Below are 56,445 nucleotides of genomic sequence, written 5' to 3' on the forward strand. Positions count from 1 at the left end.
GGCGAACCGAAACCGATCGCTTTTACTGACCGCATTGTTGGTGTGATCCGCTATCGTGACGGCAGCGTGATCGATGTGGTTCGTCAGGTTAAAGAGGACAATCTATGACCACACTGACGCCCGTGAGAGCGGGCGTCAGCCTCGAAGCGCTGCTGGCGGCGAAAGATAGCCGCGCGGCGCGTCAGGCTGACTGGCTCACGCATTATCAACAACCCGTTATTTCGCTGACGCTGGTTACCCCCGGAGCGGTAAAAGACAGTATTCGTTACCGCAATACCATGGGTGTGGCACTCCAGGCCTGCGACCAGTTGTTGTGGCAAAACCGCTGGCGCGTGCTGGACAGGCAGGTATTGTGGCTGCCAACCGGCGCGGAAGCGTTGTGGTGCGTGGAGCACCCGGCGGTGGAAATCAAAGCGCAGTGCGTGGAGATGGAACAGACCCATCCGCTTGGCAGATTGTGGGATTTCGATGTGTTTTGCCCGAAAGCAGGGCAGGTGGGGCGACATTCGCTGGATCTAAATACTCGCCGCTGTCTGGTATGTGATGAACCTGCACACGGCTGCGCCCGTTCGCGTCGCCATTCCTTAGAAGATGTAGTGGCTTGCGTGGAGAAATTAATTGATGGCTGGTTTGCTCGCGACTAAATCCGCCATTGCTGATGTGCCTGAGCTTGCGGCGCAGGCGTTGCGTCTTGAGCTGGATTTAACCCCCAAACCGGGGCTGGTGGACAGAGCCAATAACGGCTCGCACCAGGATATGGATCATGCGCTGTTTTTAAAGAGTATTGCGGCGATTACGCCGTGGTTCAGGGTCTTTGCCGAAGCAGGAAAAACCCATGCGCAGAAACCGGCCAGTGAGCAGTTACGGCTGCTGCGCCCGATGGGTATCGCCTGCGAGCAAGCGATGTTCACGGCGACAGGGGGCGTGAACACCCATAAGGGCGGCATTTTTTCGCTTGGTCTGCTCTGTTTCGCCGCCGGGCGTTTGCAGGGACAAGGGCGCAGGGTTAGCGCTGACGCGCTTTGCCAGCAGGTCAGTAAAATCTGCTGTGGATTAGTGGCGCGTGAGCTGGATTGTCGCCCACTGGCTATCACGGCGGGTGAAAAACAGTTTCGCCAGTATGGGCTGACGGGGGCACGCGGTGAAGCCGAGCAGGGGTTTATCACTGTGCGCCGCGCAGTGTTGCCGTTCTGGCATCAGGAACAGGGGGAGCGGCGGTTACACAATGCGCTGCTGCGCCTGATGGCCGCGAACCGCGACAGCAATCTGGTATCTCGCGGTGGTATTGAAGGGCTGCACTACGTACAGGATTATGCGGCGAGGTTGCTGGTAACTGGCTGGGATAGCGACACGCTGCGCGATATGGATAAGGCGTTAATGGCTCGTCGGTTAAGCCCCGGCGGGAGTGCCGATCTGCTGGCGGTGGCCTGGGTTCTGGCCGGGCTGTAAGTAGGTTATAAAAAATCATCTGTATAGCAGATGGTATTGATCGCGCCCAGGAGGCGAGCGCTAAAAGCATTAATAAAAGCCTCAGCCTGTTCTGCACGATTTAAAGCAAAAGATAATAAGCCAACGCCTGTTGCTGACCACCTTCGCAAAAAGAGATGGTCAAATGGCCACAAAAAACCCGGCGTTCAGGCCGGGTTTTGTCTTTGCATCGTTAACCACCTTCAGGAGATGGTTATCAGTTTCAGGCTTTCTGCGCCACGCCTTCTGGCTCACGCACGTGTTTATACTTAAACAGCATCACGAAGGCGAAGGCCAGCACCAGCGAGTAACCGGCGAAAATCAGCCACACGGTTTTCCAGTCGGTGATGCCCGCAGTGGTGTAAATCTCCACCACTTTGCCGCTCACCATCCCGCCGAGGATACAGCCGAAGCCGTTGGTCATCATCAGCAACATACCCTGCGCACTGGCGCGGATAGCCGGATTCACCTCTTTCTCCACGAATACCGAACCGGAGATGTTGAAGAAGTCGAATGCACAACCGTAAACGATCATCGACAGAACCAGCAGCACGGTACCGAATGGCGTCGGGTCGCCATAAGCAAACAGACCAAAACGCAGCACCCAGGCGATGATACTGATCAGCATGACGTTCTTGATGCCGTAACGGCTCATAAAGAACGGGATCGCCAGGATAAATGCGGTTTCGGAAATCTGCGAAATCGACATCATCACCGACGCATGTGTCACGATGAAGCTGTTGGCGAACAGCGGGTTCGCGTCAAAGCTGTGCAGGAAGGTGTTGCCGAACATGTTGGTGATCTGCAACTCGGCGCCTAACAGCATCGAGAAGATAAAGAAGATCGCCATGCGCTTGTTTTTAAACAGCGCGAAAGCGTTCAGGCCCAGCATTTCCACCCAGGTCTGTTTCTCTTTGCTTTTAGCAACCGGCATATGCGGCAGCGTCAGAGAGAACAGGCTCAGCACCAGCGACAGCGCCGCGCCAATGTAGAGCTGCATGTGGCTCAGTTCGAAACCGGAGAAGCTCACCGCCCACATCGCCAGAATAAAGCCGATGGTGCCCCAGATACGAATCGGTGGGAAATCGGTCACGATATCGTGGCCTGCGGATTTCAGGCGGAAGTAAGAAATGGTGTTCACAAGGCCCAGCGTTGGCATGTAGGCCAGCGAGTTAAGCAGGATGATGGCGAACATTGCGCCTGGCGTGGTGACGCCTGCGGCGATAAATAATGTAATCGCGCCAACCAGATGGCACAGGGCATACACCCATTTTGCGCTCAGCCACTTGTCCGCAACGATACCGAGCAGCGTTGGCATCAGCAGTGATGCAATACCCAGCGAGCTATATACCGCGCCAATTTCCGCGCCCTGGAATTTCAGGGTAACGAACATATAAGAGCCAAGCGTAGTCAGCCAGCTTCCCCACAGGCAGAACTGCAGAAAGATAATGACTTTCAGCTGCAGCTTAAGATTCATGCTAATTTCCTCACAAAGGAGAGTGATAGATGTTGGAATGGGCACAATTGCGTTTGTTATGTGTCAGGATTCTACCATCTACGGGGTGGCGAATTTGTTATGCCCGACATAAAAATGCAAACTTCCTCTGATTGCATTTTTATATGGTGACGTATCTCACACTTTAGCGCAACCGTTTGCATCACTCACATGAATACCTTATGCCTCTTTCGTTGGTACAGACGAAAGAGGCAGCAGATTAGTTGCGACGGTAAGTTTTCTGCGCAGCGTTAACTTTGTAGAGATAGCGGCGGGATTCCGCCGAGGGGTGGCGTGTGGTCAGGGTTTGGTACACATCTCCCGGCGTCATGGTGTTGATGATATTTGCCGCCTGCACTTTATCGGCGGAAAAGACGCGTAACACGCTGCCGGCACCGCCGTTATAAGCGGTAATAACCGCATAGCGCCGCGATGTAGGGTTAGTAATACCGGAGAGATAAATATTGTTCAGCATCGCCAGATAGGCGGTGCCGGTATCGATGTTGCTTTGCGGATCAAACAGATAACTGCGATCGGGCGTACCAGATTTCCCCTGCGCGCGGAACACATCTTTACCGGCGCTGTGCTGCACAACCTGCATTAAACCGAGCGCATCGGAGCGGCTGACGGCGTATGGGTTAAAGGAGGATTCGGTTTGCATAATCGCCAGAATCAGCGATTCGTCGACGCCATATTTATGCGCCGCTTTGCGAACCATACCGACGTATTTATGCGCGCGTTTATCCAGGTGGTTTGGCACCAGGTTAATGGTCACGCTGTAGATCATCCGTAAGCCGTTGCTGCGGCTTTTCAGACGTGTTTGCAGCAAATAGTCCGCAAACTGCGCTGCACGCCATTGCCAGCGAATGGCTTCGCCGTTGTTATCCACCACCTGGCCATAGAGGAACGGCTCTTTCGAGATCTGAATATCGTCGACATCGGAGTAAAGATCGATTGAACCCGGATCGTCGCCCATCAGCAGGGTTTTGATAATCGCCTGGCGCAAATGCGCCGCAGGTTCGGTGCCGGAGATAGTCTCGACGGTGATCGTCCCCTCATCGAAGTTGATGTGGCTGCGGGTTTGGTACTGGTCGGTGTATTTAACGTAGTCTTTCGGGCCTGCAATCAGAACCTCGTTAAATCCCCATAAATTCTCAATATTATGGGCAAATTGACCCATCAGGATGTCAAAACCGTTGGTGTCTTTAATCCAGGCTTCGTTGTAGTCGTCGCCTGTTTTATTCGAACTGGAACAAGAAATCAGCAACGGCGCAATAATCGCTAGCGCTAAATATTTTTTCATCATTCCGGGATGCAATTGTGTTGGTGTGTTAGCGCCGGTGTCTCTGCGCACTGGCAATGCCTTCCCATGTTTTCGCAGCATTACCAGTGATTGCGCGTGAACAGCGGCTTATTTTTTTTCTTGCGGCGTATAGCCTTCAATATGCACGTCTTTACCTTCAAACAGGAAATTCACCATCTCCTCTTCCAGCAGTTTGCGGTGCTCGACGTTCATCATGTTGAGTTTTTTCTCGTTGATAAGCATGGTTTGCTTCTGCTGCCACTGCTTCCAGGCCTCTTTCGAGATCTCGTTATAAATGCGTTTTCCGAGATCGCCCGGATAGAGCTGGAAGTCTTGTCCTTCCGCTTCACGTTGCAGGAAGGTACAAAAAATAGTTCTGCTCATAACATAATCCTCTTTGCTTGCGCGCCTAACGGACTTCGGCACGTAATTGCTGTATCAGGCGTTCCACGGGAGCCGCCAGACCGACGGATGGCGGTTGCGCTAAGTTATACCAAAGACCTGCGTCCTCATCCATGCAAGACGAGAACGAGGACACGCCAAGCCACATAGGCACAATATCCAGATGGAAATGGCTAAATGTATGGCGAAACGCCACAAGTTGGCTGAGATTATCGGCGCTAATCTTCCTCTGCGCCAGCCAGGCCCGCAGACTGGCCTCATCGCTGAACTGCGGGAAGCAGAATAACCCGCCCCACAGCCCGCTCGGTGGGCGCTGCTCAAGATATACTTCGCCTTCATGCTGCATCAGCAGGAAATATCCGGTGCGCTCGGGCAGCGTCTGTTTCGGTTTTTTACCCGGATATTGCGCCCAGGTGCCGGAAGCATAAGCTTCACAGCCCGTTTGCAGCGGGCAGAGCTCGCATTTCGGTTTCGAACGGGTGCAAACCATCGCGCCCAGGTCCATCATCGCCTGGTTAAAGCGCTCGACGCCCTGAGCCGGTGTGACGTCTGTGCTGATCTCCCACAACCGTTTTTCCACTTCTTTCTTTCCGGGCCAGCCGCCGACAGCGTAACAGCGCGCCAGCACGCGCTTCACGTTGCCATCGAGAATGGGAAAGTGTTTACCCAGCGATAAAGAGAGGATAGCGCCCGCGGTCGAGCGGCCAACGCCCGGAAGCGCGGCGACTTCTTCGAAGGTCTCCGGGAAGTGCCCGCCGTGCTGGTTAGCCACCTGCTGCGCGGCTTTATGTAAGTTGCGCGCTCGCGCGTAATAACCCAGACCAGTCCACAAATGCAGCACTTCATCCAGTGGTGCATTCGCCAGATCGCTCACGGTTGGGAAACGCGCCATAAAGCGCTGGAAGTAGGGGATTACGGTTGTCACTTGCGTTTGTTGCAACATCACTTCCGATAGCCATACTTTGTAAGGCGTTTTTTCAATTTGCCAGGGCAGCGTTTTTCGCCCGTATTTGTCGTACCAGCCCAGCACCTGGGCTGAAAATTGAGACGCTTGCATGGTCACCAGAATCACGTAATCAGGGGCGAAGATTGCAGCACAGAGGCGCTGAGCTGTAAACCGGAACTTTCCGGTGCTTGCATCGGGCGATGAACTTTGGATAATGCCCGTTTCCTGAACACTCTCACAAGCAGATCACTTTATGAATAACGACGTCATTTCACCGGAATTTGATGAAAACGGCCGCCCGTTGCGCCGCATTCGCAGCTTTGTCCGTCGCCAGGGCCGCCTGACGAAAGGGCAGCAACACGCGCTGGATAATTACTGGCCGGTGATGGGCGTTGAGTTCACTGAGCAGCCGCTGGATTTCGCCACGCTGTTTGGCCGCACAGCTCCTGTCACGCTGGAGATCGGTTTTGGTATGGGCGCGTCGCTGGTTGAAATGGCGAAAACGCGACCGGAGCAGGATTTCCTCGGCATTGAAGTACATTCGCCGGGCGTTGGCGCTTGCCTCTCCTCCGCACATGAAGAGGGCGTTGAAAACCTGCGCGTAATGTGCCACGACGCTGTAGAAGTGTTGCACAAGATGATCCCTGACAATTCTTTGAATATGGTGCAGCTCTTTTTCCCTGACCCGTGGCACAAAGCGCGTCATAATAAACGCCGCATCGTTCAGGTACCCTTTGCTGAACTGGTGAAAAGCAAGCTCAAGCTGGGCGGTGTGTTTCATATGGCGACAGACTGGGAAGCCTACGCGCAGCATATGCTGGAAGTGATGACTTCCATCGACGGTTACAAAAACCTGTCGGCGACAAACGACTTTGTGCCGCGTCCAGAGTCGCGCCCGGTAACCAAATTTGAACAGCGTGGCCATCGTCTTGGTCACGGCGTATGGGACTTAATGTTCGAGAGGGTGAAATAATGGCAACAAACCGCAGCCGTCGTTTGCGTAAAAAAATGCATATCGATGAATTTCAGGAACTGGGTTTTTCTGTTGCATGGCGCTTCCCGGAAGGCACCAGCGAAGAGCAGATTGATAAAACGGTTGATGACTTTATTCAGGAAGTGATTGAGCCGAACAAGCTGGCGTTTGACGGTAGCGGTTATCTGGCGTGGGATGGTCTGATTTGCCTGCAAGAGATTGGCAAATGTACTGAAGAGCATCAGGCCATCGTGCGTAAATGGCTTGAAGAACACCAGGTGACCGAGGTGCGCGTGAGCGAACTTTTCGACGTTTGGTGGGACTAACTAAAACATAAGGGGCCAGCATTTGCTGGCCCGTTTTGTCTCTACAGGAGTTTTTATGATGCGCAAAACGCTACTGGCGGCGGCTCTAACGCTTACAGCATTCGCGGCTCAGGCCGACTATCAATGTAGCGTCACGCCGCGTGACGATGTGATCATCAATCCGCAAACCGTGCAGGTGAAAGGCGAGAACGGCAATCTGGTTATCACACCGGATGGCAACGTGATGTTCAACGGCAAACAACCGACCCTTAGCGCCGCTCAGCGCGAGCAGGCAAAAGATTACCAGGCAGAACTGCGCAGCGCGCTGCCGTGGATTGACAATGGTGCGCGTAGCCGCGTGGAGAAAAACCGCATTGCGCTGGATAAAATCATCGTCAAAGAGGTCGGTGAAAGCAGCAGCATGCGTGATCGCCTGACCAAGCTAGATGCGCAATTAAAAGAGCAGATGAATCGCATTATTGAGCATCGTAGCGATGGCCTGACCTTCCACTATAAAGCGATTGAGCAAGTGCGTGCGGACGGCCAGCAACTGGTGAACCAGGCGATGGGCGGCATTCTGCAGGACAGCATTAATGAAATGGGCGCGAAAGCGGTGCTGAAAAGCGGCGGTAACCCATTACAAAACGTCTTAGGCAGCCTCGGCGGGTTACAGACCGCTATCCAGAACGAGTGGAAAAACCAGGAAGCGGATTTCCAGCAGTTCGGGAAAGATGTTTGTAAGCGTGTAGTGACGCTGGAAGAGAGCCGGAAGGCGTTAACCTCCCAGTTGAAGTAATGCCTTGACACAGCCTTCTCTTTGATGGAAAGGTTGTGTCTTGTTTCAAATATTAAATTTCCGCTGATATATTTCTAAATATATAAAATACACTTTTCAATCTATCTTCGCTCTATTATTGTGCTTTAGGGGAATAAGCTCTTATTGGTTAATTAAAGTGCAATCAACTGAAAAAAACTACAAAATATGGTGGGTTTTGAATAAAATCTATGAATATCTGTGAGTTAAATTGCCTTTGATATACTTTCAGAATGTTCTTGTTGATGATAATATCGCGGCTTCAAATCATGGACGCGATTCTCACTATAAAATCTTATGTCATCACTAAATATCAAATCTGAACATACCCCTTCATTTTATGAGAATCAGCCTGTTCCACTTAGAAACCATGAAATAGACCTGCTAAATTTGGTGGGTGTTTTGTGGAAAGGTAAAGTTTTCATCATTGCGACTGTGCTGTTATTTACTGTCGTGGGTTTTTTTATTGCCGCATTATTGCCACAGAAATGGACCAGTTATGCTGAGGTGACTGCGGCAGAAAAAATCCAGTGGACGGAATTACAGAAAACGCTGGTCGCGCTGCAAGTGCTGGATGTAAAAGTTCCTGTTGATGCTAATGAAATATTTAATCTTTTCCTGAAAAAGTTTAACTCTCAGTCATTGAAAGAAGAGTTTCTTGCCTCTTCTCCGTTGGTTTTAGGTAAGTTGCAGGATCAGAATTTTGATCAACACGAATTGCGTCGCGCCGTCGTGTTGCTATCGGAAAAAATTAAAGCCGTTAATAGTATCAAACCGGGCAGTGTTGACACTTCGCCCTACGCTTTATGGTCGCTGAGTTTCACCGCGCCGAGTGCGCCGGAAGCCCAGCAAGTGCTTAAAAGCTATATCGATTATGTGTCAGCTCAGGTGGTGAAAGAGACGCTGGATACACTGCGTAGCGATGTTGAAGTGCGTAAAAATTACGAAAAAAACATGCTTGAGATGGATCGTGTGCGCATCACCACGAAACATGATGCCAAGATCAAGCGCCTGAATTACTCGCTGGAAGTTGCGAATGCTGCAGGCATTAAACGCCCGGTCTACAGTAATGGTCAATCCGTACAGGATGACCCTGATTTTTCTATCGCGCTGGGCGCGGATGGGATCGCTGAAAAGCTAAGAATTGAAAAGTCGCTTAAAGATGTTACTGAGTTAAACGCGGATTTCCAGAACCGGGAATATATGTTGTCGGAGCTGGAAAAAGTTAACATCAAAGATATTGAGTTTTCCCCGATCAAATACCAGCTGACGCCCTCTCTTCCGATGAAAAAAGATGGTGCTGGCAAGCCATTAATTCTGATTCTGGCAGCGATGATCGGCGGGATTATTGCATGTGGTATTGTTCTGCTGCGCCACGCAATGCGCCAGCGTAATATTTACTAGTAGCAGAATGTTCCCTGGCTGGCTGTTAAAATAACCGAACGGCCAGCACCGGAATTATTCGGAAAGAAATAGTTCCAGTAGGGAATTAAGAAATAATTTACCGTGTTCTGTTATCTGCCAGTTCTCTTCACTTTCCGTCAAATAATTCAGCTTCAGTGCTTCCTCAATTTGCGGGCGAATAACGCGCTCATCCAGGCCGGTATAGCGTGAAAAATCTGCACGCGGTGCGGGTTCCAGCAGGCGGAAACGGTTCATAAAGAATTCAAACGGTTTATCTTGCGTCTCCACATCGTGCTGCTTATCCAGGTAATTGCCCTGCATATAACCGCGTGGATGACGGGTTTTTGCCGTGCGCAGGATACGCCCATCCGGCAACGTCACTTTACCGTGCGCACCGCAACCAATCCCCAGATAGTCGCCAAAACGCCAGTAGTTGAGATTGTGCTGACACTGGTAGCCAGGTTTTGCGTAAGCCGAGGTTTCATATTGTTGATACCCGGCGGCGGTCAGGATCTGGTGGCCCTGTTCGAAAATGTCCCAGAGCGCATCGTCGTCTGGCAGCACCGGAGGGCGTGATCCAAACAGCGTATTAGGTTCAATGGTGAGCTGATACCACGACAGATGCGGCGGGTTGAGCGCAATCGCCTGGCGCAAGTCGTCCAGCGCTTCTTCCAGCGACTGATCCGGCAGGCCGTGCATTAAATCAAGGTTAAAGCTGCGTAGCCCCAGCCCGCTCGCCAGGTGCGCGGCGCGTTTGGCTTCCTGCGGGCCGTGAATACGCCCCAGGCGCTGTAACTTCGTTTCGCTAAAACTTTGTACGCCAATGGAAATGCGGTTCACGCCGGCACGCTGGTAGTCGACAAAGCGGTCGGCTTCCACGGTTCCGGGGTTGGCTTCCATGGTTATTTCTGCATCCAGTGCGAGCGGCAAACGCGCACGTACGCCGTCCAGCAATGTTTGCATTGCCGGACCAGAGAGCAGGCTCGGCGTACCGCCACCAATAAAAATGGTCTTTATTTCACGTCCCTGCGCGTAGGCGACATCGGCATCGAGATCGTTAAGCAAATGCTGAACGTAGTCGTCGTGTGGCACTTCGCCCTTTAATGCGTGGGAATTGAAATCGCAGTACGGGCATTTCTGTACGCACCACGGAATATGTATATAAAGGCTCAGAGGCGGCAAATCAGCCATTACGCAGTGCTTCCAGTAACAGTTTCAACGCTTGTCCACGGTGGGAGATCGCGCTTTTTTCTTCGCGGGTGAGCTCCGCTGCGGTTTTGCCCTCAGCAGGGACAAAGAAAATCGGATCGTAGCCAAAGCCGCCGTTACCGGCAGGCTGCCGCGTAATCACGCCAGGCCAGCTGCCGTGGCACACCAGCGGGGTCGGGTCATCCGCATGACGCATATAGACCAGTACGCAATGGAATTGCGCTTTGCGCTCAGCGTCCGGCACATCTTTTAGCGCGTCGAGCAGTTTTTCCAGATTCTGCTGGTCGCTGGCATCAACGCCGGAATAACGGGCGGAATAAATGCCCGGCGCACCGCCGAGGGCATCGACAGCCAGGCCTGAATCGTCGGCAATCGCAGGCAGGCCAGTAACTTGCGCTGCGTGGCGCGCTTTGAGGATCGCGTTTTCAATAAACGTCAGGCCGGTCTCTTCGGCGGACTCGACGCCCAACTCAGTTTGTGCGACAACATCAAAGCCAAAATCATTCAGCAGCGAGGCCAGCTCGCGCACCTTACCGGCATTACCGGTAGCGAGGACAACTTTTTGCATAGCGGATCCTAATGTATCAGCGCCGCGACTTCCGTCGGGATCTGTTGCGGATGTGAGATTTTAATCTGTTTGTGGCGGCCCAGTTCGCCTTTTTCAATCACGACCTGGTTTTTTGCCACGCGGAACTGCTTAGCGAGGAATTTTACCAGGTGCGCATTGGCCTGGCCGTCCACTGGCGGGGCGGTGATGGCGACTTTTAACTCGTCGCCATGCAGCCCGATAATGGCGTCACGACTGGCTTTAGGCTGAATATACAGCCGCAACACCAGCCCGTCTTCACAGGTAACAACGGCACTCATAGTGCCATCCACAGCCCCGGCAGCAGAATATCGCCGGTAGATTGCAGCAATTCCGCAATCCCCATATTCAGAACATACAGCAGCAGCACCAGAATCATCGGTGAAAAATCGATGCCGCCCATGGCCGGCAGCAGACTGCGGATTGGGCGCAGCAGCGGCTCGGTCAACTGCATGAGCACATATTCCACCGGGCTGCGTCCCTGACTGACCCAACTCATGATGGCCATTACCAGCAGCACCCAGAAAATCATCAAGCCGATGGTTTTGAGTAAAATCAGCAGGGCGGAGGCCCAGATAATCGGCTGGAAGGTGATGACCATAAAGATCAGTATCGCTTTAATAAACGACAGAACAAAAGCAATCAGCAGCGAGGCGCTATCCAGCGGCCCCATCGCGGGCAGTACGCGGCGCAGCGGCCCGACAATCGGCTGCGTGGCCTTGACCACGAACTGCGAAAACGGGTTGTAAAAATCGCAGCGTGCCCACTGCATCCAGACACGTAACAGCAGAACCATTGTGTAGAGTTCAATCACTGTCGAGAGCAGGAAAGTCAACGTCTTCATGGCGTTCCTCAGTTTTCCTTAATTTTTCGTGTAATCGCGCGCACCAAAAATGGCCGTACCAATGCGCACCATCGTGCTTCCCGCCGCAATGGCGGCGGTCATATCGTCGGACATGCCCAACGACAGGGTATCCACCGTCGGATAGCGTGTTTTCAACGCTTCAAATGCTACAGCCATTTGCCGTGCCACGGCAAACTGGCGTTCGTAATCTGTTTCCGGCGCAGGTATCGCCATCAACCCGCGCAGGCAAACGCCGGGTAGCTCGGCTACTTGAGCGGCCAGCATATCCAGCTCGCTGAGCGCAATGCCGGATTTGCTCTGCTCATCACTGATGTTGATTTGGATAAGCACATTCAGCGGCGCTAACGTTGCCGGGCGCTGCTCGCTTAAACGACTGGCAATACGCAACCTGTCTACCGTGTGGCACCAGTCGAAGTTCTCCGCCACCAGACGGCTTTTGTTGGACTGTAGCGGGCCAATAAAGTGCCATTGCAGACCCTGAACGCCCAGTTGCCTGAAGTGGTTAATTTTATCCACCCCTTCCTGAACATAGTTTTCACCAAAAGCACGTTGCCCGGCGTCGATCGCTTCTGCGACAACGCTCGCAGGTTTGGTTTTGCTCACTGCAAGCAATGTCACTTCTTCTGAAGCACGGCCGCAGCGCGCTGCGGCGGCTGAGATTTTGTCCCGGACCTGTGCCAGGTTATGCGCAATATCGTTCATGATTCCAGGATGGCTATATGGATATAGAAGAAATAGTGGCGCTTAGTGTAAAGCATAATGTCTCGGATCTACACCTGTGCAGTGGCTCTGTGCCGCGCTGGCGGCAGCAAGGCCGCCTTGAACCTGCGCCGTTTGAAATAGCGGATCTCGCCGGGCTGATTGATTTGCACCTCAATACGGCTCAGCAGCGTCTGTGGCGAGAGCGGGGGCAGGTCGATTTTGCCCTGACGACAGCCGCGGGGCACAGGCTGCGGGCAGGAGCCTTTACGCGTCACGGTGGTGTTTCGCTGGCGTTACGCTTGCTGCCGCAAAGCTGCCCACTGCTCAGCGAGCTGGACGCCCCTGCGCCGTTGAGCGAATTACTTGGGCGGGAAAACGGCCTGATTCTGGTGACGGGCGCGACCGGCAGCGGCAAATCCACCACTCTGGCAGCCATGGTGGATTATCTGAATCAGCATAACGATGCGCATATTCTGACGCTGGAAGATCCGATCGAGTTTGTTCACACCAGTAACCGCTGCCTGATTCAGCAGCGGGAAGTGGGTCTGCATTGCATGTCATTTGCTGACGGCCTGCGCGCGGCGCTGCGTGAGGATCCGGACGTGATCCTGCTCGGTGAGTTGCGCGACAGCGAGACCATCCGTCTGGCCCTGACCGCCGCAGAAACCGGGCATCTGGTGCTGGCGACGCTGCATACGCGCGGTGCGGCACAAGCGGTAGAGAGGTTGGTCGATACCTTTCCGGCGCAAGAAAAAGATCCTGTGCGCAGCCAACTGGCGGGAAGCCTGCAGGCGGTGCTGGCGCAAAAACTTGAGGCGGACAAGCGGGGAGGGCGAGTGGCGTTATTCGAGTTGCTGATCAACTCGCCGGCGGTGGCGAGCCTGATCCGCGAAGGCAAAACCCACCAGTTGCCCGGCGTAATGCAAACCGGTCAACAGGCGGGGATGCAAACCTTTGCACAAAGCCACCAACAGCGAGTGCTGCAAGGCTGGCTTTAGCGGATGTTTAGCGAGTAAACCGCGGGCAGCGCGCCCGCCGTTTTCAGGATCTCCAGCCTGACGCTGCGCACCGTCAGCGGTACTTCCAGCCTGTGCTGGCACACCGAATGGTGGTTATTTTCTACCTCGGCCAGGAGCTGTTCATCGGCCCACAGACGGTAGTGCGTGATGCAATGCGGCGTTACGGCATAGTGATGACCCATCTGGACCGACTCCATCGCGTTATCGAAGTCGTTGTCCTGCACCAGCGTCAGATGCCGCAGCGTTTGTGGCTCCGCCCAGCGCCAGATGATCTCCGGGGCGACATCATCTGCGGCCGGTGTCCATGCGTTGATTTGCTGCTCCGGACGCAAGCGGCCATTTAATACATTCTGCGCACACCAGCCATTCAGTGGCTGGCTGAAACGCAGGGCGGGGAAGATCTGCTGCGGATGGCGGCGTGGAAGCCAGAAATCGAACTCGTCGACGCCATAATCGCCATCTGCGACCTGCCGGGTGTGTTTTGCCACACGGGCGTTAAGGCTGTTAAAGACCGTCATAAGGCCTGGCAGGTGGGTATTCGTGAGCGCAATTTCGATATTTTCCTGCGCTTCGAAAGCGACAAATACGTACTGATCGCGATCGCTTTGCCACTGGAAGGCCAGGGTGTGCTCTGCTTCGCCGGAGACCTGAAGCGCGTTTTCGTCGTATTGATAGTCCGGGGTGAAGTTCCCGGCGCGTGCACTGCCAAGCAGCGAAACCGCCAGTGGCTGCGGTGTTGATGCCCGTAAACGCAGTGTCATTTCGGGCAGTTGCGCGCCTGCGCGTACGGGTAACAGTATCGCCATGCGCTCCGAAAGCGACTGCCAGTTGCCGTTGGGTTCCAGCTCGCTCAGTTGGTATTCGCTGCTGGCGCTGACGGTGGCGCCTTGCGCCGGGTCGTTCAGCCACTGGCGTGGGATATAACAGCCAGTGGCCTGTAAATGTTGCTGCAAAGCGCTGATATGCTCCCGCTGCGCCAGTTCACGCGGCAGCAGGTTAAGTGCCTTACACTGCGCAGCGGCGCGTCCGACAACTTCGCCCAGCAGACCGCAGGTACACATTACGCGGGCGCTGCCGAAGGCGACATGCGAGGCGGAGATGAGCCGCCCGGTAAGCAATAAGTTATCGAGCGAGCGGCTGTAGAGGCTGCGAAACGGAATGGTGTAGGTGCCTTTGCTGTGAAACTGCCGACAGCCGTCGTGGGTGCTGTACACGCCATCAGCCGGGTGCAAATCTATCGACCAACCGCCATAACCCACGGCATCATAGTGATCGCGTTGCTCAATAATGTCCTGCTGGCACAGCAAATGATCGCCAAGGAAACGGCGGCTTTCGCGTTTGCCGGGGATCGCGCCGACCCATTCGATAGTCATACTGGCAGCTTCAGGGAATTCGCCAGAGTTTTTAATATGATCCCAGACGCCCCAGACAATCTTCCACAGTTCCCATTTGATCTCTTCACTTTCGTGCACGGTATCGAGGCGGCCTCCCCACTCCAGCCACCATAAATCGCAGCCGTTCAGTGTTGACGTCAGGCGCTTGTAGCGCGGGATTGCGGTGATATCTCTCAGGGCGAAAGAGGGGGGAACAAACTTGACCGGCCCGGCGGTTTGCTTCGTGTAGAAATAGATGGAGTGGCCCAGCTTATGGCCAAAATTGTCACCGGGCGCCATTTTTTCACCCAGTTCTTCCTCTTCTTCCGCGCCTTCACGGTATTCTGCGCCCGCCAGAAAACCGAGCACGCCGTCGCCGGTAGCATCGCAGAACTGCGCGGCGCTTACGCTGTAAAAGGTCTCGTTAATCGGGTTGAAGGCTTTTACCGCAGTGAGGGCATTTTCCGTTTTTTCGACCTCAAAGACGGCGGTATTGAGCAGCAATGTCAGCCCCGGCTGGCTTTTGGCAAGATCCAGCAACACGAGGTCGAACATCACCGGGTTTCCCTCTTTGTTCCGCCAGAGGTTCTCTTCCATGATTTCGCCCATGATGCCGCCTTCGCGTGCCCAACGGTTATTATTACCCATATGGGAGGTTGCGCCGTTGGCCCACAGACGCACTTCGCTGGAGGCATTTCCGCCAAGCACCGGTCTGTCCTGAACGAGCACCACTTGCAAGCCATCTCGCGCTGCCGCCAGCGCGGCGCAAAGCCCCGCCAGCCCGCCACCCGCAACTAACAGGTCTGCCTGCAGTTGCTGCGTTGGAAATGTTCTGGCATCGGTTTGAGGAAAGATTTTCATAACCTTGTTTCCTTCTTTACTGGCGGTAAAATCGGTTTTTCGAGCAACCTGAAAAGTGAACCTGCAATGTCTTCACAACCCAATCAAAGCCTGATCGACGGCATTCGCTGCCTGCAGTATCTGGTTTCCAGCGATCGCGCCATTGGCTGTCGCGAACTGGCTCGCCTGATGGGCATTAACACAACCCGTGTAAACCGGTTGTTGATGACCATGGCTTCTATTGGCCTGACGATGCAGGACGCACAGCGCCGCTATCTGCCCGGTCCCGGTATCCATGCGCTGGCAGCGCAGGCTATTCGTGGTTCGGCACTGTTTTCCCTGGCACTGCCACTACTGGAAAGCCATGCCCCGAAAGATATCGTGGTGGCAATGGGCGTGCTCTGGGAGGATCAGGTGATCTATATCTATCACTCCGAGCCCGGTAGCCAGGTCAGCCAGGCGCTGGCTGGTTTTCATATGCTTCCGGCCTGGCAGTCCGTCATCGGCATGGCGTTACTGGCGGCAGAAAGTGATGAAACCCTGCAACAGCGCTTTAGCGAAGAGCAGTGGCAACTGCTTGGTCCGCATGTTGCCGAGCAACGCGAGCGCGGCCATGTGGTCTGGCACCATGATGACGGTGAAGTCTCGATGGCAAAACCGCTTGGGGCGCACTCTGCCGCACTTGCCTTTGCCGGAATGTGGCACGTTGACGACACGGTAGTGGACACACGGCTGCAGGCACTTCACGCGCTGGTCGAACGCCTGACGGAAAAATCCTGACGCTGGCTAACGCCACTGTGTTTCTTTTATAGAAACACGCGATGAAATGCAAAAAGCACAGCCAGAAACTGTGAGAACGATCGGCAGAAAGCCGCGAACAGGTCGCGGCTTTCGTCGGGTCAGGAACAGGGAGAACGGCTGGTCGGGGCAGGTTCAGAAATGTTGTTCGAAGTAGCTCTCAAGGATGATGACTGCGGAAGCGGAATCGACACTTCCTTTGTCGAGCGCGCGAAAACCGCCGCGTTCAAACAGCCCGGCGCGGGCTTCTACGGTGCTTAAACGCTCATCATGCAGCGTCACCTGCACGCCAAAACGGCCATGAACTTTATTGGCAAAGTTACGGGCACGGGCGGTAAGGGGTTGCTCGGTGCCGTCCATATTCAACGGCAAACCCACAATGACAGACTCGGGCTGCCACTCTTTTAACAGCTTTTCGATAAGCTTCCAGTCCGGTGTGCCGTCCTGCGCTTTCAGCGCGCTGAGTGGGCGAGCGGTACCCGTGATGCGCTGCCCGATGGCAACGCCAATGCTTTTGGTACCGAAATCAAAGGCTAACAGGGTTCCGCTCATCAGGCGTGCCCTGCCACGCCAGGCATGGTAGAGATATCGATACCGATAAGTTTCGCCGCTTCACGCCAGCGATCGGCGATCGGCGTTTTAAACAGAATGTTGAGATCCGCAGGCGCAGTGAGCCAGGCGTTATCAAGGATCTCCTCTTCGAGCTGCCCTTTCTCCCACGAGGCATAACCCAGCGCAACCAGCACTTCGCTCGGTTGCTCTGCCGTGCCAAGCGTCTCCAGCACATCGCGCGAGGTGGTGATCACGGTGTTATCCGACACGCGAATGCTCGACGAGAATGCCGCTGGCGGCGTGTGCAGAATAAAACCGCGATCTTCAGCCAGCGGGCCGCCAAGCAGCACCGGTTTATCCAGGCGGATTGCCGGATCGCGTTCTGTGGGCTGGATTTTGAGCTTTTCCAGAACACCTTCCACTTTCAGGTTTTCCAGAGGCTTATTAATAATCAGCCCCATCGCACCTTCATCGTTGTACTCGCAAATGTAAACCACGGAGCGACGAAAGAGGGGATCCTGAAGAGCAGGCATGGCAATAAGAAAGTGATGCTGTAAATTCATTGTCAGAGGTTCTGTTTCCTGGTTCAAAAAAGCGACAGCCTAGTATGGGGGGAAAGCGGAGTGCTGTCACTAGCCAAAGCTGGCGAGGGGCGGGATCCGTCCCGCACCTTTCTATGACAGTTATTTTCCGAGGCGTTTCTCGATAGCGTCCATCAACATACCGGTAATGGAGATCGGGAATTCCGCTTCGATTTCGCGAATGCAGGTTGGGCTGGTGACGTTAATTTCAGTCAGGCGATCGCCGATAATATCCAGTCCGACAAAGATCAAGCCTTTGGCTTTCAGCACCGGCGCGACTTTACGCGCGATAGCCCAGTCGCTTTCGCTTAACGGACGCGGTTCGCCGCGTCCACCTGCGGCGAGGTTACCGCGAGTTTCACCGCCCTGCGGAATGCGTGCCAGACAGTAAGGCACCGGTTCGCCATCAACGACCAGCACACGTTTGTCGCCATCTTTGATGGCGGGCAGGTAGTTTTGCGCCATGCAGTAGCGGCTGCCCAGCTCTGTGAGCGTTTCGGCGATAACCGAGAGGTTTGGATCGCCCTCTTTCACGCGGAAAATTGAGGTACCGCCCATGCCGTCCAGCGGCTTAAGAATGATGTCGGTGTGCTTCTGCCAGAAGGCTTTTAACTGTGCTTTGTTGCGCGTAACCAGCGTTTCCGGGGTTAACTCCGGGAACCAGGCGGTGAACAGTTTTTCGTTGCAGTCGCGCAGGCTCTGCGGCTTGTTAACGATCAGCGTGCCTTTTTCTTCCGCGCGTTCAAGGATGTACGTCGCATAAATATATTCGGTATCGAACGGCGGATCTTTACGCATCAGGATGGTGTCCAGCTCAGCGAGAGCAAGATCCTGTTCGCTGCCGAATTCATACCATTTGTCGTAATTGTGTTCGACGGACAACGTGCGGGTACGGGCGCGGGCTTCACCGTTAATCAGATAAAGATCCGCCATCTCCATATAGTGCAGCTCGTAGCCGCGGCGCTGAGCTTCCAGCAGCATGGCGAAGCTGGAGTCTTTTTTGATATTGATGTCCGCGATGGGATCCATCACTATACCGAGCTTGATCATTCTGCTTCTCCTTTCAACCCAGGTCGCCGAAGCGCACCTGAAGCGCGGTGATGGCGGTAAGCGCCGTAGTCTCTGTGCGTAGCACACGGGGGCCTAACAAAATATCTGTGAACTGATAACGCGCGGTCATCGCAATCTCGTCGGCGGATAACCCGCCCTCCGGGCCAATCAGTAAGCGCACGCGTTCAACGGGCAGCTGCAGCGTGTTAATGCTCTGGCTGGCGCGCGGATGCAGGTTCAGCTTTAAGCCTGTTTCCTCTTCGGCGCACCAGGCTTCGAGATCCATGGCCGGACGTATTTCCGGCACCCGGTTGCGGCCGCACTGTTCACAAGCGGCAACGGCAATTTTTTGCCACTGCTGAAGCTTCTTGTTCAGGCGTTCAGCATCCAGTTTAACCCCGCAGCGCTCAGAAAAAAGTGGCGTAATGAGGCTTACCCCAAGCTCAATCGATTTCTGGATAGTGAATTCCATTTTTTCACCACGCGACATCACCTGGCCGAGGTGAATATGCAGCGGCGATTCACGATCGTCCACTTCACTGCCAAGAATTTTCACCACCACGCTTTTTTTATCGGCGCGGATAATTTCGGCCTCAAACACCTGATTGGAGCCGTCGAAAAGCTGAATGGCCTGGCCTTGGCCCATACGCAGCACGCGGCCGACATGGTTAGCGGCATCTTCGCTGAGGGCGATATCATGGCCTGGCTGGATAAGTTCTGGGTGGTGGATGCGGGGAATGCGCATGGTATTTCGAATCCGCTTAGGTTGCAGCCCCGGCCGGAATTAACGGGCGGGGCGGACTGTAACAAATGCCGCTAGTGTAGGTTAGCTCTTTCGCGCCATGCAAGCGCGCTGCACGTAAGGGTTATGGTTGCCCTGCACGTTGGCGATGCGCTCGTCACGTTTGCACTCCCAGTCGGTTACCGGATAAAGCTTGTCCCAGGCGGTGAAAAGCTGCGTTTGCTGGCGTGAAAGGCTAAGTTGGTACTGGTCACGCATATAGAAATAGGTACGGGCAATCGCACCGCGAGCGCGTTCCGGCGGCTCGGCGAGTTTTTCTTTGAAATCGATTTTCATGCCGCATTGGCCATACTGGCTTGCACCGCCGTTCCATTGACCGTACATAAAGTTGCCGCGATCGCCGTTTACCTCGCCGACGGCGGGTTGCAGGTTGTGCATATCGCTTTCGATTTTACGGTACACCGGATCCTTGGCGCAGTTTTTACGCCCGCCATCCTGCCAGCACTGGCGCAGATGGCCGAACTGCCAGGCTGGCATGACATGTTCCCATTCGACCCGGCTGGCGCGGTTTTCGTTTTTACGCACCTGATAGCCGCAAGACGCGAGGTCGATAACCCCTTTTTTACCCTGCCAGTTAATTTTACAGCCGCAGTAAAAATCTCCCGGCACATCGGCGTTAACTTTGACGCCCGCTGCTTTGGCCTGGGCAAAACTGTTGATGCCGTCCGCTGCGAAGGCGGGAACTGCTATCAGCGCGAAGAAGAGTGAGATAAAACGAAACATGGCGAACTCCCTGTCAAAACGAGTTCGCAACGTAGCGGAAGCTGTTGCCTGATGCAATCAGTTCGCGCGGAAAACTTCTTAATGGATTCAGTTACTCGCGCCGGCAGCCAGCGGCTCGCCGCAGTGTACGCAGCGGTAAACCGCCTCGCCGCGCAGCACGCGATTGTGTCGCCGTACCGTTAACTGGTGCTGCTGGCATTTGCAATGGTATGGGAAAGTATTGGGCCGCACAGATTCCAGTTCGAACTGATGTGTGCGGCGAGCGGGCACACCGAGCACGCTCTCCATCATCCACTTCCACTCTTTACCGTGCGGCGCGACGCGACCAAAGTGCTTCCACACCAGCAAGTGGGCAAGTTCGTGAGGAACCACCTCTTCAATAAACGCCTGCTGGTTTTCGAGTAGCAATACGGGGTTAAGTCGGATTTCGTAATCAGCCAGCCAGGCGGTGCCTGCCGCCGTGCCGCGCTGTTGATATACCAGTTTCGGTTCCGGGTAGTTGCGCCCCAGTTTCAGGTTCGCTTGCGCGAGTTTATCCCGCAGGCTGCGCATCACGGCTTGCTGAAGAGCGATTGGAAGACGGGGAGTTTTCATAAGTGCAGAGAATAGGTGGGGCGGGGCAGGAGTGCAACAGGCAAAAAGCAAAGGCTTCCTCCGCAGAGGAAGCCTTTAAGGTTAGTTGTGGGAACCAATTTCGCGCAGCGGGCGGCCACGCATCAGGTTACGCTCAATGTGCTCCAGCGAAACATGTTTTGTTTCCGGCACCAGCCACAGCGTCAGCACGATGAACAAGACGTTCAGACCGCCGTAGACCCAGAAGGTGTTGGCGTTGCCCAGCGTGTTCAGCATGGTCAGGAAGGTTGCGCCGACAATCATGTTGGCAATCCAGTTGGTCGCGGTGGAGCAGGTGATACCGAAGTCGCGGCCTTTCAGCGGCTGAATTTCGGAACACAGTACCCAAATCAACGGACCGGCACTCATGGCAAAGCCAACAATAAACATCAGCAACATGGCAACAGCAAAGTATTGTGCCGATGGCGAGTGGATACCCAGATGCAGCATGGTACCCAAAATGCCCATACCAGCCGCCATCACCAGGAAGCCCAGCACCAGCGTGGGTTTGCGTCCCCAGCGATCGACAAGACCGATGGCAATAAAGGTCGCCAGTACGTTAGTCAGACCGACGATCACCGTGCCCCACATCTGCTCAGTGGTATTGGTGTAGCCCGCCAGTTCAAAGATCTTCGGCGCGTAATACATGATGACGTTCATCCCGGTGAACTGCTGCATCACCTGCAACAACACGCCAAGGAACACCGCGCGGCGGAAGTTGCTGTTCTCTTTGAACAACGCCCAGCCGGTCTGTTTTACCTGCAGGCTTTCGCGGATCTCTTCCAGCTCGTTTTTCGCTTCGGCGCTGGTATCGCGCAGGCGCAACAACACGCGTTCGGCGTCATGGAAGCGGCGCTTGGCGGCAAACCAGCGCGGGCTGTCCGGCAGGAAGAACACGCCAATCAGCAGCAAAATCGCCGGAATGATGATAACGCCCAGCATCCAGCGCCATGCGCCGCTATAGCTGAACGCGGTGTCAGAGAGATAAGCGCCCAGAATCCCGATAGTGATCATCAACTGATACATGGAAATCATGCTGCCGCGAATTTTTTCCGGCGCGATTTCAGAGAGATACAGCGGCGCGGTATAAGAGGCAATACCAACCGCCAGACCGAGCAGTACGCGGGAAATAATCAGCACTTCCACGTTTGGTGCGGCCGCAGAACAGAGCGAACCGATGACAAACAAGATCGCGCCAATCATCAGGCTTTTTTTACGCCCGAGGCGCCAGGAGAGCCAGCCGCTGCCGACGGCGCCAACGGCGGCACCGAACATCATTGAGCTGACCACCCACTCCTGCGTGTGTGCGCTAATCTGAAAATCTTTGGTAATAAAGGGCAACGCACCAGCGATTACCCCAATATCCAGGCCAAAAAGCAGTCCTGCCAGTGCAGCGAGGAAACAAACAAAGAAGGTCATTGCCTTGTTTGAATACCCCTGTTTTTTATTGTCAGGCATTATGCCCTCCATTCATGTCATTGGTTTTTTCGATGTAAAAGGTAGGCCACTCATCACTAAAAATACGTGATTTACATCACATGAGTGTAATCGGTTACATTGCAATAAGGCCGTCAATGTAAATAAAAGTGTTAATTATTATAGAATTGTTGGGCGGTAAAGGAGAGGGGGCGCGGTGAGTTTCAGACTAAACCGAAACGGAATGTAACAGTCATGTTATGTTCGTTTTTCAAAAGGAAAAGTCTGAAAAATCAGCGAAGCGCAGCGGTGTAATCGCTTTCAGATAAATGCGGTGTGGGATAAGTGAGTATAGGCGCTGGAAAAAATCGCGGCGGAATGAACCGGTGTCAAAAATAAAAAGGCCAGCACAAGGCTGGCCTGAACGGCAACGCGGCCAGAGAATTATTCCAGACCGGCAGCTTCACGCAGCAGCGCCGCTTTGTCGGTTTTTTCCCATGGGAAAGTTTCACGCCCAAAGTGACCGTATGCGGCGGTTTGTTTGTAGATCGGATGCAGCAGATCCAGCATCTGGATCAGGCCGTACGGACGCAGATCGAAGAACTCGCGCACCAGCAGCGTCAGCTGTTCGATGGCAATTTTCTCCGTACCGAACGTTTCCACCATGATGGAGGTCGGTTCAGCCACACCAATAGCGTAAGAAACCTGGATTTCACAGCGATCGGCAAGGCCTGCCGCAACGATGTTTTTCGCCACGTAACGCGCAGCATATGCCGCAGAACGGTCAACTTTTGATGGATCTTTACCGGAGAATGCACCGCCGCCGTGACGAGCCATGCCGCCGTAGGTATCAACGATGATTTTACGCCCGGTCAGACCGCAGTCGCCCATTGGGCCACCGATAACGAAACGGCCAGTCGGGTTGATGAAGAATTTGGTTGAGGCATTCAGCCATTCGGTCGGCAGGATCGGTTTGATGATCTCTTCCATCACCGCTTCTTGCAGGGATTTCTGATCGATCTCTTCTGCGTGCTGAGTAGACAGAACTACCGCGTCGATGCCGACGATTTTGCCGTCGTCATACTGGAACGTCACCTGGCTTTTCGCGTCCGGACGCAGCCACGGCAGCGTGCCGTTTTTACGCACTTCAGCCTGGCGCTGAACCAGACGGTGAGCATAGGTGATCGGTGCTGGCATCAGCACGTCGGTTTCATTGGTCGCATAGCCAAACATCAGGCCCTGGTCGCCAGCGCCTTGTTCCAGCGGGTCTGCACGGTCAACGCCCTGGTTGATATCCGGAGATTGTTTACCAATTGCGCTCAGTACGGCGCAGGAGTTCGCGTCAAAGCCCATGTCAGAATGCACATAGCCGATTTCACGGACGGTGTTACGGGTGATCTCTTCGATATCTACCCACGCGCTGGTGGTGATTTCGCCACCTACCAGTACCATGCCGGTTTTGACGTAGGTTTCACAAGCAACGCGTGCTTTCGGATCCTGCTCAAGGATAGCGTCCAGCACGGCATCGGAAATTTGGTCAGCAATTTTGTCAGGATGCCCTTCAGAGACGGACTCGGACGTAAAAAGGTGTTTTGCCATAGTAAGTTTTCACCCTGGAGTAATACGGTTAGCTCGAATTCTGTGTCCGGAGGTCTTCGCGTCTGGCGGACGCGGACTGCAGAAGGTGACACATGAAGTCTGCGTGTTAATCGGTCTGCGCATACATTCTTCACGTATGGACGGATTAACATCTGGATGGCTATTCTAGGTTAATTCTTGACCCTAATGCCAGCGTTTTTTGATGCTCGCCACATCCTGTCACAAATAGTGACGGAAAATTTTCCTGGCAATGCGGCAAACACAGCTTTTTTATTTTGCATTTTCACCCCGTTCTCGGTATAAAACGCCGCGCGCGGCTCATTAAAAAAGCGCACGGCAGAAACGCTGTGTCGCCACTTCCAGCCGGGTTAAGCAGTGAATTTAATGGCTTTGGCTTGTCGCGGGTCTTAACGGCTTGCGTGGAGGTGATAAGAGATAATGAAGCGCTGTTTTCTACAGGACCTGTCGCGTCGTTCTGACGTGCGTTTATTCCCCGCAACCTGCATTTCAAATCTGCAAACCTGCCGATGTTATACCCATTTCGGCGCTTCTCAGGACTCCAGAGCCGGTAAGGCATTGTGATAACTGAACAAGGGCTCTCCTGTTAGATCAGGGGTTTTCTCGTGGTTTCGCCGGGCTGTCATACTCGAGTCCCGATACGTGTTTTACAATGATATGAATAAGAAACCGGTCGCACAGTCGGTGCTTCAGCATATTGCGCTGAAAAGTCAGGCTGTTTATGGGTTGTTATCGCTATGTGTCACTGCGATAGTAGTCAACTATTTTATCCGTATGCATTTTCGCGCGGCCGCCTTTGGGCGTCGTGATGTGCACAGGGTATACACTTTCATCTATTGAGGTTCGTTATGTCTGACGACATGTCTTCGGTTTCGCCTTCGTCAGCAGGCGAACAAGGTGTACTACGTTCCATGCAGGAGGTTGCGATGAGCTCCCAGGAAGCCAGCAAGATGCTTCGTACTTATAACATTGCCTGGTGGGGCAATAATTACTACGACGTCAACGAGCTGGGCCATATCAGCGTTTGCCCGGATCCGGACGTCCCACAAGCCCGTGTCGACCTGGCGCAGCTGGTAAAAGCGCGTGAAGCGCAGGGGCAACGTCTGCCCGCGCTGTTCTGTTTCCCGCAGATCCTGCAACACCGTCTGCGTTCGATTAACGCCGCTTTCAAACGTGCGCGTGAATCCTACGGTTACAACGGTGACTATTTCCTCGTTTACCCGATCAAGGTGAACCAGCATCGCCGCGTGATTGAGTCCCTGATCCATTCCGGCGAACCGCTGGGGCTGGAAGCGGGCTCCAAAGCGGAACTGATGGCGGTTCTGGCGCATGCGGGCATGACCCGTTCGGTGATTGTGTGTAATGGTTATAAAGACCGTGAATACATTCGCCTCGCGCTGATTGGCGAAAAGATGGGCCATAAGGTCTATCTGGTGATTGAGAAAATGACCGAAATCGCCATTGTGCTGGAAGAAGCCGAGCGCCTGAACGTGGTACCGCGTCTTGGCGTGCGTGCGCGTCTGGCATCGCAGGGTTCCGGTAAATGGCAGTCCTCCGGTGGCGAAAAATCCAAATTCGGTCTGGCGGCGACCCAGGTACTGCAACTGGTGGAAATCCTGCGTGAGCGCGGACGCTTAGACAGCATTCAATTGCTGCATTTCCACCTCGGTTCGCAGATGGCGAACATTCGTGATATCGCCACTGGCGTGCGCGAATCGGCGCGCTTCTATGTTGAGCTGCATAAGCTTGGCGTCAATATTCAGTGCTTTGACGTGGGCGGCGGCCTTGGCGTGGACTATGAAGGTACGCGTTCCCAGTCCGATTGTTCAGTGAACTATGGCCTGAATGAATACGCCAACAACATCATTTGGGCGATTGGCGATGCTTGTGAAGAGCACGGTCTGCCGCACCCGACGGTGATCACCGAGTCTGGCCGTGCCGTCACCGCGCACCATACCGTGCTGGTTTCCAACATTATTGGCGTTGAGCGTAACGAGTACACGCCAGCGACGCCACCGGCTGAAGACGCGCCGCGCGCATTGCAGAGCATGTGGGAAACCTGGCAGGAGATGCATGAACCGGGTACCCGCCGTTCGCTACGCGAATGGCTGCACGACAGCCAGATGGATCTGCACGATATCCATGTCGGTTACTCCTCCGGCACGTTCAGTTTGCAAGAGCGCGCGTGGGCCGAGCAGCTTTATCTGAATATGTGCCACGAAGTGCAGAAGCAACTCGATCCGAGCAACCGCGCGCATCGTCCGATCATTGATGAGTTGCAGGAGCGCATGGCGGACAAAATGTACGTCAACTTCTCGCTGTTCCAGTCGATGCCGGATGCGTGGGGGATCGATCAACTGTTCCCGGTTCTGCCGCTGGAAGGGTTGAACCATGCCCCGGAACGTCGTGCGGTGCTGCTGGATATCACCTGTGATTCCGATGGCGCTATCGATCACTACGTGGATGGCGACGGGATTGCGACCACCATGCCGATGCCGGAATACGATCCGGAGAACCCGCCGATGCTGGGCTTCTTTATGGTCGGTGCTTACCAGGAGATCCTTGGTAACATGCATAACTTGTTCGGCGATACCGAAGCGGTGGACGTGTTTGTCTTCCCGGATGGTAGCGTTGAAGTGGAGCTTTCTGATGAAGGCGACACCGTGGCGGATATGCTGCAGTACGTGCAGCTCGATCCGAACACGCTGCTGACGCAGTTCCGCGATCAGGTGAAACAGACCGGGCTTGATGAGACCCTGCAACAGCAGTTCCTCGAAGAGTTCGAAGCCGGGCTTTACGGCTACACCTATCTGGAAGACGAATAATGCAGGTTATAGCGTCTGACCGGTAACGAACTGAATCCCTTCCTCGCCAGCACGGTGCGGAAGGGATTTTTTTATCTAAGGCTCTATGCCAGAAGCGTTGCGCGAAAGCGGTGCTACTCGCGATCTGCTTCCTTTGCATCGCCGCAGATGGATCAAAGAGGCCGGGAAGGAACAACGTGTAGTGATCCTGTGATAACGGCGCAATGCGGCAGTTACTCTGCGTCGTTCAGCGAGAGGCGGTTTCAGCCATAGAAAAAAAGGGAGGCAAGATTGCCTCCCAATGCATTATTTAATGCCATCTGCCGCCATGCGATCGCGGATATGCTGCGCACGTTCAGCCGAGGCGGGGTGATCGTCAAACATCGAACTCTGACGGCCTTCTTCCATCTTCGCCAGTTTTTCGAAGCTGGTGGCTAACCCGGCTGGACTGATGCCGCGTTTGCGCAGCAGGTCATAAGAGTAGTCATCCGCTTCGGCTTCCTGGCGCTGAGAGAACTGGGAGTTAACCAGTTGCTCGCCCAGTGCGCCAAGCTGCGACTGCGACAAGCTGCCCACAATCCCGCCGGCGGAGGCCGCCGCCGCGCGCACCGCATTGGTGCCGAGCGCAACCTGCATGCCTTTCTTCACGTGGCCTAGCGCTACGTGGCCCATTTCGTGGCCAATCACCGCTTCAACTTCGTTATCGGTCATCATGTCCATCAGCGCACTGTAAACACGGATGCAGCCATTCGCCATGGCGAAGGCGTTGACGTCTTTCGCCACGTAGACTTTGTAGTTCACCGGCTGGCCATTGATGTTGTCACCCAGAGCGGTGGCAATCTTATTCAAACGCTGCGTGTACGGGCTGCTCGCCGGGGCGATAGTCGCTTTGCTGTCCATCTGCTTACAGGCGTCATCGCTTAGCGCTTTTACCTGCGCGTCGCTCAACGTGTAGGCCTGGAACGCTTCCGCTCCTGAGCTGAGAAAACCGTTGGAGTTCATGTTCTGACACCCGGCAAGCAGGGTGGTCATTCCCAGAGCAAGCAGGGCTGGGCGAATTTTCATTTGTTCTCTTCCGCAATGATTGGATAGCTATTCTGTTCATACACCAATTCAGGCGAACCGGTGGTGAGCCTAAGTATAAGGAACAGAACAGAAGGCGGGCGAGGAGATTGCGCAACATGCGAGCAGCTTCCAGAGATTTCTGAATCGGCAAAAGGATGCTCCATGTACATGACTTGTCGCTTGGGTTACATTGTTGGCACTTTTTTCCGGCGTAGCCCAAAACGCGCTGTCGTCAAGTCGTTACGGGAACAGCCCTTAACAGTCCGATCTGGAGTCAAAATGTCCTCACGTAAAGAGCTTGCTAATGCTATTCGTGCGCTGAGCATGGACGCGGTACAGAAAGCCAAATCCGGTCACCCGGGAGCCCCGATGGGGATGGCCGATATCGCCGAAGTGCTATGGCGTGATTTTCTGAACCATAACCCGACAAATCCGGCCTGGGCTGACCGTGACCGCTTTGTGCTGTCTAACGGCCACGGCTCAATGCTGATTTACAGCCTGCTGCACCTCACCGGCTACGATCTGCCGATGTCCGAGCTGCAGAACTTCCGTCAGCTGCACTCAAAAACGCCAGGTCACCCGGAAGTGGGTTACACCGCAGGTGTTGAAACCACTACCGGTCCGCTGGGCCAGGGCATTGCCAACGCGGTAGGTATGGCGATTGCGGAGAAAACTCTCGCAGCGCAGTTCAACCGTCCTGGGCATGACATTGTTGACCACTTCACCTACGCCTTTATGGGCGACGGTTGCATGATGGAAGGCATCTCCCACGAAGCCTGCTCGCTGGCCGGTACGCTGAAGCTGGGCAAACTGGTGGCGTTCTATGATGACAACGGCATCTCCATCGACGGTCACGTGGAAGGCTGGTTTACCGATGATACGGCGAAACGCTTTGAAGCCTATGGCTGGCACGTGGTTCGCGGCATTGACGGCCACAACGCGGATGCTATCAAACGCGCCGTTGAAGAAGCTCGTAGCGTGACGGATAAACCGTCCCTGTTGATGTGCAAAACTATCATCGGTTTCGGTTCGCCGAACAAAGCCGGTACTCACGACTCCCACGGTGCGCCGCTGGGCGATGCGGAAATCGCACTGACCCGTGAGCAGCTTGGCTGGAAATACGCACCGTTTGAAATCCCGTCTGAAATCTATGCTCAGTGGGATGCAAAAGAAGCTGGCAAGGCGAAAGAAGTGGCGTGGAACGACAAGTTCGCGGCTTACGCGAAAGCCTTCCCGCAGGAAGCGGCTGAATTCACCCGCCGTATGAAGGGCGAGCTGCCGTCTGACTTCGATGCTAAAGCGCAGGCGTTTGTTGAAAAACTGCAGGCCAATCCGGCGAAAATCGCCAGCCGTAAAGCCTCTCAAAATGCTATCGAAGCCTTCGGTCCGCTGCTGCCGGAATTCCTCGGCGGTTCCGCTGACCTGGCACCTTCGAACCTGACCCTCTGGTCCGGTTCGAAAGCGATTAACGAAGACGCTGCCGGTAACTACATTCACTATGGCGTGCGCGAATTCGGCATGACCGCGATTGCTAACGGTATCGCTCTGCACGGCGGTTTCCTTCCGTACACTTCCACCTTCCTGATGTTCGTTGAATATGCCCGTAATGCGGTGCGTATGGCAGCGCTGATGAAACAGCGTCAGGTGCTGGTTTACACCCACGACTCAATTGGTCTGGGCGAAGATGGCCCGACTCACCAGCCGGTAGAGCAGGTCGCTTCCCTGCGCGTTACTCCGAACGTCAGCACCTGGCGTCCGTGTGACCAGGTAGAATCTGCAGTGGCGTGGAAATACGGTGTTGAGCGCCATGACGGCCCAACTGCGCTGATCCTCTCCCGCCAGAACCTGGCGCAGCAGGAGCGTACCGCGCAGCAGCTGGCAGATATCGCCCGCGGTGCGTACGTACTGAAAGATTGCGCAGGTCAGCCGCAGCTGATCCTGATTGCCACCGGCTCAGAAGTTGAGCTTGCTGTCTCGGCATGGGAAAAACTCTCTGCCGAAGGCGTGAAAGCGCGCGTGGTTTCCATGCCGTCCACCGACGCATTCGACAAACAGGATGCGGCTTACCGTGAGTCCGTACTGCCGAAAGCGGTCTCTGCTCGCGTGGCGATTGAAGCTGGTATTGCTGACTTCTGGTACAAATATGTCGGCCTGAACGGCGCTATCGTCGGTATGACCACCTTTGGTGAGTCCGCCCCGGCAGAGCAGCTGTTCGAGGAGTTTGGTTTCACCGTCGACAATGTTGTAGCAAAAGCGAAAGCGCTGCTGTAATCATCCTCTGGCCCGGCGGCGCAAGTCCTGCCGGGCCAGCATGACCACCATTTCCCATTGTGCCTGGGTTTTATCAAGGCCACAGATTTGCAGGCCAGCTAAACATAGTTTTATCCACCCCCTATCCCCCTCAATCAGCCATACCGCTGCGTTAGCGTCTCCAGCCGTTTACTTCCCATTTTTAGCCCTCTTTTTACAGAACAACCTCTACGCCGTTGATTTGTGCATAAAAAATATACTGGATATTTGTACAGTAAGTCGTATAATAATTCTACAGATTATCCAGGGTGAGTATGTGTAAGGAGTGAACCTATGGTAATTCCTGGTGAAAATTTCAATTCCCAACAGGCTCTGGCGACGGTCAGCAGCCGCGAAATCGCAAAGTTGACAGGCCTGACTCACACCGAAGTGAAACGGATGGTGAAAAGCCTGGAGACTGCGCAACGACTCTCCCAGCCGGTGAACGAACATGTGTATGAGCGGGAAGGTGAGATGCGACAGGAGTTTTTGCTCAATAAGCGGGACTCACTGCTGACGGTTTCGCGCCTCTCGCCAGGCTTTACTGCAGAGATGCTCGATCGCTGGCAGGAGAAAGAAAAAGATATCAGCCTGCCCGATTTCACAAATCCCGCAGCCGCGGCGCGCGCATGGGCCGAACAGTACGAAAAGCGTCAGCGTGCGGAAGCGCTGCTTGCCGTTTCTGCCCCAAAAGCGGAGTTCTTTGACCGGTATGTCAGGGTTGAGGAGTCGCTTGGTTTCCGGCAGCTTTGTAAGATGCTACGGGTGAAGGAGTCTCTGTTCCGGAGCTTTTTGCTTGAGCGCAACATTATGCAGCGCGTCGACGGTGCGCTGATGCCGCCGCAGTACCATATCGATGCGGGCTACTTTACCGTCCACGGCGGCGTAGGGGAAAACAAACGTAGCTGGTCTCAGGCGCGTTTTACCGCCAGGGGCGTGAAGTGGGTAGCCGATCTGTGGGCTAAACAACTCTCCTCGCTGCCGGTTGAGATGCCGCGCGCAGAGCGCACCGAACCAAAAACAGCGGAACGTAGCTGGTTTTAATCATCCCCAGTAAAGCGTTTTGCCGGAATCAATCTTCCTTTATCAACACGTCACGCAGGGATGCGTTGTTGCGCTTGTTCCCCTTTCTGTTAATTCTTAACCTCAGCAACAAGCCCTTCGGACGCGCTAATTATTCCAGTGAAAATGTGATGCAGGTCAGATTACTGGCGAAACCGTCTGGACAATCATTCCTTTTATTCCATGTTTCGCTTATTCTAGCTGAAGCGTTTCAGTCGGCTAAATGTTCGACAAATAATCAAACAGACGCAGTTTAAGCAGGCGAGGATTCCCCTTCTGTGGTTGCTGGATTACTCTGTCATCCACTTCAGGCTGGCTAGCCTTGCAGGAGAGTTATGACCGTACGCATAGCGATTAATGGTTTCGGTCGCATCGGGCGCAATGTGGTTCGTGCTTTGTACGAATCCGGGCGTCGGGCGGAAATCACCGTGGTGGCAATCAACGAACTGGCCGATGCCGTGGGCATGGCGCATTTGTTGAAATATGACACCAGCCATGGGCGTTTCGCATGGGATGTTCGCCAGGAGCGTGAACAACTGATAGTCGGCGATGACGTTATTCGCATCCTGCATGAGCGTGCTATCGATTTGCTGCCGTGGCGCGAGTTAGGCGTTGATGTGGTGCTCGACTGTACAGGCGTGTACGGCAACCGTGAAGATGGCGGGGCGCATCTGGCGGCGGGGGCAAAAAAAGTGCTCTTCTCCCATCCTGGCAGCCACGACCTTGATGCAACTATCGTTTTCGGCGTCAATCAAAACACGCTGCGAGCCGACGATCTGCTGGTTTCTAACGCGTCCTGTACGACAAACTGTATTATTCCGGTCATAAAACTACTCGACGATGCGTATGGCATTGAGTCAGGAACCGTGACAACGATTCACTCGGCGATGCACGACCAGCAAGTGATTGACGCCTACCATCCCGATTTGCGGCGTACACGCGCAGCCAGTCAGTCCATCATCCCGGTGGATACAAAACTGGCGGCAGGCATCACGAGAATTTTCCCGCAGTTTAATGACAGATTTGAAGCGATAGCGGTACGTGTGCCGACAATTAATGTCACCGCTATCGATCTGAGTGTAACGGTGAAGAAACCGGTAAAAGCCAGTGAAGTCAATGCGTTGCTGCAAAAAGCAGCGCAGGGAACATTTCATGGTATAGTTGACTATACGGAATTACCGTTGGTTTCAACCGATTTTAACCACGATCCGCATAGTGCCATTGTTGATGGCACGCAGACACGGGTCAGTGGCGCGCACCTGATTAAAACCCTGGTATGGTGCGATAACGAATGGGGCTTTGCTAACCGAATGCTCGACACGACGTTAGCAATGGCGGCTATTGGTTTCAGGTAGGGCGCAACAGCGCTCGCAAAACTTTAAGAATCATTGAGAGGATTCACCATGTCTGTAATTAAGATGACCGATCTGGATCTGGCTGGTAAACGCGTTTTCATCCGTGCTGATCTGAACGTGCCGGTTAAAGATGGCAAAGTGACCAGCGACGCGCGTATTCGTGCTTCTCTGCCGACCATTGAACTGGCGCTGAAGCAGGGTGCGAAAGTAATGGTGACTTCCCACCTGGGTCGTCCGACCGAAGGCGAGTACAACGAAGAATTCTCTCTGCTGCCGGTTGTTAACTATCTGAAAGACAAACTGTCCAACCCGGTTCGCCTGGTTAAAGATTACCTGGACGGCGTAGAAGTTGCTGCGGGTGAGCTGGTCGTTCTGGAAAACGTTCGCTTTAACAAAGGCGAGAAGAAAGACGACGAAGCACTGTCTAAAAAATACGCTGCACTGTGCGACGTGTTCGTGATGGACGCATTCGGTACCGCGCACCGCGCTCAGGCGTCTACGCATGGTATCGGTAAATTTGCTGATGTCGCTTGCGCAGGCCCGCTGCTGGCAGACGAACTGGAAGCGCTGGGTAAAGCGCTGAAAGAACCGGCTCGTCCGATGGTTGCTATCGTGGGTGGTTCTAAAGTTTCCACTAAACTGACTGTTCTGGACTCTCTGTCCAAAATCGCTGACCAGCTGATTGTTGGCGGCGGCATCGCTAACACCTTCGTTGCTGCTCAAGGCCACAATGTTGGCAAATCCCTGTACGAAGCTGACCTGGTTGATGAAGCCAAACGCCTGCTCGGTACTTGCGATATCCCGGTTCCGACAGATGTTCGCGTTGCGACTGAGTTCTCTGAAACCGCAACTGCAACCCTGAAATCTGTTTCTGACATCAAAGATGATGAGCAAATTCTGGATCTGGGCGACGTTTCTGCACAAAAACTGGCTGAAATCCTGAAAAACGCCAAAACTATTTTGTGGAACGGTCCGGTTGGCGTGTTTGAATTCCCGAACTTCCGTAAAGGTACCGAAATTGTGGCTAACGCGATTGCAGACAGCGACGCGTTCTCCATCGCAGGCGGCGGCGACACTCTGGCGGCGATTGACCTGTTTGGTATCTCTGACAAGATTTCCTACATCTCCACTGGCGGTGGCGCGTTCCTCGAATTTGTGGAAGGCAAAGTACTGCCGGCAGTAGCCATGCTCGAAGAGCGCGCTAAGAAGTAAGACATTCAAGGGCAGGGAAACCTGCCCTGTTTTCAGCGCGCTTTCGGGCTCGCTTTAATTCTCTACACAAAATCATTCAAGTTGCATCAAGGCGGCAACGGAGTGAATCATCAGGAACTGACTGCAATAAGTCTCTGATGTAAGCGAAGGCAGCCAGCGCCGAGTCAGCTTGAAGGATGATGTGTACAACGGCCGAAGATACAGGACTACGTAACATGTCTAAAATTTTTGATTTCGTAAAACCTGGCGTGATCACTGGTGATGACGTTCAGAAAGTGTTCCAGGTAGCTAAAGAAAACAACTTCGCTCTGCCTGCGGTTAACTGCGTAGGTACTGACTCCATTAACGCTGTTCTGGAAGCTGCAGCGAAAGTTAAAGCGCCTGTTATCGTTCAGTTCTCTAACGGCGGCGCAGCGTTCATCGCGGGTAAAGGCGTGAAAACTGACGTTCCTCAGGGCGCGGCAATTCTGGGGGCTATCTCTGGTGCGCATCACGTACACCAGATGGCAGAGCACTACGGCGTACCGGTTATCCTGCACACCGACCACTGCGCGAAAAAACTGCTGCCGTGGATCGACGGCCTGCTGGACGCGGGTGAAAAACACTTCGCAGCTACCGGTAAACCGCTGTTCTCTTCTCACATGATTGACCTGTCTGAAGAGTCTCTGGAAGAGAACATCGCGATCAGCTCCAAATACCTGGCGCGTATGGCCAAAATGGGCATGACGCTGGAAATCGAACTGGGTTGCACCGGTGGTGAAGAAGACGGCGTAGACAACAGCCATATGGACGCGTCTGCACTGTACACCCAGCCGGAAGACGTTGATTACGCATACACCGAGCTGAACAAAATCAGCCCGCGTTTCACCATCGCCGCTTCCTTCGGTAACGTACACGGCGTGTATAAACCGGGTAACGTGAAACTGACCCCGACTATCCTGCGCGACTCTCAGGAATATGTTTCTAAGAAACATAACCTGCCGCACAACAGCCTGAACTTCGTATTCCACGGTGGTTCCGGTTCTTCTGCTCAGGAAATCAAAGACTCCGTAAGCTACGGCGTTATCAAAATGAACATCGATACCGACACCCAATGGGCAACCTGGGAAGGTATTCTGAAGTATTACAAAGAAAACGAAGGCTATCTGCAGGGCCAGTTGGGTAACCCGAAAGGCGCAGACCAGCCGAACAAAAAATACTACGATCCGCGTGTATGGCTGCGTGCTGCGCAGACCAGCATGGTGACTCGTCTGGAGCAGGCTTTCAAAGAGCTGAACGCGGTAGACGTTCTGTAATTTACGCTGCTTCTGTCTGAAAAGGCCCGCATTTTGCAGGCCTTTTTTATTGTGAATTCAACAAAATGCCTGCGAACACAAAATGTGATCAACTTGGCGAAATGGCGGCTTATTGTTTACCCTTTAGGGATCTCTCCTTGCTGGAAGGGGTGGTTTTCCCGTTTTGGAACAACATAAGGAAGCTCGAATGGAAGATCTTGACGTTGTCGACAGCATTAATAATGCAGGTTCATGGCTGGTGAACAACCAGGCGCTGCTATTGAGCTATGCCGTTAATATCGTGGCGGCTATTGCTATCATCATTGTCGGGATGATTGTGGCGCGCATTGTCTCGAATACTGTTAACCGCCTGATGGTGGCGCGCCACATTGACGCGACGGTGGCGGATTTCCTTTCCGCGCTGGTGCGCTACGGTATTATCGCGTTCACTTTGATTGCCGCACTCGGGCGCGTTGGCGTGCAAACCGCCTCGGTGATCGCGGTTCTTGGCGCCGCCGGTCTGGCCATCGGTCTGGCGTTGCAAGGCTCGCTCTCTAACCTTGCTGCTGGCGTGCTGCTGGTAACTTTCCGCCCGTTCCGCTCAGGCGAGTATGTTGATCTGAGTGGTGTGGCCGGTACGGTATTGCAGGTGCAGATTTTCTCCACCACCATGCGCACTGTCGATGGGCGTATTGTGGTTATACCGAATGGCAAAATCATCGCCGGGAATATTGTTAACTTCTCCCGTGAACCGGTGCGGCGCAACGAGTTTATTATTGGCGTGGCGTATGATTCAGATATTGATGAGGTGAAACGCATCCTGACTGAAATTATTCAGGCTGACGAACGCATTATCAAAGATCGCGAAATGACGGTACGCCTCAATGAATTAGGACCTTCATCGATCAATTTTGTAGTCCGCGTCTGGAGCAAGAGCAGCGATCTGCAAAACGTTTATTGGGATGTGCTGGAACTTATCAAACGCCGTTTTGACGAACACGGTATCAGTTTCCCGTATCCACAGATGGACGTGAATTTCAAACGTGTGAAAAATTCCGCAGAGCAGTAAACATCAAGGCCGGGGTTCCGGCCTTATTTGTGCTCTTCGTTATTAGGAAGGCTTATTAAGGATTAGTATTATCCATTTCATCTAATGATTGTCCCGCGCTATAGTCAGTGTTCGAAACAACTCTGATGGAATCACCTCGTGCTATCTTATTATTTTCAAGGCCTTATGCTTGGGGCTGCGTTGATCCTGCCGCTTGGGCCACAAAATGCCTTTGTCATGAATCAGGGCATCCGCAGGCAGTTCCATATCATGACCGCAGCGCTTTGCACGCTCAGCGATGTATTACTGATTTGCGCGGGTATTTTCGGTGGGAGCGCATTGCTGATGCAGTCGCCGTGGCTGTTGGCACTGGTGACGTGGGGGGGCGTAGCGTTTCTGTTGTGGTACGGCTTTGGTGCACTGAAAACGGCGTTCGGTAGCACCATTGAACTAGCGAATGCTGAAGCAATGCGCCAGGGGCGCTGGCGCATAATCGCCACGATGCTGGCGGTTACCTGGTTGAACCCCCACGTTTACCTCGATACGTTTGTGGTGCTCGGCAGTTTAGGCGGTCAGCTGGATGCAGAGCCAAAACGCTGGTTTGCGTTAGGCACGGTGAGCGCCTCCTTTCTGTGGTTTTTCAGCCTTGCTTTACTTGCGGCCTGGCTTGCTCCACGTTTGCGCACAGTGCAAGCACAGCGGGTGATTAACACGCTGGTGGGGCTGGTGATGTGGTTTATCGCTTTGCAGCTGGCGCGCGAAGGCGTGCACCATATGCAGGGATTATTCAGTTAAGGTAAGTCCGATGGACAATTCACGCTTAGCCGCTAAGCTTGCTGCCAGGCGTCCTGCAATTCTGGGCGTAACAAAAGCACCATGGAGGAGCAACTGTGAAATTTAAAGTGATGGCCCTGGCGGCAATGGTCGGTTTCAGCGGGATGGCGGTACAGGCGAGCGAGTTGCCGGACGGCCCGCATATTGTCACCTCAGGTACGGCAAGCGTGGACGCGACCCCGGACATCGCCACGCTGGCGATTGAGGTTAATGTCGCCGCGAAAGACGCTGCCTCAGCCAAAAAACAGGCCGATGACCGTGTTGCGCAATATCTTAGCTTTCTTGAGCAAAACGGCATTGCCCGGAAAGACATTAATTCCGCGAACTTACGCACACAACCTGATTATGACTACCAGAACGGCAAAAGTATTCTGAAAGGCTACCGCGCAGTGCGTACTGTGGAAGTCACGCTGCGTGAGCTGGATAAACTTAATTCATTGCTGGATGGCGCGCTGAAAGCGGGGCTGAACGAAATTCGTTCTGTATCGCTGGGCGTTGCGCAACCGGAGTCTTTCAAAGATAAAGCGCGCAAAGCGGCTATCGATGATGCAACGCACCAGGCGCAGCAGTTAGCGGCGGGCTTTAACGCTAAACTCGGCCCGATCTACAGCGTGCGCTACCATGTGTCCAACTATCAGCCGAGCCCGATGGTACGCATGATGAAAGCGGATGCGCCAGAAGCCGCATCCGCACAGGAAACCTATGAGCAACCGTCGATTCAGTTTGCTGATCAGGTAGATGTCGTATTCCAGCTGGAACCGACTCAGAGCCAGCCGCAGGCTGCGGCACCGGCGAAGTAATCCTCTTCGCCCTCTCCCGGCCGGGAAGAGGGCGTTTTATTAATCCTGCCTTAACACCCGATGCCCATATTCCAGCAGTGCGTCCGTGACGTTGCGCATCATCCGGCTTTCCGGCGCAAAACGGTGCCAGTACAGCATCCGGCGCTGCAGCAAACCGGGCGTCAGGTCGATCAGATCACCGCTGTTCAGCTCTTTTTCGATTTGCAGATGCGGGATCATGCAGCAGGTCGTGCCCTGGCGCGCCAGTTGAACAAACGCTTCTGAAGAGTTGACGATATGGCAAGGCACGCTGCCTGGCGGTAAGTCGAAATACTGCTGTAAAAACGCCTGATGCATATCATCGAGATGATCAAACGCGACCGCCGGTGCTTTGAGCAATGCGGAGCGGGTGACGCCGTTCGGGAAATAGCGCTCGGCGAACGCTTTCGAACCGACGAACAGGTAATCCAGCGCGCCAAGTTGGTCGACCAGGCAACTGGGAAGCGCCTGTGGCTGAATACTCACCGCGCCAACGACCTCACCGCGACGCAAACGCTCCTGAGTGCGGGTTTCGTCTTCCACCTGCAGATTCAGGCGAATTGGTGAGTCGGCCAGTACCGGGGCTAATGCAGGCAGCAGCCAGGTCGCCAGGCTGTCGGCGTTGACCGCCAGCGATAACAGTAGCGGCGTGGAGCCGGTTTGTTCGTCGCCAAGCCACTCTTCTTCCAGTAGCTCGACCTGGCGCAGCAACGCCAGCAGCTTTTGCCCCTGCTCAGTGGGACGAGGTGGAACGGTACGCACCAGTAGCGGCTGACCAAACATATTTTCCAGTTGCTTAATGCGCTGCGACACGGCGGACTGGGTAATACACAGCTTTTGTGCGGCACGTTCAAATCCGCGCTCACGAATAACCGCATCAAGCGCCTGTAATGTTCTGTAGTCCGGACGTTTCATTGCTCGGGCATTCTCCTGAAAAAATCGTACTCAGCACTATGACATAATTTTTTGTTCGGTACAGACGAAATTGGACCTCGCGTAATGTGACACTGGTCACAGGGACATTTTGGGTAACGCTGGTCTATAATGCGCCTGAAATTTCACACCACAGGCAAACGACCATGACGCAGGATGAACTCAAAAAAGCAGTGGGCTGGGCAGCGCTGAAGTATGTAGAACCTGGCACCATTGTAGGGGTTGGCACCGGTTCTACCGCTGCACATTTTATTGACGCGCTGGGCACGATGAAAGGCCAGATTGAAGGCGCGGTTTCCAGCTCGGACGCGTCCACCGAGAAACTGAAAAGCCTTGGCATTACCGTGTTCGATCTCAACGAGGTGGACCGGCTTGGCATTTATGTGGACGGCGCGGATGAGATTAACGGCCAGATGCAGATGATCAAAGGCGGCGGCGCGGCGCTGACGCGTGAGAAAATTATCGCCTCGGTGGCGGATAAATTCATCTGCATCGCGGATGCCTCCAAACAGGTTGATATCCTTGGCAAATTCCCGCTGCCGGTGGAAGTGATTCCGATGGCGCGTAGCGCTGTTGCCCGCGAGCTGGTCAAGCTGGGCGGTCGCCCGGAATATCGCCAGAACGTGGTGACGGATAACGGCAACGTCATCCTGGATGTTTACGGTCTTGAGATCATCGACCCGATTGCGCTGGAAAACAGCATCAATGCGTTGCCGGGCGTAGTGACTGTAGGGTTATTTGCTAACCGTGGCGCGGATGTGGCGCTGATCGGCACCGCTGATGGCGTGAAAACTATCGTGAAATGATCTGACAGGGAGGCACATGCCTCCCTGTAAAAAATCTGCAATGGGCAAATTTGGTGATATCTGTCACGTTTTCGCCCTCGTCATGCGTTACCTGCCGATTGTGTCTTGTTTTTTAGCATTTTTCTCTGCCATTTCCCGCTGTATGACATTTCTTCAGATACCTGACGCAAACGTTCATATTGCCGCGATAGTTTTTTTTGATATGTTGACTAACGCGGATTGCAATCTGCACAACATCACAGTCAAGACAAAAAACAGGGTCGGGTAAATGGCAAAGGTATCACTGGAGAAAGACAAGATTAAATTTCTGCTCGTCGAAGGGGTGCACCAGAAAGCTCTGGATAGCCTTCGCGCTGCGGGTTACACCAACATTGAGTTTCACAAAGGCGCGCTGGATAGCGAGCAACTGAAAGAGTCCATCCGTGATGCCCACTTTATCGGCCTGCGATCCCGTACTCAACTGACTGAAGATATCATCGCTGCGGCGGAAAAACTGGTGGCTATCGGCTGTTTCTGTATCGGTACCAACCAGGTGAATCTGGATGCGGCGGCGAAGCGCGGTATTCCGGTATTCAACGCACCGTTTTCCAACACCCGTTCGGTGGCGGAGTTAGTGATTGGCGAACTACTGTTGCTGATGCGCGGTATTCCTGAAGCGAACGCCAAAGCCCATCGCGGTATCTGGAACAAGCTGGCAGTTGGTTCGTATGAAGCTCGCGGTAAAAAACTCGGTATTATCGGTTACGGCCATATTGGCACGCAGCTCGGTATTCTGGCGGAATCGCTGGGGATGCACGTCTATTTCTATGATATCGAAAGCAAATTGCCACTCGGCAATGCAACGCAGGTACAACATCTCTCCGACTTGCTGAATATGAGCGATGTCGTGAGCCTGCATGTGCCGGAAAACGCTTCTACAAAAGATATGATTGGGCCGGAAGAGCTGGCGCTGATGAAGCCGGGCGCACTGCTGATCAACGCCGCACGCGGTACGGTGGTGGATATTCCGGCACTGTGCGATGCGCTGAAGCGTAAACATCTGGCGGGCGCGGCAATCGACGTGTTCCCGACTGAACCGGCGACCAACAGCGATCCGTTCGACTCTCCGCTGTGTGAATTCGATAATGTCCTGCTGACGCCGCACATTGGCGGTTCCACGCAGGAAGCGCAGGAAAATATCGGTCTGGAAGTGGCCGGTAAACTGATCAAATACTCAGACAACGGTTCGACGCTTTCTGCGGTGAATTTCCCGGAAGTTTCTTTGCCGCTGCACGGTGGCCGTCGTTTACTGCACATCCACGAAAACCGCCCTGGTGTGCTGACCGCGCTCAACCAGATTTTCGCCAGCCAGAATATCAACATTGCCGCGCAGTACCTGCAGACTACGCCGTATATGGGTTATGTGGTTATTGATATTGAAGCGGATGAAGATGTGGCGCAGAAAGCGCTGCAGAGCATGAAAGCGATTCCGGGCACCATTCGTTCCCGTCTGCTGTTCTAAACGTTGCGCTTTCCTCTCCCGCAAGGGAGGGGAAAGTTACCACTGCCATATTCTGGATGGCGTAACCACCGCAGGCAGCGGGATATCCCACTCTTCTACTGGCAGCTTCTCCACACCCTGGCAATCATGCGCATAACCCACCGGTTGCAGGCCATACTCACGCCAGTTTTGTAACGTGCGATCGTAAAAACCACCGCCCATGCCCAGGCGTTGCCCTTGTTCATCAAAGGCGACGAGCGGCGTAATCAGCACGTCGAGTTGGCTGAGCGGCAACACATCACGCACATCCAGCTTCGGTTCCTGAATTTTCAGACGGTTAACAACCAGCTCGCTGTGCGGATGGTAATGCAGAAACAGCAAATTACCGGGGCTAAAGGGATGCAATACCGGCAAGTAAACCCGTTTACCGCTACGCCAGAGTTGCTCAATCAGCGGTTGGGTATCCAGCTCACCATCAAAAGAGAGAAACAACGCTACGCTGTGTGCCATCACAACCGGCGCATATGCCATCATGCGCGCCGCGGCCTGCTGGGCGAAGTGCGTTTGTTGTTCAGGAGTGAGTGCACGACGGCGCTGGCGAATAATTTTGCGGATTTCTTGTCGTGACGAAGGAAAATCAGGAAGTTGCGTCATGATGGTTGTAAAAAAAGAAGGGAATCTCCGAGATGCCGCCGCTGGCTGTAACCCTTGAACCCTTGGTTCAAGGTGAATGCGTCGTCATAGCTTTAAGGCTTCTCGGACGGACCGAGCATGCTCACCAACCATGGATCGCCACATTCTTGTGGTATGAAATATCGGCTCAGGGGACTGGCCCGCTTGCAAACATCTCAGAGATATTTTTTGGCTTCACGGTCACTCTAACACAGATGACCCTGAAGCGTTATTCAAACTTTGGTCCCGGTCTTTCTGTTATGCGACCTTGATCAAGCAATGCCTGTTCGATGGTCTGCTGTAACATCCGAATACGCTGTTCCATGCTGGCGGCGTATTCGCGGGTCTTTGCTTTTTCCTGAGTCAGCTCGTAACTAATGTTCAACGCGGCGATAAACACCAACTGCTCAGTATTTGTGACTCTAGTGCGAACCTTCAGATCTTGCAACCGCTGATTCAGATCCTCCGCGGCCTGATTCAGAGCATCCCTCTGTTCAGGCGGGCAATTCACTCGCAGTGAACGGCCAAAAATTTGGATATCGACGGGTTGTGCAGACATGCCACCTTCCTGCTGTTTGACTGCGCTCTGCCTTCGCATCCGAGCCCTGGGCTGCGAAGGGGCGACACTATAAGCTACCCCGGCGCGCGCTTTCAAGCTTTTTGCGTCTATACCTTAATGATTCGGTGTGCATGCAAACGCATGGAACGTGAAGCATCACGGGTATATCACCAGGGGCCAAAGTGGTAGCATATCATGAATATTCCCCCCAACGACGACGAATGCGCATGTCTATACAGAACGAAATACCTGGTTACAACGATGTAGCCCAGCTACTCAACCAACAGGGCGTGGGATTACTTCCTGCTGAAATGCACGGGCTTATCGCGGGGATCCTTTGCGGCGGTAACAACGATAGTTCCTGGCAGCCGTTGCTGCATGATTTAACCAACGACGGTCTGGCATTCGGTCACGAGCTGGCGCAAGCGCTGCGCAGCATGCATTCAGCCACCAGCGACTCGCTGGAAGATGACGGTTTCTTGTTTCAGCTCTATCTGCCGGATGGCGACGACGTTAGCGTTTTCGACCGCGCCGACGCGCTGGCGGGCTGGGTGAACCATTTCCTGCTGGGGCTGGGCGTCACCCAGCCGAAGCTCGATAAAGTGACGGGTGAAACCGGCGAAGCGATTGACGATCTGCGCAATATTGCGCAACTGGGTTATGACGAAGACGAAGATCAAGAAGAGCTGGAAATGTCGCTCGAAGAGATCGTCGAATACGTCCGCGTCGCGGCGCTGCTGTGCCACGACACGTTCACTCGCCCGCAGCCTACCGCACCGGAAGTGCGTAAGCCCACGTTACATTAATTCACCTTGTAGGGAGTCGGTGTCATGACACAGCTTGAATTTCTCCGTCGCCGTCAGGCATTGCTGGCGCAGATGGTTCCGGGCAGCGCGGCGCTAATTTTCGCCGCACCGGAAGCCACCCGCAGCGCAGACAGTGAATACCCGTACCGCCAGCACAGCGATTTCTGGTATTTCACCGGTTTTAACGAGCCGGAAGCGGTGCTGGTGCTGATCAAAAGTGATGACACCCACAACCACAGCGTGCTGTTCAACCGCGTGCGCGACAAAACCGCCGAGATCTGGTTTGGTCGTCGCCTGGGTCAGGAAGCCGCGCCGGAAAAGCTGGGCGTCGATCGCGCACTGACGTTCCCGGATATTAACGAACATCTTTATCAATTGCTCAACGGTCTTGATGCCGTGTACCACGCGCAGGGTGAATTCGACTATGCCGACACCATTGTGTTCACTGCGCTGGATAAGTTGCGCAAAGGCTCGCGTCAGAATCTGCTTGCGCCGCCAACGTTAACCGACTGGCGGCCGATGGTGCATGAAATGCGCCTGTTTAAATCTGCCGAAGAGATAGACGTGATGCGTCGCGCCGGGGAGATCTCCGCGCTGGCGCATACCCGCGCGATGCAGGTTTGCCGTCCGGGGATGTTTGAATATCAGCTTGAAGGTGAAATTCAGCACGAGTTTAACCGCCACGGCGCGCGTTTCCCCTCCTATAACACCATTGTGGGTTCCGGCGTCAACGGCTGCATTCTGCACTACACGGAAAATGAGAGCCAGATGCGTGACGGCGATCTGGTGTTGATTGATGCCGGTTGCGAATACAAAGGATATGCCGGTGATATTACCCGCACCTTCCCGGTAAACGGCAAATTCAGCCCGGCGCAGCGTGAAATCTACGATATCGTGCTGGCCTCGCTGGAACGAGCCCTTGCGCTTTTCCGCCCAGGCACGTCCATCCAGGAAGTGACCAGCGAAGTGGTGCGCATCATGATTACCGGGCTGGTGAAGCTCGGCATCCTGAAAGGTGAAGTCGATGAACTGGTGGAAAAAAACGCCCACCGCCCGTTTTTTATGCACGGCTTAAGCCACTGGCTCGGGTTGGATGTGCACGATGTCGGTGTCTACGGCAAAGATCGCTCGCGTGAGCTGGCACCGGGCATGGTGCTGACGGTTGAACCTGGTCTTTACATCGCGCCGGATGCCGATGTGCCGGAGCAGTATCGCGGTATTGGTATTCGTATTGAAGATGACATCGTCATCACCGAAGACGGCAACGAAAATCTGACCGCCAGCGTCGTGAAAACCGCTGACGAGATTGAAGCGCTGATGGCGGCATCACGTTCATGAGTGTGATTATCGTTGGCGGTGGCATGGCTGGCGCAACGCTTGCGCTGGCGATTTCTCATCTTACTCACGGCAAATTACCTGTTCATCTGGTAGAAGCCAGTGTTCCCGGCGCATCCGCGCATCCGGGGTTTGACGCCCGCGCCATTGCGTTAGCGGCAGGCACGTGCCAGCAGCTGGCGCGTATCGGCATCTGGCAAGCCATCGCTTCCTGCGCAACGCCAATTTCAACGGTTCATGTCAGCGATCGCGGCCATGCAGGCTTTGTCACGCTGGATGCGCAGGATTACCACATCGATGCGCTTGGCTACGTTGTCGAACTGCACGACGTTGGGCAGCGGCTGTTCACGCTACTGCAAAACGCGCCCGGCGTGACGCTGCATTGCCCGGCGAAAGTCAGCGCGGTTTCCCGTGATGAGGAGCAGGTGAGCGTAACGCTGGAAAGTGGTGAATCGATTACTGGTCAGTTACTGGTGGCGGCAGACGGCTCCCGTTCACGCATTGGTGAGCAACTGGGTGTGGACTGGCAGCAAGCGCCTTATCACCAGGCGGCGGTCATCGCCAACGTCACCACCTCTGTGGCGCATCAGGGGCGGGCGTTTGAGCGTTTTACCCAACATGGCCCGCTGGCAATGTTGCCGATGTCACAAGGTCGCTGTTCGCTGGTGTGGTGTCATCCGCTGGAAAAACAGCAGCAGATTGCCGCCTGGTCTGACGAACGTTTCTGCCACGAGTTACAAAAAGCCTTTGGCTGGCGGCTTGGGCGCATCCTGCACGTGGGCAAACGCAGCGTTTACCCGCTGACGCTGACCGCGGCCTCTTCGCCTGTCTCGCACCGCGCGGTGCTGGTCGGTAATGCCGCGCAAACGCTGCATCCTATCGCCGGACAGGGTTTTAACCTCGGCATGCGCGATGTGATGACGCTGGCGGAAACGCTGGCTGAGGCGTGGGCGGCGCAGCGAGATGTTGGCTACTATCCCGTGTTGACGGGCTACCGCGATCGCCGCCATGCGGACAAAAAAGCCACTATCGGCGTCACCGATGGGCTGGTGCATCTGTTTGCCAATCACTGGATGCCGTTGGTCGTCGGGCGGAATGCCGGACTGATGGCGATGGAATTATTTACTCCGGCGCGCGATGCGCTGGCGCAGCGTACCCTCGGTTGGGTTGCCCGTTAAAGACAAAAGGAGCGAAGAGTGCAGAGTGTTGATGTTGCGATTGTCGGCGGCGGTATGGTCGGGCTGGCGCTGGCCTGTGGTTTACAGGGCAGTGGGTTGCGCGTGGCGGTGCTGGAGCAGAATGAACCGACACCGCTGGCGGAGGATGCGCCTCCGGCGCTGCGCGTGTCAGCGATCAATGCTGCCAGCGAAAAGTTACTGACGCACCTTGGCGTCTGGTCAAACATTATTGCCCAACGTGCCGGGCGCTATCACGGCATGGAAGTGTGGGACAAAGACAGTTTTGGCCGCATCGCGTTTGACGACCAGAGCATGGGCTACAGCCATCTTGGTTACATTATTGAAAACGCGGTGATCCACCAGGCGCTGTGGGATAAAGCCCGCCAATGCAAGGATGTCACCCTCATGGCTCCGGCTGAGTTGCAGCAAGTGGCGTGGGGCGAAAACGACGCGTTTCTGACCTTAAAAGACGGCACCATGCTTACTGCACGGCTGGTGGTTGGCGCAGATGGCGCGAACTCCTGGTTGCGCAACAAGGCCGATATTCCGTTGACGTTCTGGGATTACCATCATCATGCGCTCGTGGCGACCATTCGCACCGACGAGCCGCATCAGGCGGTAGCGCGTCAGGTGTTTCACGCCGACGGCATTCTCGCGTTTTTGCCACTTAGCGATCCGCATTTGTGCTCAATTGTCTGGTCGCTGCCGCCAGAGCAGGCGAAAGCTATGCAGCAGGCGAGCGAGGAAGCATTCAACCAGGCGCTGTGCGTGGCGTTCGATAACCGCCTTGGGCTGTGCCGCGTTGAGAGCGAACGTCAGGTTTATCCGCTCACCGGCCGCTATGCGCGCCAGTTTGCCGGGCATCGTCTGGCGCTGGTTGGCGATGCAGCGCACACTATTCATCCGCTGGCGGGGCAGGGTGTTAATCTCGGGTTTATGGATGTCGCTGAGTTGATCACCGAGCTGAAGCGTCTGAGTCGCGAAGGTAAAGACATTGGTCAACATCTCTATTTGCGCCGCTATGAGCGCAGCCGCAAACATAGCGCGGCGCTGATGCTGGCCGGGATGCAGGGCTTTCGCGAACTCTTCTCAGGTGCAAACCCGGCTAAGAAACTGCTGCGCGATATCGGCCTGAAACTGGCAGATACCCTTCCCGGTGTGAAAACGCGGTTGTTACGCCAGGCGATGGGTCTTAACGATCTGCCTGAGTGGTTACGTTAACTGCATCACACTTTCCCTTCCCGGTCCCGGGAAGGGATGCCTCTTCCTCATTTGAAATATTCTAATTTCACCTCATTTTTCGGATTAGATTTTCTCATGTCACGTTTTTTTCTTCTCGGGAAAATCCACTCTTTTACAGAGTGAAATGCTGCACTCTCTTCTGTTTTGTTGTTGATGCTGATTTTTTATGAAGCGTGAGACGTTATTCATCAGAATAATACTCTGATGGCATTTTGTGCGTGACGGGTCATAAGCTAATGTGATGGACCATTTTTCTTTATGGTTAAGCACTGCTTTCGGTGATAAGTTCAGGCCAAAGAGAACGTTTGCGTCGACGTCGTAAAACGGTGTCGGCACCAGTTGTTTTGGCGCAAATCACGCCGCCGAAAAACGTGATGGCTCAGCTTATTCGACGAGGAAAAGATGGCTCAGCAGACCCCTTTATACGAACAACACACGCTAAACGGCGCCCGCATGGTGGACTTCCATGGCTGGATGATGCCGCTGCATTACGGCTCGCAAATTGACGAGCACCATGCGGTGCGCACCGATGCCGGAATGTTTGATGTGTCGCATATGACCATCGTCGATCTCAAAGGCAGCCGCACCCGGGAATTTCTGCGTTATTTGCTGGCAAACGACGTCGCAAAACTCACGAAGCCCGGTAAAGCGCTCTATTCCGGTATGCTAAATGCCTCGGGCGGCGTAATTGATGACTTAATCGTCTATTACTTTACCGAAGATTTCTTCCGCCTCGTTGTAAACTCCGCCACCCGCGAAAAAGACCTCTCCTGGATTTCCCAACACGCTGAACCTTATGCCATTGACATCACCGTCCGTGATGATTTGTCGTTGATCGCGGTACAAGGCCCGAACGCGCAGGCGAAAGCCGCCAGCCTGTTTACTGACGAGCAGCGCCGCGCCGTTGAAGGTATGAAACCGTTCTTTGGCGTTGAAGCCGGTGATCTGTTCATTGCGACCACCGGTTATACCGGTGAAGCAGGGTATGAAATTGCGCTGCCTAACGAAAAAGCGCCCAGCTTCTGGCACGCGCTGGTCAATGCGGGCGTGAAACCTTGCGGCCTGGGCGCGCGCGACACGCTGCGTCTGGAAGCGGGTATGAACCTGTACGGTCAGGAGATGGATGAAGGTATCTCTCCGCTGGCCGCCAACATGGGCTGGACGATTGCCTGGGAGCCGCAGGAGCGAGACTTTATTGGCCGCGACGCGCTGGAACTGCAGCGTGAAAAAGGCACCGAACAGCTGGTTGGCCTGGTGATGACGGAAAAAGGCGTATTGCGTAATGAACTGCCGGTGCACTTCACCGATGCGCATGGCAATGTGCAAAAAGGCGTGATCACCAGCGGTACGTTCTCGCCTACGCTCGGCTACAGTATTGCACTGGCGCGTGTTCCGGCGGGGATCGGCGAAAATGCCGTTGTACAGATCCGCAACCGTGAAATGCCGGTTAAAGTCACTAAACCTGTTTTTGTACGCGCTGGCAAAGCTGTCGCGTAACCTTTTTATCTGGAGAGAATGAAATGAGCAACGTACCAGGCGAACTGAAATACAGCAAAGAACACGAGTGGCTGCGCAAAGAAGCGGACGGGACCTACACCGTTGGCATCACCGAACACGCACAGGAACTGCTGGGCGATATGGTGTTTGTCGATCTGCCGGAAGCGGGCACGACCGTTAGCGCGGGCGATGATTGCGCCGTTGCCGAATCGGTAAAAGCGGCTTCTGATATCTACGCGCCAATCAGCGGTGAGATCGTGGCAGTCAACGACCAACTGGCGGATTCACCAGAGCTGGTCAACAGCGAGCCGTATGGCGAAGGCTGGATCTTCAAAATTAAAGCCAGCGACGAAGCAGAAATTGCCGCCCTGCTGGACGCAACAGCCTACGCCGCACTGCTCGAAGACGAGTAAATACGCCTTATCCTTCGCGTAGCAGACGCGTTGGCTTCCTCGCTATCCCCAGTTGCTTACTGATGTTTGCGCCTGGGGATATGCTGCGTCGCCGCCTTCCTGCAACGCGAAGGGTTCAGCGTATTCAGGTAATTTCTACATCGATTCACTGCACGTTTCAGGAACCATCGCTCATGACACAGACTTTAAGCCAGCTTGAAAACCGTGGCGCTTTCATTGGACGTCACATCGGGCCGGATGCTCAGCAACAGCAGGAGATGCTGAACACAGTTGGCGCGGATTCGTTAAACGCACTGATTGGCCAGATCGTGCCAAAAGACATCCAGCTTGCAACACCGCCGCAGGTTGGGGAATCGACTACTGAGTTCGCGGCCCTGGCCGAGCTGAAAGCGATTGCCAGCCGCAACAAGCGCTTTAAGTCTTACATTGGCATTGGCTACACCGCCGTGCAGCTGCCGCCAGTTATTCTGCGCAACATGCTGGAAAATCCGGGCTGGTACACCGCTTACACCCCGTATCAGCCAGAAGTGTCGCAGGGTCGCCTTGAAGCGCTGCTCAACTTCCAGCAGGTTACGCTCGATCTCACCGGGCTGGATATCGCTTCCGCGTCGTTGCTGGATGAAGCCACTGCGGCGGCTGAAGCAATGGCCATGGCGAAGCGCGTCAGCAAACTGAAAGGTGCCAACCGCTTCTTCGTCGCCGCCGATGTGCATCCGCAAACGCTGGACGTCGTGCGCACTCGCGCCGAAACCTTCGGTTTTGATGTGATTGTTGATGACGCGGTCAAAGTTCTTGATCACCAGGATGTGTTCGGCGTACTGCTCCAGCAGGTCGGTACCACGGGCGAAGTGCATGATTACAGCGCGCTGATTAATGAGCTGAAATCCCGCAAAATTGTGGTTAGTGTCGCCGCTGATTTGCTAGCGCTGGTGCAACTGACTGCGCCGGGCAAACAGGGTGCCGACATTGTGTTCGGCTCCGCGCAGCGCTTTGGCGTGCCGATGGGCTACGGTGGCCCGCACGCGGCATTCTTTGCTGCAAAAGATGAATTCAAACGCTCCATGCCAGGCCGCATTATCGGCGTGTCGAAAGATGCCGCCGGTAACACCGCGCTGCGCATGGCGATGCAGACGCGCGAGCAGCATATTCGCCGCGAGAAAGCCAACTCCAACATCTGTACTTCGCAGGTGCTGCTGGCCAACATTGCCAGCTTGTACGCGGTGTTCCACGGCCCGGCCGGGCTGAAACGCATTGCCGGACGTATTCATCGCCTGACCGATATTCTTGCTGCCGGTTTGCAGCGTGGCGGCCTGAAACTGCGCCACGCGCACTACTTCGACACCCTGTGTGTTGATGTCGCGGACAAAGCCGCCGTGCTGGCCCGCGCCGAAGAGCAGGAGATCAACCTGCGTAGCGACATTCTCAACGCCGTTGGCATCACGCTGGATGAAACCACCACGCGTGAAGATGTGCAGGTGCTGTTTAACGTGTTGCTGGGCGATAAACACGGCCTCGATATTGATGCGCTGGATAAAGAGGTCGCGCTCGACAGCCGTTCTATCCCGCAGAGCATGCTGCGCGAGGATGCTTTCCTGACGCACCCGGTGTTTAACCGCTATCACAGCGAAACCGAGATGATGCGTTACATGCATTCGCTGGAGCGTAAAGATCTGGCGCTGAACCAGGCGATGATCCCGCTGGGTTCCTGCACCATGAAACTGAACGCGGCGGCGGAAATGATCCCGATCACCTGGCCGGAATTTGCCGAACTGCACCCGTTTTGCCCGCCGGAACAGGCAGAAGGTTATCACCAGATGATCGCCCAGCTCTCCGACTGGCTGGTAAAACTGACAGGGTATGATGCGCTCTGCATGCAGCCGAACTCCGGCGCGCAGGGCGAATACGCAGGCCTGCTGGCGATCCGTCACTACCATGAAAGCCGCAATGAAGGTCACCGCGATATCTGCCTGATCCCAAGCTCTGCGCATGGTACCAACCCGGCATCGGCGCAGATGGCGGGGATGCAGGTTGTGGTGGTTGCTTGTGATAAAAACGGCAACATCGATCTGGCCGATCTGCGTGCGAAAGCAGAGCAGGCGGGCGACAATCTCTCCTGCATCATGGTGACGTACCCGTCCACCCACGGTGTGTATGAAGAGACGATCCGCGAAGTGTGCGAAGTGGTGCATCAGTTTGGCGGCCAGGTTTACCTGGATGGCGCGAACATGAACGCCCAGGTGGGCATCACGTCGCCGGGCTTTATCGGCGCGGATGTGTCACACCTCAACCTGCATAAAACCTTCTGCATTCCGCACGGCGGTGGCGGTCCGGGCATGGGGCCGATTGGCGTGAAAGCGCATCTGGCACCGTTTGTACCGGGTCACAGCGTGGTGCAGATTGAAGGGATGCTCACCCGTCAGGGCGCGGTCTCTGCGGCACCGTTTGGCAGCGCGTCGATTCTGCCAATCAGCTGGATGTATATCCGCATGATGGGCGCGGAAGGGCTGAAACAAGCGAGCCAGGTGGCGATCCTTAATGCCAACTACATCGCCAGCCGTCTGAAAGAGGCTTTCCCGGTGCTGTATACCGGTCGCGATGGTCGCGTCGCGCACGAATGTATTCTCGACATTCGCCCGCTGAAAGAAGAGACCGGCATCAGCGAACTGGATATCGCTAAGCGCCTGATCGATTACGGTTTCCATGCGCCGACCATGTCCTTCCCGGTTGCCGGTACGCTGATGGTGGAACCGACTGAATCTGAAAGCAAAGTCGAACTGGATCGCTTTATCGATGCCATGCTGGCGATTCGCGCGGAAATCGAACGTGTGAAACAGGGTGAGTGGACGCTGGAAGATAATCCGCTGGTTAACGCTCCGCATACGCAGAATGAGCTGGTGGCTGAGTGGAACCACGGTTACACCCGCGAACTGGCGGTGTTCCCGGCTGGTTTTGCCAACAAATACTGGCCGACCGTGAAGCGTCTGGACGATGTGTACGGCGATCGTAATCTGTTCTGTTCCTGCGTACCGATGAGCGAATATCAGTAATACACTGATTAAGCTATCTTTTAAGGGCGCTTCGGCGCCCTTTTACTTTTCAGGAGACACAGATGGCGATTGCATTAGTCACCGGGGGCAGCCGGGGAATCGGTCGCGCGACCGCGTTGCTGCTGGCGCAGGAAGGCTACACCGTTGCGGTTAATTACCACAGCAACAAGCCCGCTGCCGACGGCGTGGTGGCGGAAATCATCGCACAGGGTGGTCATGCCTTCGCGGTGCAGGCCGATATCAGCGATGAAGCGCAGGTACAGGCCATATTTGCGTGCATAGATGAAAAACCGGAACCGCTTACCGCGCTGGTCAATAACGCCGGGATCCTGTTTCAGCAAAGCCGGGTGGAGCAACTGAGCGCAGAGCGTGTTAATCGCGTGCTGGCGACCAACGTGACGGGCTATTTCCTCTGCTGTCGCGAAGCGGTCAAACGGATGTCCACCCAACACGGTGGGCACGGCGGCGCGATTGTTAATGTTTCTTCGGCTGCGGCGCGCCTCGGTTCGCCCGGTGAATATGTGGATTATGCGGCCTCCAAAGGCGCGGTCGATACGCTAACGACCGGGCTGGCACTGGAAGTTGCGGCGGATGGCATCCGCGTGAATGGCGTGCGTCCGGGGTTTATCTATACAGAGATGCATGCCAGCGGCGGCGAGCCCGGGCGTGTGGACCGGGTGAGCAGCGCGATCCCGATGCGGCGCGGTGGGCAACCGGAGGAGGTGGCGCAGGGAATTGTCTGGCTGTTAAGTGACAAAGCGTCGTATGTTACCGGCAGTTTTCTGGATTTAGCCGGTGGCAGATAAGCACTCCTCTCCCGCCAGGGAGAGGAGTTAACAACGTCAAAGATTTTCGCCGTTGCTGGCAATCACTTCTTTATACCAGTTAAAGCTCTTTTTACGGGAACGCGACATATCGCCAGTGCCGTCATCGTGCTTGTTCACGTAGATAAAACCGTAGCGTTTGCTGTACTGGCCGGTGGTAAAAGAGACGCAGTCGATACAGCCCCATGGTGTATAACCCATCAGATCCACGCCATCGTGGGTCACCGCTTTGACCATCTCTTTAACGTGTGCCCGCAGGTAATCAATGCGGTAATCGTCGTTGATGCTGCCGTCAGCTTCGACGTTGTCGTACGCGCCAAAACCGTTCTCCACGATAAACAGGGGCTTCTGGTAGCGTTCGTACAGCTCGCACAATGCATAGCGCAGGCCAACCGGATCAATCTGCCAGCCCCAGTCAGACGCTTTAACATGCGGGTTAGGGACACTGCCCTGGAAACCGGAGAGCGCATCGCCAGCACCGCCTTCCGCTTTCACCGCGTTAGTCATGTAGTAGCTGAAACCGAGGTAATCGCAGCACCCTTCGCGCAGAATCGCCTCGTCACCGGCTTCCATGTTGATGGTAAAACCACGGCGTTCCCATTCGTTCAGCACATAAGAAGGGTAGTAGCCGCGCAGTTGCACGTCGGTAAAGACATAACGCTCACGCATTGACTCCTGCGCGTACATCACATCGTCCGGCTTACAGGAGAAGGGATACAGCGGCACCATTGCCAGCATGCAGCCAATTTTCATTTCCGGGTTAATACGATGGCCGATTTTCACCGCCATGGCGCTGGCCACGAACTGGTGGTGCAGCACCTGATACATGGTCTCTTCCGGGTTTTCATGTTCGGTGTAGACCACGCCGGAACAGCAGTAGCCAAACAGCGGCGCGCGCCAGTTGCGCTGGTTGTTGATTTCGTTAAAGGTCATCCAGTATTTGACCTTATTCTTGTAGCGCTCGAAAACCACTTCGGCGAAGCGTACAAAGAAATCGACCACTTTACGGTTGGTCCAGCCGCCGTATTGCTGGACCAGGTGCAGCGGCATTTCGAAGTGGGACAGCGTGATGACCGGCTCGATGTTGTATTTCAGCAGCTCATCAAACATGTCGTCGTAAAACTTGAGCCCTTCTTCATTCGGCTGTTGCTCATCGCCCATCGGAAAGATGCGGGTCCAGGCGATGGAGGTGCGAAAACATTTGAAGCCCATTTCGGCAAACAGCTTGATGTCTTCTTTATAGTGACCATAAAAATCAACGGCTTCGTGGTTCGGGTAATATTTGCCCGCGACGACTTCCTGCGTGATTTCACGTGGAACACCGTGCGCGCCGCCTGTCAGAACATCGCAAATGCTCGGGCCTTTGCCGCCTTTATTCCAGCCGCCTTCAACCTGGTGCGCGGCAACCGCGCCGCCCCATAAAAAGTCTTTCGGTAAGGTCAATTTTTTCATTGTTGCTATTCCCGTTATATTGGCTGATAACGAGTCTAACAAAGGCGAATTAAATGTCACGATATAACAAATTGCCGCTGGGGTAATTTGTTACACCGAAAAAACATACTGTTTTTTTTATGCTATTTTCTTCGCCAGTTTACGTCCCAGCGACTCGAGAATATAAATAACAGGGATTTGCGTAGTGATATCGTAGCCGCCGCTAATGCGCATTTGCGGCACATGCCAGGAGATATTAAAGTCCGCCAGTTTTGCCAGTCGGGAGTGTTCGTGGCTGGTGATCGATAGCACTTTGCAGTGGTGCAGGCTGAACTGGCTGGCAAAACGGAGGATCTCTTCCGTCTCGCCAGAAACTGAAAGAACAATTGCCAGCGCATTTTTTGCCATATCATTGGTAACCGGGAAATAAGGATCGTCGATATGGTTACTGAACTTACCGATATTTGAGAAGAATCTTGCACCATATTTAGCCAGCGCACCCGATGTGCCTGCGCCGACAAATATAATGCGCTCGGAAGATAATATCATCTCAACGGTGTTATCTAATAATTTATCAAACTCATCATTGTTGACGCTTTTAAAAAAGCTGATCACTTCGCTGGCGCCAAAATTCGCTTGCGGCGGCTCATTTTGCTCTAAATATAATTTAAAACGTACGCGAAATTCAGAATAGCCTTCGCAGTTGAGCTTGCGGCAAAAGCGCAACACGGTCGTGGTGGAGACGCCCGCTGCATCGGCCAGTTCACGAATGGTCATGTACATCACTTTGTCGCGATTTTTGATGACAAAGTTGTAAACCAACATCTCCAGAGTATTCAGGCTGGCGATGGCGGAGTGAGTAAACATTGTCACGGCGATATCCTTTGCTTGCTGTAAACGTAGCCCAATACAACCCGGCAGGCTTTTTGCGTGCCCACATGCTGCCATAACTCCGGCGCCGTTTCCCTGACTTTTGCATTCATGGGGGCAGCCCACGTCATGAAACATTCATCAACGATATTTATTTTAGCGTACAGGTGTGCACTGGAATCATTCTCAGTTACTCTAGTGTTGCGACGTTTTTTTGAGTTTTCCCGGAGTTACCATGGTTAAGAAACCTTTAATCGCACAGGGATACACACTGGCAGAGGAAATTGCCAACAGCATCAGCCACGGCATCGGGCTGGTGTTCGGTATTGTCGGCCTGGTACTGCTGCTGGTGCAGGCGGTAGACAGCAACGCCAGTGTGACGGCGATTACCAGCTACGCGCTTTATGGCGGCAGCATGATCCTGCTGTTTCTGGCCTCCACGCTGTATCATGCGATCCCCCATCAGCGCGCAAAAGTGTGGTTAAAGAAATTTGACCACTGCGCCATTTATCTGCTGATTGCCGGAACCTATACGCCTTTTTTACTGGTTGGGCTGGATTCACCGCTGGCGCGTGGGTTGATGATTGTTATCTGGAGCCTCGCCTTACTGGGGATCCTGTTTAAGCTAACCATTGCGCACCGGTTCAAAGTGCTGTCGCTGGTGACATACCTGACGATGGGCTGGCTGTCGTTGATTGTGATTTATCAGCTTGCGACGCGGTTATCAGTGGGCGGCGTGACGCTGCTGGCTGTCGGCGGGCTGGTGTACTCGCTGGGCGTCATTTTCTACGTCTGTAAACGTATCCCCTACAATCACGCGATCTGGCACGGCTTTGTGCTGGGCGGCAGTGTGTGTCACTTCCTGGCAATCTATTTGTACGTCGGACAAGTTTAAACGGTAGCGCCGGGCGGCTTGTGCCGGCCCGGCTGTAGCATGCGCGGATGTGTTAACGCGGATTATTCTTCTTCCAGCGAGTAGGGCAGCGGCTCAATGCTTAACGTATTGGCGTCGTCGCGTACGCGGAACACGCTGTCTGGTTCCATGTCATTATTCATCACAACCTGAACCAGCACGCGGCCATCATCTAACTGAGTTGATGCCAGCACCGTACCGGTGCGACGCCAGTTTTCACCCATTTTTAGCTCAAGATCTTCACCTGCTTCCGGCGTGCGGCTGGCAGCGCCTGCCAGGTACCACAGCGCACGTTTGTTGGCTCCGCGGAATTTCGCGCGAGCAACCATCTCCTGCCCGGTATAGCACCCTTTTTTGAAGCTGATGCCACCCAGCGCCTGCAGGTTGGTCGCCTGCGGAATAAACTGTGCGCTGTTTGGCTCGTCAATTACGGGTAACCCGGCTTCGATATTCAGCGCCAGCCACTGTTGGCTGTTATTAAACTGTGCTTCACCGCGCAGTTTATCCGTCACCTGTTCTGCTGTTGCGACATCGGTAACCAGCAGGAAACGTTCGCCCGGATGTTCAAACCACAGAATGGTTGTTTCACCGTCTTGTACAACCTGCTTTTCGCTGTCCGGCAGGGTTGTGAAGAGATTAGCCAGCGCGGCGCGAGCCTGAAAACCAGCAACGCCCAGCAGCACATGTTCGTCATCTGCGGCGATAGTGACTTTTGAAAATACGGCGTACTTTTTCAGTTCGCGCAACTGCGATTCACGCACGCTGCGGCGCAAAATCCATGCAAACCCTTCCTGATAGTGAAACAACCGCATATTGCTCCACAT

The 56,445-nt window shown here is 54.4% G+C and carries 55 protein-coding genes and 1 other RNA gene (2 of these 56 running past the window's edge); 30 read left to right on the plus strand and 26 right to left on the minus strand.

Annotated features, from left to right (window positions below; all coding sequences use genetic code 11):
* The 3 genes in view from citF to citG are tightly spaced (each overlapping or abutting the next) and all read left to right on the plus strand, a layout consistent with a single transcriptional unit that may run on beyond the window.
* Positions 1-108 carry the end of a citrate lyase subunit alpha gene (citF, locus tag RT644_RS04685; RefSeq protein ID WP_045512859.1) on the plus strand. The gene continues 1,419 nt to the left of window position 1, outside the view, so the window shows 108 of its 1,527 coding nt (coding positions 1,420-1,527); the start codon falls outside the window, past its left edge; it ends in the stop codon at positions 106-108.
* Positions 105-644, plus strand: a complete 540-nt coding sequence (citX, locus tag RT644_RS04690) for a citrate lyase holo-[acyl-carrier protein] synthase (protein WP_313626003.1) — start codon at positions 105-107, stop codon at positions 642-644. Before citF ends, citX begins: the two co-directional genes overlap by 4 nt.
* Entirely contained in the window at positions 622-1,449 is an 828-nt protein-coding gene (gene citG / locus RT644_RS04695) for a triphosphoribosyl-dephospho-CoA synthase CitG (RefSeq protein ID WP_313626005.1), read from the plus strand. The genes citX and citG overlap by 23 nt, the downstream gene beginning before the upstream one ends.
* A 241-nt stretch (positions 1,450-1,690) precedes the next feature.
* Here citG and RT644_RS04700 read toward each other — a convergent pair whose 3' ends face one another.
* From RT644_RS04700 to mutY, 4 genes are all read right to left on the minus strand, one after another.
* A complete protein-coding gene (locus RT644_RS04700; RefSeq protein WP_020455178.1) occupies positions 1,691-2,944 on the minus strand; it encodes a nucleoside permease in 1,254 nt (417 codons plus the stop codon).
* A 238-nt stretch (positions 2,945-3,182) separates the two neighbouring features.
* On the minus strand, positions 3,183-4,265 hold the full coding sequence (mltC, locus tag RT644_RS04705) for a membrane-bound lytic murein transglycosylase MltC (protein ID WP_020455177.1): 1,083 nt from the start codon (positions 4,263-4,265) through the stop codon (positions 3,183-3,185).
* Positions 4,266-4,373: 108 nt separating this feature from the next.
* The gene (locus RT644_RS04710) at positions 4,374-4,649 is read right to left on the minus strand and encodes an oxidative damage protection protein (protein ID WP_020455176.1); all 276 of its coding nucleotides are present in this window, start codon (positions 4,647-4,649) and stop codon (positions 4,374-4,376) included.
* A gap of 25 nt (positions 4,650-4,674) precedes the next feature.
* A complete protein-coding gene (mutY, locus tag RT644_RS04715; protein ID WP_313626008.1) occupies positions 4,675-5,724 on the minus strand; it encodes an A/G-specific adenine glycosylase in 1,050 nt (349 codons plus the stop codon).
* A gap of 142 nt (positions 5,725-5,866) precedes the next feature.
* On the opposite strand from mutY, the gene trmB reads away from it, so the two are divergent.
* The 4 genes from trmB (at position 5,867) to wzz(fepE) (ending at position 9,109) form a co-directional block, all read left to right on the plus strand.
* Complete coding sequence (gene trmB / locus RT644_RS04720; RefSeq protein WP_020455174.1) at positions 5,867-6,586, plus strand: tRNA (guanosine(46)-N7)-methyltransferase TrmB; 720 nt, start codon at positions 5,867-5,869, stop codon at positions 6,584-6,586.
* Positions 6,586-6,912 carry a YggL family protein gene (locus tag RT644_RS04725; protein WP_086873489.1) on the plus strand — a complete coding sequence of 109 codons (327 nt, stop codon included), beginning with the start codon at positions 6,586-6,588 and terminating at the stop codon, positions 6,910-6,912. Before trmB ends, RT644_RS04725 begins: the two co-directional genes overlap by 1 nt.
* A 55-nt stretch (positions 6,913-6,967) precedes the next feature.
* Positions 6,968-7,687: a DUF2884 domain-containing protein gene (locus RT644_RS04730; RefSeq protein ID WP_313626011.1), complete on the plus strand. Its 720-nt coding sequence runs from the start codon at positions 6,968-6,970 to the stop codon at positions 7,685-7,687.
* Positions 7,688-8,002: 315 nt separating this feature from the next.
* Positions 8,003-9,109 (plus strand): LPS O-antigen length regulator Wzz(fepE), encoded by a 1,107-nt coding sequence (gene wzz(fepE) / locus RT644_RS04735; RefSeq protein WP_313626013.1) that lies wholly within the window; start codon positions 8,003-8,005, stop codon positions 9,107-9,109.
* Positions 9,110-9,163: 54 nt separating this feature from the next.
* On the opposite strand, the gene hemW is transcribed toward wzz(fepE), so the two are convergent.
* Genes hemW through RT644_RS04760 form a run of 5 tightly spaced genes read right to left on the minus strand, consistent with a single transcriptional unit; the run spans position 9,164 to position 12,471 of the window.
* Positions 9,164-10,300 carry a radical SAM family heme chaperone HemW gene (gene hemW / locus RT644_RS04740; protein ID WP_313626015.1) on the minus strand — a complete coding sequence of 379 codons (1,137 nt, stop codon included), beginning with the start codon at positions 10,298-10,300 and terminating at the stop codon, positions 9,164-9,166.
* Positions 10,293-10,886: an XTP/dITP diphosphatase gene (locus RT644_RS04745; protein WP_097406103.1), complete on the minus strand. Its 594-nt coding sequence runs from the start codon at positions 10,884-10,886 to the stop codon at positions 10,293-10,295. The genes hemW and RT644_RS04745 overlap by 8 nt, the downstream gene beginning before the upstream one ends.
* A gap of 8 nt (positions 10,887-10,894) precedes the next feature.
* Complete coding sequence (yggU, locus tag RT644_RS04750) at positions 10,895-11,185, minus strand: DUF167 family protein YggU (protein WP_017457573.1); 291 nt, start codon at positions 11,183-11,185, stop codon at positions 10,895-10,897.
* Positions 11,182-11,748, minus strand: a complete 567-nt coding sequence (locus RT644_RS04755; protein ID WP_017457574.1) for a YggT family protein — start codon at positions 11,746-11,748, stop codon at positions 11,182-11,184. Before RT644_RS04755 ends, yggU begins: the two co-directional genes overlap by 4 nt.
* 18 nt (positions 11,749-11,766) lie before the next feature.
* Positions 11,767-12,471 (minus strand): YggS family pyridoxal phosphate-dependent enzyme, encoded by a 705-nt coding sequence (locus RT644_RS04760; protein WP_097406104.1) that lies wholly within the window; start codon positions 12,469-12,471, stop codon positions 11,767-11,769.
* Positions 12,472-12,488: 17 nt separating this feature from the next.
* Between RT644_RS04760 and RT644_RS04765 the strand changes: the two genes are divergently transcribed.
* A complete protein-coding gene (locus RT644_RS04765; RefSeq protein WP_249879857.1) occupies positions 12,489-13,469 on the plus strand; it encodes a type IV pilus twitching motility protein PilT in 981 nt (326 codons plus the stop codon).
* On the opposite strand, the gene RT644_RS04770 is transcribed toward RT644_RS04765, so the two are convergent.
* The gene (locus RT644_RS04770) at positions 13,466-15,724 is read right to left on the minus strand and encodes an FAD-dependent oxidoreductase (protein ID WP_313626019.1); all 2,259 of its coding nucleotides are present in this window, start codon (positions 15,722-15,724) and stop codon (positions 13,466-13,468) included. The genes RT644_RS04765 and RT644_RS04770 overlap by 4 nt on opposite strands.
* Positions 15,725-15,790: 66 nt before the next feature.
* Between RT644_RS04770 and RT644_RS04775 the strand changes: the two genes are divergently transcribed.
* A complete protein-coding gene (locus tag RT644_RS04775) occupies positions 15,791-16,483 on the plus strand; it encodes an IclR family transcriptional regulator (protein ID WP_313626021.1) in 693 nt (230 codons plus the stop codon).
* Between the two features lie 153 nt (positions 16,484-16,636).
* On the opposite strand, the gene ruvX is transcribed toward RT644_RS04775, so the two are convergent.
* The 8 genes from ruvX to metK form a co-directional block, all read right to left on the minus strand.
* The gene (gene ruvX / locus RT644_RS04780) at positions 16,637-17,053 is read right to left on the minus strand and encodes a Holliday junction resolvase RuvX (protein ID WP_017457579.1); all 417 of its coding nucleotides are present in this window, start codon (positions 17,051-17,053) and stop codon (positions 16,637-16,639) included.
* Positions 17,053-17,616, minus strand: a complete 564-nt coding sequence (locus RT644_RS04785) for a YqgE/AlgH family protein (protein ID WP_017457580.1) — start codon at positions 17,614-17,616, stop codon at positions 17,053-17,055. Before RT644_RS04785 ends, ruvX begins: the two co-directional genes overlap by 1 nt.
* A gap of 120 nt (positions 17,617-17,736) precedes the next feature.
* Positions 17,737-18,684, minus strand: coding sequence for a glutathione synthase (gene gshB / locus RT644_RS04790; RefSeq protein ID WP_097406108.1), 948 nt, complete (start codon positions 18,682-18,684; stop codon positions 17,737-17,739).
* Positions 18,685-18,697: 13 nt separating this feature from the next.
* Positions 18,698-19,429 carry a 16S rRNA (uracil(1498)-N(3))-methyltransferase gene (rsmE, locus tag RT644_RS04795; protein ID WP_313626024.1) on the minus strand — a complete coding sequence of 244 codons (732 nt, stop codon included), beginning with the start codon at positions 19,427-19,429 and terminating at the stop codon, positions 18,698-18,700.
* Positions 19,430-19,510: 81 nt separating this feature from the next.
* Positions 19,511-20,209, minus strand: coding sequence for a deoxyribonuclease I (gene endA / locus RT644_RS04800; protein ID WP_313626026.1), 699 nt, complete (start codon positions 20,207-20,209; stop codon positions 19,511-19,513).
* 87 nt (positions 20,210-20,296) lie between these two features.
* Complete coding sequence (locus tag RT644_RS04805; RefSeq protein WP_017457584.1) at positions 20,297-20,803, minus strand: SprT family zinc-dependent metalloprotease; 507 nt, start codon at positions 20,801-20,803, stop codon at positions 20,297-20,299.
* A gap of 81 nt (positions 20,804-20,884) precedes the next feature.
* Entirely contained in the window at positions 20,885-22,279 is a 1,395-nt protein-coding gene (locus RT644_RS04810) for a sugar porter family MFS transporter (RefSeq protein WP_020455160.1), read from the minus strand.
* 402 nt (positions 22,280-22,681) lie between these two features.
* Positions 22,682-23,836, minus strand: coding sequence for a methionine adenosyltransferase (metK, locus tag RT644_RS04815; protein WP_020455159.1), 1,155 nt, complete (start codon positions 23,834-23,836; stop codon positions 22,682-22,684).
* Between the two features lie 675 nt (positions 23,837-24,511).
* On the opposite strand from metK, the gene yqgB reads away from it, so the two are divergent.
* Positions 24,512-24,694, plus strand: a complete 183-nt coding sequence (gene yqgB / locus RT644_RS23615) for an acid stress response protein YqgB (protein WP_141402812.1) — start codon at positions 24,512-24,514, stop codon at positions 24,692-24,694.
* Positions 24,695-24,702: 8 nt separating this feature from the next.
* On the plus strand, positions 24,703-26,679 hold the full coding sequence (gene speA, locus RT644_RS04825) for a biosynthetic arginine decarboxylase (protein WP_071925225.1): 1,977 nt from the start codon (positions 24,703-24,705) through the stop codon (positions 26,677-26,679).
* Positions 26,680-26,964: 285 nt separating this feature from the next.
* On the opposite strand, the gene RT644_RS04830 is transcribed toward speA, so the two are convergent.
* Positions 26,965-27,723, minus strand: coding sequence for a M48 family metallopeptidase (locus tag RT644_RS04830; protein ID WP_017457589.1), 759 nt, complete (start codon positions 27,721-27,723; stop codon positions 26,965-26,967).
* Positions 27,724-28,002: 279 nt separating this feature from the next.
* On the opposite strand from RT644_RS04830, the gene tkt reads away from it, so the two are divergent.
* From tkt to RT644_RS04870, 8 genes are all read left to right on the plus strand, one after another.
* The gene (tkt, locus tag RT644_RS04835) at positions 28,003-29,994 is read left to right on the plus strand and encodes a transketolase (RefSeq protein WP_313626030.1); all 1,992 of its coding nucleotides are present in this window, start codon (positions 28,003-28,005) and stop codon (positions 29,992-29,994) included.
* 312 nt (positions 29,995-30,306) lie between these two features.
* Complete coding sequence (locus RT644_RS04840) at positions 30,307-31,056, plus strand: phage antirepressor KilAC domain-containing protein (protein ID WP_313626032.1); 750 nt, start codon at positions 30,307-30,309, stop codon at positions 31,054-31,056.
* 353 nt (positions 31,057-31,409) lie between these two features.
* Positions 31,410-32,429 (plus strand): erythrose-4-phosphate dehydrogenase, encoded by a 1,020-nt coding sequence (gene epd, locus RT644_RS04845; RefSeq protein WP_313626034.1) that lies wholly within the window; start codon positions 31,410-31,412, stop codon positions 32,427-32,429.
* Between the two features lie 48 nt (positions 32,430-32,477).
* Positions 32,478-33,641: a phosphoglycerate kinase gene (pgk, locus tag RT644_RS04850; protein WP_017457593.1), complete on the plus strand. Its 1,164-nt coding sequence runs from the start codon at positions 32,478-32,480 to the stop codon at positions 33,639-33,641.
* A 215-nt stretch (positions 33,642-33,856) separates the two neighbouring features.
* Positions 33,857-34,936, plus strand: a complete 1,080-nt coding sequence (gene fbaA / locus RT644_RS04855; protein ID WP_020455154.1) for a class II fructose-bisphosphate aldolase — start codon at positions 33,857-33,859, stop codon at positions 34,934-34,936.
* A 187-nt stretch (positions 34,937-35,123) separates the two neighbouring features.
* Positions 35,124-35,984 carry a small-conductance mechanosensitive channel MscS gene (mscS, locus tag RT644_RS04860; RefSeq protein WP_313626037.1) on the plus strand — a complete coding sequence of 287 codons (861 nt, stop codon included), beginning with the start codon at positions 35,124-35,126 and terminating at the stop codon, positions 35,982-35,984.
* 138 nt (positions 35,985-36,122) lie between these two features.
* Positions 36,123-36,758 carry an arginine exporter ArgO gene (gene argO, locus RT644_RS04865; protein ID WP_313626039.1) on the plus strand — a complete coding sequence of 212 codons (636 nt, stop codon included), beginning with the start codon at positions 36,123-36,125 and terminating at the stop codon, positions 36,756-36,758.
* Between the two features lie 95 nt (positions 36,759-36,853).
* Positions 36,854-37,597, plus strand: coding sequence for an oxidative stress defense protein (locus RT644_RS04870; protein WP_020455151.1), 744 nt, complete (start codon positions 36,854-36,856; stop codon positions 37,595-37,597).
* A gap of 39 nt (positions 37,598-37,636) precedes the next feature.
* Here RT644_RS04870 and argP read toward each other — a convergent pair whose 3' ends face one another.
* Positions 37,637-38,530 carry a DNA-binding transcriptional regulator ArgP gene (argP, locus tag RT644_RS04875; RefSeq protein ID WP_017457598.1) on the minus strand — a complete coding sequence of 298 codons (894 nt, stop codon included), beginning with the start codon at positions 38,528-38,530 and terminating at the stop codon, positions 37,637-37,639.
* Positions 38,531-38,694: 164 nt separating this feature from the next.
* Here argP and rpiA point away from each other — a divergent pair, with 164 nt between their 5' ends.
* Both rpiA and serA read left to right on the plus strand, forming a co-directional pair.
* Positions 38,695-39,354, plus strand: coding sequence for a ribose-5-phosphate isomerase RpiA (gene rpiA / locus RT644_RS04880; RefSeq protein WP_020455150.1), 660 nt, complete (start codon positions 38,695-38,697; stop codon positions 39,352-39,354).
* Between the two features lie 268 nt (positions 39,355-39,622).
* Positions 39,623-40,855, plus strand: a complete 1,233-nt coding sequence (gene serA / locus RT644_RS04885; protein ID WP_017457601.1) for a phosphoglycerate dehydrogenase — start codon at positions 39,623-39,625, stop codon at positions 40,853-40,855.
* A gap of 36 nt (positions 40,856-40,891) precedes the next feature.
* Here the strand turns inward: serA and RT644_RS04890 are convergent, their stop codons facing one another.
* The 3 genes from RT644_RS04890 to zapA all read right to left on the minus strand — a co-directional run bounded on the left by RT644_RS04890 (position 40,892) and on the right by zapA (position 42,065).
* The gene (locus tag RT644_RS04890; protein WP_313626042.1) at positions 40,892-41,488 is read right to left on the minus strand and encodes a 5-formyltetrahydrofolate cyclo-ligase; all 597 of its coding nucleotides are present in this window, start codon (positions 41,486-41,488) and stop codon (positions 40,892-40,894) included.
* Between the two features lie 20 nt (positions 41,489-41,508).
* A non-coding RNA gene (gene ssrS, locus RT644_RS04895) (6S RNA) lies at positions 41,509-41,692 on the minus strand.
* Positions 41,693-41,735: 43 nt separating this feature from the next.
* Positions 41,736-42,065 carry a cell division protein ZapA gene (gene zapA / locus RT644_RS04900; protein WP_017457603.1) on the minus strand — a complete coding sequence of 110 codons (330 nt, stop codon included), beginning with the start codon at positions 42,063-42,065 and terminating at the stop codon, positions 41,736-41,738.
* A 227-nt stretch (positions 42,066-42,292) separates the two neighbouring features.
* Between zapA and RT644_RS04905 the strand changes: the two genes are divergently transcribed.
* The 8 genes from RT644_RS04905 (at position 42,293) to RT644_RS04940 (ending at position 52,389) form a co-directional block, all read left to right on the plus strand.
* Positions 42,293-42,871: a YecA family protein gene (locus tag RT644_RS04905; protein WP_086873856.1), complete on the plus strand. Its 579-nt coding sequence runs from the start codon at positions 42,293-42,295 to the stop codon at positions 42,869-42,871.
* Positions 42,872-42,895: 24 nt separating this feature from the next.
* Complete coding sequence (pepP, locus tag RT644_RS04910) at positions 42,896-44,209, plus strand: Xaa-Pro aminopeptidase (RefSeq protein WP_313626044.1); 1,314 nt, start codon at positions 42,896-42,898, stop codon at positions 44,207-44,209.
* Entirely contained in the window at positions 44,206-45,384 is a 1,179-nt protein-coding gene (gene ubiH / locus RT644_RS04915) for a 2-octaprenyl-6-methoxyphenyl hydroxylase (protein WP_313626046.1), read from the plus strand. Before pepP ends, ubiH begins: the two co-directional genes overlap by 4 nt.
* An 18-nt stretch (positions 45,385-45,402) precedes the next feature.
* A complete protein-coding gene (gene ubiI, locus RT644_RS04920; RefSeq protein WP_313626048.1) occupies positions 45,403-46,605 on the plus strand; it encodes an FAD-dependent 2-octaprenylphenol hydroxylase in 1,203 nt (400 codons plus the stop codon).
* A gap of 423 nt (positions 46,606-47,028) precedes the next feature.
* The gene (gene gcvT, locus RT644_RS04925) at positions 47,029-48,123 is read left to right on the plus strand and encodes a glycine cleavage system aminomethyltransferase GcvT (RefSeq protein WP_313626050.1); all 1,095 of its coding nucleotides are present in this window, start codon (positions 47,029-47,031) and stop codon (positions 48,121-48,123) included.
* A 23-nt stretch (positions 48,124-48,146) separates the two neighbouring features.
* The gene (gcvH, locus tag RT644_RS04930) at positions 48,147-48,536 is read left to right on the plus strand and encodes a glycine cleavage system protein GcvH (RefSeq protein ID WP_020455142.1); all 390 of its coding nucleotides are present in this window, start codon (positions 48,147-48,149) and stop codon (positions 48,534-48,536) included.
* Positions 48,537-48,709: 173 nt separating this feature from the next.
* Complete coding sequence (gcvP, locus tag RT644_RS04935; RefSeq protein ID WP_313626054.1) at positions 48,710-51,583, plus strand: aminomethyl-transferring glycine dehydrogenase; 2,874 nt, start codon at positions 48,710-48,712, stop codon at positions 51,581-51,583.
* A gap of 62 nt (positions 51,584-51,645) precedes the next feature.
* Positions 51,646-52,389, plus strand: coding sequence for an SDR family oxidoreductase (locus RT644_RS04940; protein WP_313626055.1), 744 nt, complete (start codon positions 51,646-51,648; stop codon positions 52,387-52,389).
* Between the two features lie 36 nt (positions 52,390-52,425).
* Here RT644_RS04940 and RT644_RS04945 read toward each other — a convergent pair whose 3' ends face one another.
* Positions 52,426-53,859: a 6-phospho-beta-glucosidase gene (locus RT644_RS04945; protein ID WP_045512790.1), complete on the minus strand. Its 1,434-nt coding sequence runs from the start codon at positions 53,857-53,859 to the stop codon at positions 52,426-52,428.
* Positions 53,860-53,976: 117 nt separating this feature from the next.
* Positions 53,977-54,705, minus strand: coding sequence for a MurR/RpiR family transcriptional regulator (locus RT644_RS04950; RefSeq protein ID WP_269232021.1), 729 nt, complete (start codon positions 54,703-54,705; stop codon positions 53,977-53,979).
* Between the two features lie 238 nt (positions 54,706-54,943).
* Between RT644_RS04950 and trhA the strand changes: the two genes are divergently transcribed.
* Positions 54,944-55,603 carry a PAQR family membrane homeostasis protein TrhA gene (gene trhA / locus RT644_RS04955; RefSeq protein ID WP_269231794.1) on the plus strand — a complete coding sequence of 220 codons (660 nt, stop codon included), beginning with the start codon at positions 54,944-54,946 and terminating at the stop codon, positions 55,601-55,603.
* 62 nt (positions 55,604-55,665) lie between these two features.
* Here trhA and ygfZ read toward each other — a convergent pair whose 3' ends face one another.
* A protein-coding gene (gene ygfZ, locus RT644_RS04960; RefSeq protein ID WP_313626056.1) for a tRNA-modifying protein YgfZ crosses the window boundary here: on the minus strand, positions 55,666-56,445 show its 3' portion. The gene runs 204 nt beyond the window's last position; the window shows 780 of its 984 coding nt (coding positions 205-984); the start codon falls outside the window, past its right edge; it ends in the stop codon at positions 55,666-55,668.

The sequence above is a fragment of the Kosakonia sp. genome, from assembly GCF_032104925.1.
GTDB lineage: Bacteria > Pseudomonadota > Gammaproteobacteria > Enterobacterales > Enterobacteriaceae > Kosakonia.

What these genes read in the sequence shown, in the direction of transcription:
- gshB (WP_097406108.1), bottom strand. Translation starts at nt 18,684, where the DNA reads ATGATCAAGCTCGGTATAGTGATGGATCCCATCGCGGACATCAATATC.
- RT644_RS04945 (WP_045512790.1), bottom strand. Translation starts at nt 53,859, where the DNA reads ATGAAAAAATTGACCTTACCGAAAGACTTTTTATGGGGCGGCGCGGTT.
- hemW (WP_313626015.1), bottom strand. Translation starts at nt 10,300, where the DNA reads ATGGCTGATTTGCCGCCTCTGAGCCTTTATATACATATTCCGTGGTGC.
- RT644_RS04785 (WP_017457580.1), bottom strand. Translation starts at nt 17,616, where the DNA reads ATGAATTTACAGCATCACTTTCTTATTGCCATGCCTGCTCTTCAGGAT.
- endA (WP_313626026.1), bottom strand. Translation starts at nt 20,209, where the DNA reads ATGTTTCGTTTTATCTCACTCTTCTTCGCGCTGATAGCAGTTCCCGCC.
- ruvX (WP_017457579.1), bottom strand. Translation starts at nt 17,053, where the DNA reads ATGAGCGGAACCCTGTTAGCCTTTGATTTCGGTACCAAAAGCATTGGC.
- RT644_RS04810 (WP_020455160.1), bottom strand. Translation starts at nt 22,279, where the DNA reads ATGCCTGACAATAAAAAACAGGGGTATTCAAACAAGGCAATGACCTTC.
- trhA (WP_269231794.1), top strand. Translation starts at nt 54,944, where the DNA reads ATGGTTAAGAAACCTTTAATCGCACAGGGATACACACTGGCAGAGGAA.
- trmB (WP_020455174.1), top strand. Translation starts at nt 5,867, where the DNA reads ATGAATAACGACGTCATTTCACCGGAATTTGATGAAAACGGCCGCCCG.
- mltC (WP_020455177.1), bottom strand. Translation starts at nt 4,265, where the DNA reads ATGAAAAAATATTTAGCGCTAGCGATTATTGCGCCGTTGCTGATTTCT.
- pgk (WP_017457593.1), top strand. Translation starts at nt 32,478, where the DNA reads ATGTCTGTAATTAAGATGACCGATCTGGATCTGGCTGGTAAACGCGTT.
- speA (WP_071925225.1), top strand. Translation starts at nt 24,703, where the DNA reads ATGTCTGACGACATGTCTTCGGTTTCGCCTTCGTCAGCAGGCGAACAA.
- RT644_RS04755 (WP_017457574.1), bottom strand. Translation starts at nt 11,748, where the DNA reads ATGAAGACGTTGACTTTCCTGCTCTCGACAGTGATTGAACTCTACACA.
- RT644_RS04940 (WP_313626055.1), top strand. Translation starts at nt 51,646, where the DNA reads ATGGCGATTGCATTAGTCACCGGGGGCAGCCGGGGAATCGGTCGCGCG.
- yqgB (WP_141402812.1), top strand. Translation starts at nt 24,512, where the DNA reads ATGAATAAGAAACCGGTCGCACAGTCGGTGCTTCAGCATATTGCGCTG.
- RT644_RS04890 (WP_313626042.1), bottom strand. Translation starts at nt 41,488, where the DNA reads ATGACGCAACTTCCTGATTTTCCTTCGTCACGACAAGAAATCCGCAAA.
- RT644_RS04725 (WP_086873489.1), top strand. Translation starts at nt 6,586, where the DNA reads ATGGCAACAAACCGCAGCCGTCGTTTGCGTAAAAAAATGCATATCGAT.
- mutY (WP_313626008.1), bottom strand. Translation starts at nt 5,724, where the DNA reads ATGCAAGCGTCTCAATTTTCAGCCCAGGTGCTGGGCTGGTACGACAAA.
- RT644_RS04765 (WP_249879857.1), top strand. Translation starts at nt 12,489, where the DNA reads ATGGATATAGAAGAAATAGTGGCGCTTAGTGTAAAGCATAATGTCTCG.
- gcvH (WP_020455142.1), top strand. Translation starts at nt 48,147, where the DNA reads ATGAGCAACGTACCAGGCGAACTGAAATACAGCAAAGAACACGAGTGG.
- tkt (WP_313626030.1), top strand. Translation starts at nt 28,003, where the DNA reads ATGTCCTCACGTAAAGAGCTTGCTAATGCTATTCGTGCGCTGAGCATG.
- epd (WP_313626034.1), top strand. Translation starts at nt 31,410, where the DNA reads ATGACCGTACGCATAGCGATTAATGGTTTCGGTCGCATCGGGCGCAAT.
- RT644_RS04770 (WP_313626019.1), bottom strand. Translation starts at nt 15,724, where the DNA reads ATGAAAATCTTTCCTCAAACCGATGCCAGAACATTTCCAACGCAGCAA.
- argP (WP_017457598.1), bottom strand. Translation starts at nt 38,530, where the DNA reads ATGAAACGTCCGGACTACAGAACATTACAGGCGCTTGATGCGGTTATT.
- yggU (WP_017457573.1), bottom strand. Translation starts at nt 11,185, where the DNA reads ATGAGTGCCGTTGTTACCTGTGAAGACGGGCTGGTGTTGCGGCTGTAT.
- RT644_RS04775 (WP_313626021.1), top strand. Translation starts at nt 15,791, where the DNA reads ATGTCTTCACAACCCAATCAAAGCCTGATCGACGGCATTCGCTGCCTG.
- ubiH (WP_313626046.1), top strand. Translation starts at nt 44,206, where the DNA reads ATGAGTGTGATTATCGTTGGCGGTGGCATGGCTGGCGCAACGCTTGCG.
- rsmE (WP_313626024.1), bottom strand. Translation starts at nt 19,429, where the DNA reads ATGCGCATTCCCCGCATCCACCACCCAGAACTTATCCAGCCAGGCCAT.
- metK (WP_020455159.1), bottom strand. Translation starts at nt 23,836, where the DNA reads ATGGCAAAACACCTTTTTACGTCCGAGTCCGTCTCTGAAGGGCATCCT.
- serA (WP_017457601.1), top strand. Translation starts at nt 39,623, where the DNA reads ATGGCAAAGGTATCACTGGAGAAAGACAAGATTAAATTTCTGCTCGTC.
- zapA (WP_017457603.1), bottom strand. Translation starts at nt 42,065, where the DNA reads ATGTCTGCACAACCCGTCGATATCCAAATTTTTGGCCGTTCACTGCGA.
- RT644_RS04710 (WP_020455176.1), bottom strand. Translation starts at nt 4,649, where the DNA reads ATGAGCAGAACTATTTTTTGTACCTTCCTGCAACGTGAAGCGGAAGGA.
- RT644_RS04730 (WP_313626011.1), top strand. Translation starts at nt 6,968, where the DNA reads ATGATGCGCAAAACGCTACTGGCGGCGGCTCTAACGCTTACAGCATTC.
- RT644_RS04830 (WP_017457589.1), bottom strand. Translation starts at nt 27,723, where the DNA reads ATGAAAATTCGCCCAGCCCTGCTTGCTCTGGGAATGACCACCCTGCTT.
- RT644_RS04805 (WP_017457584.1), bottom strand. Translation starts at nt 20,803, where the DNA reads ATGAAAACTCCCCGTCTTCCAATCGCTCTTCAGCAAGCCGTGATGCGC.
- citG (WP_313626005.1), top strand. Translation starts at nt 622, where the DNA reads ATGGCTGGTTTGCTCGCGACTAAATCCGCCATTGCTGATGTGCCTGAG.
- citX (WP_313626003.1), top strand. Translation starts at nt 105, where the DNA reads ATGACCACACTGACGCCCGTGAGAGCGGGCGTCAGCCTCGAAGCGCTG.
- gcvT (WP_313626050.1), top strand. Translation starts at nt 47,029, where the DNA reads ATGGCTCAGCAGACCCCTTTATACGAACAACACACGCTAAACGGCGCC.
- RT644_RS04760 (WP_097406104.1), bottom strand. Translation starts at nt 12,471, where the DNA reads ATGAACGATATTGCGCATAACCTGGCACAGGTCCGGGACAAAATCTCA.
- fbaA (WP_020455154.1), top strand. Translation starts at nt 33,857, where the DNA reads ATGTCTAAAATTTTTGATTTCGTAAAACCTGGCGTGATCACTGGTGAT.
- RT644_RS04745 (WP_097406103.1), bottom strand. Translation starts at nt 10,886, where the DNA reads ATGCAAAAAGTTGTCCTCGCTACCGGTAATGCCGGTAAGGTGCGCGAG.
- mscS (WP_313626037.1), top strand. Translation starts at nt 35,124, where the DNA reads ATGGAAGATCTTGACGTTGTCGACAGCATTAATAATGCAGGTTCATGG.
- rpiA (WP_020455150.1), top strand. Translation starts at nt 38,695, where the DNA reads ATGACGCAGGATGAACTCAAAAAAGCAGTGGGCTGGGCAGCGCTGAAG.
- RT644_RS04905 (WP_086873856.1), top strand. Translation starts at nt 42,293, where the DNA reads ATGTCTATACAGAACGAAATACCTGGTTACAACGATGTAGCCCAGCTA.
- RT644_RS04840 (WP_313626032.1), top strand. Translation starts at nt 30,307, where the DNA reads ATGGTAATTCCTGGTGAAAATTTCAATTCCCAACAGGCTCTGGCGACG.
- RT644_RS04700 (WP_020455178.1), bottom strand. Translation starts at nt 2,944, where the DNA reads ATGAATCTTAAGCTGCAGCTGAAAGTCATTATCTTTCTGCAGTTCTGC.
- gcvP (WP_313626054.1), top strand. Translation starts at nt 48,710, where the DNA reads ATGACACAGACTTTAAGCCAGCTTGAAAACCGTGGCGCTTTCATTGGA.
- RT644_RS04950 (WP_269232021.1), bottom strand. Translation starts at nt 54,705, where the DNA reads ATGTTTACTCACTCCGCCATCGCCAGCCTGAATACTCTGGAGATGTTG.
- pepP (WP_313626044.1), top strand. Translation starts at nt 42,896, where the DNA reads ATGACACAGCTTGAATTTCTCCGTCGCCGTCAGGCATTGCTGGCGCAG.